Origin of the sequence: Streptosporangium sp. NPDC001559, from assembly GCF_042893955.1 — a bacterium.
GTDB lineage: Bacteria > Actinomycetota > Actinomycetes > Streptosporangiales > Streptosporangiaceae > Streptosporangium.
Genome location: NZ_JBIAVG010000011.1, coordinates 169263 through 224015, shown reverse-complemented (window position 1 = coordinate 224015; position 54753 = coordinate 169263). Strand labels below are relative to the sequence as shown.

General features: G+C 69.1%; 57 protein-coding genes and 1 pseudogene (2 of these 58 running past the window's edge). 26 read left to right on the top strand and 32 right to left on the bottom strand.

Features of this window, described 5'->3' with window-relative positions; genetic code table 11:
* The 8 genes from ACFYY8_RS24910 to ACFYY8_RS24875 form a co-directional block, all read left to right on the top strand.
* Positions 1-314: the 3' end of an alpha-ketoglutarate-dependent dioxygenase AlkB family protein gene (locus ACFYY8_RS24910; RefSeq protein ID WP_390044768.1), read on the top strand. It extends 340 nt beyond the left edge of the window; the window shows 314 of its 654 coding nt (coding positions 341-654); its start codon lies off the left edge, out of view; its stop codon occupies positions 312-314.
* Between the two features lie 439 nt (positions 315-753).
* Positions 754-1926: a diaminopimelate decarboxylase family protein gene (locus ACFYY8_RS24905; protein ID WP_390044766.1), complete on the top strand. Its 1173-nt coding sequence runs from the start codon at positions 754-756 to the stop codon at positions 1924-1926.
* Positions 1923-2846, top strand: coding sequence for a hypothetical protein (locus ACFYY8_RS24900; protein ID WP_390044764.1), 924 nt, complete (start codon positions 1923-1925; stop codon positions 2844-2846). The genes ACFYY8_RS24905 and ACFYY8_RS24900 overlap by 4 nt, the downstream gene beginning before the upstream one ends.
* Positions 2843-3661, top strand: a complete 819-nt coding sequence (locus ACFYY8_RS24895; RefSeq protein WP_390044762.1) for an SAM-dependent methyltransferase — start codon at positions 2843-2845, stop codon at positions 3659-3661. Before ACFYY8_RS24900 ends, ACFYY8_RS24895 begins: the two co-directional genes overlap by 4 nt.
* Before the next feature lie 36 nt (positions 3662-3697).
* Positions 3698-4624 (top strand): hypothetical protein, encoded by a 927-nt coding sequence (locus ACFYY8_RS24890; protein ID WP_390044760.1) that lies wholly within the window; start codon positions 3698-3700, stop codon positions 4622-4624.
* Positions 4625-4672: 48 nt separating this feature from the next.
* Positions 4673-5680 carry a DMT family transporter gene (locus ACFYY8_RS24885; protein ID WP_390044758.1) on the top strand — a complete coding sequence of 336 codons (1008 nt, stop codon included), beginning with the start codon at positions 4673-4675 and terminating at the stop codon, positions 5678-5680.
* On the top strand, positions 5677-6405 hold the full coding sequence (locus ACFYY8_RS24880; protein WP_390044756.1) for a YggS family pyridoxal phosphate-dependent enzyme: 729 nt from the start codon (positions 5677-5679) through the stop codon (positions 6403-6405). The genes ACFYY8_RS24885 and ACFYY8_RS24880 overlap by 4 nt, the downstream gene beginning before the upstream one ends.
* Positions 6406-7112: 707 nt before the next feature.
* A complete protein-coding gene (locus tag ACFYY8_RS24875; RefSeq protein WP_390044754.1) occupies positions 7113-9776 on the top strand; it encodes a hypothetical protein in 2664 nt (887 codons plus the stop codon).
* Positions 9777-9976: 200 nt separating this feature from the next.
* Here the strand turns inward: ACFYY8_RS24875 and ACFYY8_RS24870 are convergent, their stop codons facing one another.
* Positions 9977-11158: a cytochrome P450 gene (locus tag ACFYY8_RS24870; RefSeq protein WP_390044752.1), complete on the bottom strand. Its 1182-nt coding sequence runs from the start codon at positions 11156-11158 to the stop codon at positions 9977-9979.
* Between the two features lie 380 nt (positions 11159-11538).
* On the opposite strand from ACFYY8_RS24870, the gene ACFYY8_RS24865 reads away from it, so the two are divergent.
* Positions 11539-12666, top strand: coding sequence for an SGNH/GDSL hydrolase family protein (locus ACFYY8_RS24865; RefSeq protein WP_390044750.1), 1128 nt, complete (start codon positions 11539-11541; stop codon positions 12664-12666).
* 185 nt (positions 12667-12851) lie between these two features.
* Here the strand turns inward: ACFYY8_RS24865 and ACFYY8_RS24860 are convergent, their stop codons facing one another.
* The 8 genes from ACFYY8_RS24860 to ACFYY8_RS24825 form a co-directional block, all read right to left on the bottom strand.
* Positions 12852-13286: a lasso peptide biosynthesis B2 protein gene (locus ACFYY8_RS24860; protein ID WP_390044748.1), complete on the bottom strand. Its 435-nt coding sequence runs from the start codon at positions 13284-13286 to the stop codon at positions 12852-12854.
* Complete coding sequence (locus ACFYY8_RS24855; protein ID WP_390044746.1) at positions 13283-13540, bottom strand: lasso peptide biosynthesis PqqD family chaperone; 258 nt, start codon at positions 13538-13540, stop codon at positions 13283-13285. The genes ACFYY8_RS24860 and ACFYY8_RS24855 overlap by 4 nt, the downstream gene beginning before the upstream one ends.
* Positions 13518-15284 carry an asparagine synthase-related protein gene (locus ACFYY8_RS24850; protein ID WP_390044744.1) on the bottom strand — a complete coding sequence of 589 codons (1767 nt, stop codon included), beginning with the start codon at positions 15282-15284 and terminating at the stop codon, positions 13518-13520. Before ACFYY8_RS24850 ends, ACFYY8_RS24855 begins: the two co-directional genes overlap by 23 nt.
* 134 nt (positions 15285-15418) lie before the next feature.
* Entirely contained in the window at positions 15419-15568 is a 150-nt protein-coding gene (locus ACFYY8_RS24845) for a lasso RiPP family leader peptide-containing protein (protein ID WP_390044742.1), read from the bottom strand.
* A gap of 549 nt (positions 15569-16117) precedes the next feature.
* Positions 16118-16405, bottom strand: coding sequence for a hypothetical protein (locus ACFYY8_RS24840; RefSeq protein WP_390044740.1), 288 nt, complete (start codon positions 16403-16405; stop codon positions 16118-16120).
* A gap of 638 nt (positions 16406-17043) precedes the next feature.
* Entirely contained in the window at positions 17044-18555 is a 1512-nt protein-coding gene (locus tag ACFYY8_RS24835) for a tetratricopeptide repeat protein (RefSeq protein WP_390044738.1), read from the bottom strand.
* 675 nt (positions 18556-19230) lie between these two features.
* Positions 19231-20487, bottom strand: a complete 1257-nt coding sequence (locus ACFYY8_RS24830; RefSeq protein WP_390044736.1) for a glycoside hydrolase family 18 protein — start codon at positions 20485-20487, stop codon at positions 19231-19233.
* Positions 20488-20751: 264 nt separating this feature from the next.
* On the bottom strand, positions 20752-21303 hold the full coding sequence (locus tag ACFYY8_RS24825) for a hypothetical protein (protein ID WP_390044734.1): 552 nt from the start codon (positions 21301-21303) through the stop codon (positions 20752-20754).
* Positions 21304-21426: 123 nt separating this feature from the next.
* Here ACFYY8_RS24825 and ACFYY8_RS24820 point away from each other — a divergent pair, with 123 nt between their 5' ends.
* Together ACFYY8_RS24820 and ACFYY8_RS24815 are read left to right on the top strand one after the other, a co-directional pair.
* The gene (locus tag ACFYY8_RS24820; protein WP_390044732.1) at positions 21427-21600 is read left to right on the top strand and encodes a hypothetical protein; all 174 of its coding nucleotides are present in this window, start codon (positions 21427-21429) and stop codon (positions 21598-21600) included.
* Between the two features lie 48 nt (positions 21601-21648).
* Positions 21649-21993, top strand: a complete 345-nt coding sequence (locus tag ACFYY8_RS24815) for a hypothetical protein (RefSeq protein ID WP_390044730.1) — start codon at positions 21649-21651, stop codon at positions 21991-21993.
* 161 nt (positions 21994-22154) lie between these two features.
* Here the strand turns inward: ACFYY8_RS24815 and ACFYY8_RS24810 are convergent, their stop codons facing one another.
* The 4 genes from ACFYY8_RS24810 to ACFYY8_RS24795 all read right to left on the bottom strand — a co-directional run bounded on the left by ACFYY8_RS24810 (position 22155) and on the right by ACFYY8_RS24795 (position 23763).
* The gene (locus ACFYY8_RS24810; protein ID WP_390044728.1) at positions 22155-22613 is read right to left on the bottom strand and encodes a hypothetical protein; all 459 of its coding nucleotides are present in this window, start codon (positions 22611-22613) and stop codon (positions 22155-22157) included.
* The gene (locus ACFYY8_RS24805) at positions 22610-23041 is read right to left on the bottom strand and encodes a hypothetical protein (protein ID WP_390044725.1); all 432 of its coding nucleotides are present in this window, start codon (positions 23039-23041) and stop codon (positions 22610-22612) included. Before ACFYY8_RS24805 ends, ACFYY8_RS24810 begins: the two co-directional genes overlap by 4 nt.
* Positions 23031-23348, bottom strand: coding sequence for a hypothetical protein (locus tag ACFYY8_RS24800; protein ID WP_390044722.1), 318 nt, complete (start codon positions 23346-23348; stop codon positions 23031-23033). Before ACFYY8_RS24800 ends, ACFYY8_RS24805 begins: the two co-directional genes overlap by 11 nt.
* Before the next feature lie 100 nt (positions 23349-23448).
* Entirely contained in the window at positions 23449-23763 is a 315-nt protein-coding gene (locus ACFYY8_RS24795) for a hypothetical protein (RefSeq protein WP_390044720.1), read from the bottom strand.
* A gap of 429 nt (positions 23764-24192) precedes the next feature.
* Here ACFYY8_RS24795 and ACFYY8_RS24790 point away from each other — a divergent pair, with 429 nt between their 5' ends.
* Entirely contained in the window at positions 24193-24738 is a 546-nt protein-coding gene (locus ACFYY8_RS24790) for a DUF4396 domain-containing protein (RefSeq protein ID WP_390044718.1), read from the top strand.
* A 249-nt stretch (positions 24739-24987) separates the two neighbouring features.
* On the opposite strand, the gene ACFYY8_RS24785 is transcribed toward ACFYY8_RS24790, so the two are convergent.
* Positions 24988-25680, bottom strand: a complete 693-nt coding sequence (locus ACFYY8_RS24785) for a DUF4386 domain-containing protein (protein ID WP_390044716.1) — start codon at positions 25678-25680, stop codon at positions 24988-24990.
* A gap of 145 nt (positions 25681-25825) precedes the next feature.
* A complete protein-coding gene (locus tag ACFYY8_RS24780; RefSeq protein ID WP_390044714.1) occupies positions 25826-26173 on the bottom strand; it encodes a nitroreductase family deazaflavin-dependent oxidoreductase in 348 nt (115 codons plus the stop codon).
* Between the two features lie 178 nt (positions 26174-26351).
* Here ACFYY8_RS24780 and ACFYY8_RS24775 point away from each other — a divergent pair, with 178 nt between their 5' ends.
* Positions 26352-27029 carry a TetR/AcrR family transcriptional regulator gene (locus tag ACFYY8_RS24775; RefSeq protein ID WP_390044712.1) on the top strand — a complete coding sequence of 226 codons (678 nt, stop codon included), beginning with the start codon at positions 26352-26354 and terminating at the stop codon, positions 27027-27029.
* 16 nt (positions 27030-27045) lie between these two features.
* On the opposite strand, the gene ACFYY8_RS24770 is transcribed toward ACFYY8_RS24775, so the two are convergent.
* The 4 genes from ACFYY8_RS24770 to ACFYY8_RS24755 form a co-directional block, all read right to left on the bottom strand.
* Positions 27046-27483 (bottom strand): hypothetical protein, encoded by a 438-nt coding sequence (locus tag ACFYY8_RS24770; protein WP_390044710.1) that lies wholly within the window; start codon positions 27481-27483, stop codon positions 27046-27048.
* 654 nt (positions 27484-28137) lie between these two features.
* Entirely contained in the window at positions 28138-28902 is a 765-nt protein-coding gene (locus ACFYY8_RS24765; RefSeq protein ID WP_390044708.1) for an ABC transporter permease, read from the bottom strand.
* A gap of 31 nt (positions 28903-28933) precedes the next feature.
* Complete coding sequence (locus tag ACFYY8_RS24760; RefSeq protein WP_390044706.1) at positions 28934-30511, bottom strand: hypothetical protein; 1578 nt, start codon at positions 30509-30511, stop codon at positions 28934-28936.
* A complete protein-coding gene (locus tag ACFYY8_RS24755; protein ID WP_390044704.1) occupies positions 30508-31425 on the bottom strand; it encodes an ABC transporter ATP-binding protein in 918 nt (305 codons plus the stop codon). Before ACFYY8_RS24755 ends, ACFYY8_RS24760 begins: the two co-directional genes overlap by 4 nt.
* Before the next feature lie 87 nt (positions 31426-31512).
* Here ACFYY8_RS24755 and ACFYY8_RS24750 point away from each other — a divergent pair, with 87 nt between their 5' ends.
* The 3 genes from ACFYY8_RS24750 to ACFYY8_RS24740 all read left to right on the top strand — a co-directional run bounded on the left by ACFYY8_RS24750 (position 31513) and on the right by ACFYY8_RS24740 (position 34172).
* Complete coding sequence (locus ACFYY8_RS24750; protein ID WP_390044702.1) at positions 31513-32700, top strand: sensor histidine kinase; 1188 nt, start codon at positions 31513-31515, stop codon at positions 32698-32700.
* The gene (locus tag ACFYY8_RS24745; RefSeq protein ID WP_390044700.1) at positions 32697-33398 is read left to right on the top strand and encodes a response regulator transcription factor; all 702 of its coding nucleotides are present in this window, start codon (positions 32697-32699) and stop codon (positions 33396-33398) included. Before ACFYY8_RS24750 ends, ACFYY8_RS24745 begins: the two co-directional genes overlap by 4 nt.
* A gap of 402 nt (positions 33399-33800) precedes the next feature.
* The gene (locus tag ACFYY8_RS24740) at positions 33801-34172 is read left to right on the top strand and encodes an STAS domain-containing protein (protein WP_390044698.1); all 372 of its coding nucleotides are present in this window, start codon (positions 33801-33803) and stop codon (positions 34170-34172) included.
* Positions 34173-34201: 29 nt separating this feature from the next.
* On the opposite strand, the gene ACFYY8_RS24735 is transcribed toward ACFYY8_RS24740, so the two are convergent.
* On the bottom strand, positions 34202-34555 hold the full coding sequence (locus tag ACFYY8_RS24735) for a helix-turn-helix transcriptional regulator (protein ID WP_390044696.1): 354 nt from the start codon (positions 34553-34555) through the stop codon (positions 34202-34204).
* 201 nt (positions 34556-34756) lie between these two features.
* Between ACFYY8_RS24735 and ACFYY8_RS24730 the strand changes: the two genes are divergently transcribed.
* Positions 34757-35146, top strand: a complete 390-nt coding sequence (locus ACFYY8_RS24730; RefSeq protein ID WP_390044694.1) for an STAS domain-containing protein — start codon at positions 34757-34759, stop codon at positions 35144-35146.
* Between the two features lie 511 nt (positions 35147-35657).
* On the opposite strand, the gene ACFYY8_RS24725 is transcribed toward ACFYY8_RS24730, so the two are convergent.
* From ACFYY8_RS24725 to ACFYY8_RS24715, 3 genes are all read right to left on the bottom strand, one after another.
* On the bottom strand, positions 35658-36104 hold the full coding sequence (locus tag ACFYY8_RS24725; RefSeq protein WP_390044692.1) for an iron chaperone: 447 nt from the start codon (positions 36102-36104) through the stop codon (positions 35658-35660).
* A gap of 147 nt (positions 36105-36251) precedes the next feature.
* Positions 36252-36851: a DoxX family protein gene (locus ACFYY8_RS24720; protein WP_390044690.1), complete on the bottom strand. Its 600-nt coding sequence runs from the start codon at positions 36849-36851 to the stop codon at positions 36252-36254.
* A 47-nt stretch (positions 36852-36898) separates the two neighbouring features.
* On the bottom strand, positions 36899-37252 hold the full coding sequence (locus tag ACFYY8_RS24715) for a VOC family protein (protein WP_390044688.1): 354 nt from the start codon (positions 37250-37252) through the stop codon (positions 36899-36901).
* A gap of 155 nt (positions 37253-37407) precedes the next feature.
* Here ACFYY8_RS24715 and ACFYY8_RS24710 point away from each other — a divergent pair, with 155 nt between their 5' ends.
* Positions 37408-40239 (top strand): ATP-binding protein, encoded by a 2832-nt coding sequence (locus ACFYY8_RS24710; RefSeq protein ID WP_390044686.1) that lies wholly within the window; start codon positions 37408-37410, stop codon positions 40237-40239.
* 111 nt (positions 40240-40350) lie between these two features.
* Positions 40351-40590: a hypothetical protein gene (locus ACFYY8_RS24705; protein WP_390044684.1), complete on the top strand. Its 240-nt coding sequence runs from the start codon at positions 40351-40353 to the stop codon at positions 40588-40590.
* Positions 40591-40904: 314 nt separating this feature from the next.
* On the opposite strand, the gene ACFYY8_RS24700 is transcribed toward ACFYY8_RS24705, so the two are convergent.
* Positions 40905-41216 carry a hypothetical protein gene (locus ACFYY8_RS24700; protein ID WP_390044682.1) on the bottom strand — a complete coding sequence of 104 codons (312 nt, stop codon included), beginning with the start codon at positions 41214-41216 and terminating at the stop codon, positions 40905-40907.
* A 339-nt stretch (positions 41217-41555) separates the two neighbouring features.
* Positions 41556-41855: a hypothetical protein gene (locus tag ACFYY8_RS24695; RefSeq protein WP_390044679.1), complete on the bottom strand. Its 300-nt coding sequence runs from the start codon at positions 41853-41855 to the stop codon at positions 41556-41558.
* Between the two features lie 645 nt (positions 41856-42500).
* Here ACFYY8_RS24695 and ACFYY8_RS24690 point away from each other — a divergent pair.
* On the top strand, positions 42501-43667 hold the full coding sequence (locus tag ACFYY8_RS24690) for a cytochrome P450 (RefSeq protein ID WP_390044676.1): 1167 nt from the start codon (positions 42501-42503) through the stop codon (positions 43665-43667).
* A 222-nt stretch (positions 43668-43889) separates the two neighbouring features.
* Here ACFYY8_RS24690 and ACFYY8_RS24685 read toward each other — a convergent pair whose 3' ends face one another.
* From ACFYY8_RS24685 to ACFYY8_RS24675, 3 genes are all read right to left on the bottom strand, one after another.
* Positions 43890-44618 (bottom strand): hypothetical protein, encoded by a 729-nt coding sequence (locus tag ACFYY8_RS24685; RefSeq protein ID WP_390044674.1) that lies wholly within the window; start codon positions 44616-44618, stop codon positions 43890-43892.
* Entirely contained in the window at positions 44618-45859 is a 1242-nt protein-coding gene (locus ACFYY8_RS24680; RefSeq protein ID WP_390044672.1) for a 2-isopropylmalate synthase, read from the bottom strand. Before ACFYY8_RS24680 ends, ACFYY8_RS24685 begins: the two co-directional genes overlap by 1 nt.
* A gap of 191 nt (positions 45860-46050) precedes the next feature.
* A complete protein-coding gene (locus tag ACFYY8_RS24675; protein ID WP_390044670.1) occupies positions 46051-46692 on the bottom strand; it encodes a TetR/AcrR family transcriptional regulator in 642 nt (213 codons plus the stop codon).
* Positions 46693-46780: 88 nt separating this feature from the next.
* Between ACFYY8_RS24675 and ACFYY8_RS24670 the strand changes: the two genes are divergently transcribed.
* Together ACFYY8_RS24670 and ACFYY8_RS24665 are read left to right on the top strand one after the other, a co-directional pair.
* The gene (locus ACFYY8_RS24670; protein ID WP_390044668.1) at positions 46781-47146 is read left to right on the top strand and encodes an SgcJ/EcaC family oxidoreductase; all 366 of its coding nucleotides are present in this window, start codon (positions 46781-46783) and stop codon (positions 47144-47146) included.
* Positions 47143-47958: an NmrA/HSCARG family protein gene (locus ACFYY8_RS24665; RefSeq protein ID WP_390044666.1), complete on the top strand. Its 816-nt coding sequence runs from the start codon at positions 47143-47145 to the stop codon at positions 47956-47958. Before ACFYY8_RS24670 ends, ACFYY8_RS24665 begins: the two co-directional genes overlap by 4 nt.
* A gap of 237 nt (positions 47959-48195) precedes the next feature.
* Here the strand turns inward: ACFYY8_RS24665 and ACFYY8_RS24660 are convergent, their stop codons facing one another.
* Both ACFYY8_RS24660 and ACFYY8_RS24655 read right to left on the bottom strand, forming a co-directional pair.
* Positions 48196-49707, bottom strand: a complete 1512-nt coding sequence (locus ACFYY8_RS24660; protein WP_390044664.1) for an FAD-dependent monooxygenase — start codon at positions 49705-49707, stop codon at positions 48196-48198.
* Positions 49704-50339, bottom strand: a complete 636-nt coding sequence (locus tag ACFYY8_RS24655) for a PadR family transcriptional regulator (RefSeq protein WP_390044662.1) — start codon at positions 50337-50339, stop codon at positions 49704-49706. The genes ACFYY8_RS24660 and ACFYY8_RS24655 overlap by 4 nt, the downstream gene beginning before the upstream one ends.
* 934 nt (positions 50340-51273) lie before the next feature.
* Between ACFYY8_RS24655 and ACFYY8_RS24650 the strand changes: the two genes are divergently transcribed.
* Positions 51274-51885, top strand: coding sequence for a DUF2637 domain-containing protein (locus ACFYY8_RS24650; RefSeq protein WP_390044660.1), 612 nt, complete (start codon positions 51274-51276; stop codon positions 51883-51885).
* Positions 51886-52034: 149 nt separating this feature from the next.
* Here the strand turns inward: ACFYY8_RS24650 and ACFYY8_RS24645 are convergent.
* Positions 52035-52118, bottom strand: a pseudogene (locus tag ACFYY8_RS24645) (hypothetical protein); the annotation flags it as partial.
* Between the two features lie 211 nt (positions 52119-52329).
* On the opposite strand from ACFYY8_RS24645, the gene ACFYY8_RS24640 reads away from it, so the two are divergent.
* The 3 genes from ACFYY8_RS24640 (at position 52330) to ACFYY8_RS24630 (ending at position 54544) form a co-directional block, all read left to right on the top strand.
* Positions 52330-52779 carry a hypothetical protein gene (locus tag ACFYY8_RS24640; RefSeq protein WP_390044658.1) on the top strand — a complete coding sequence of 150 codons (450 nt, stop codon included), beginning with the start codon at positions 52330-52332 and terminating at the stop codon, positions 52777-52779.
* A gap of 294 nt (positions 52780-53073) precedes the next feature.
* A complete protein-coding gene (locus ACFYY8_RS24635; RefSeq protein ID WP_390044656.1) occupies positions 53074-53718 on the top strand; it encodes a TetR family transcriptional regulator in 645 nt (214 codons plus the stop codon).
* Positions 53719-53722: 4 nt separating this feature from the next.
* Positions 53723-54544, top strand: a complete 822-nt coding sequence (locus ACFYY8_RS24630; protein WP_390044654.1) for a class I SAM-dependent methyltransferase — start codon at positions 53723-53725, stop codon at positions 54542-54544.
* Between the two features lie 127 nt (positions 54545-54671).
* Here ACFYY8_RS24630 and ACFYY8_RS24625 read toward each other — a convergent pair whose 3' ends face one another.
* Positions 54672-54753, bottom strand: partial view of a tyrosine-type recombinase/integrase gene (locus ACFYY8_RS24625; RefSeq protein ID WP_390044652.1) — the end only. The gene runs 860 nt beyond the window's last position; the window shows 82 of its 942 coding nt (coding positions 861-942); the start codon falls outside the window, past its right edge; the stop codon is at positions 54672-54674.

The following is a 54753-nucleotide window of genomic DNA, read 5'->3' as shown; positions in this document are numbered from 1 at the left end:
CGGCCCTCGTCAACCATTACGACGACAACGCCCGTATGGGAATGCACCAGGACAAAGACGAGCGGTCCCTCGCTCCCGTCGTCTCGCTCTCCGTCGGCGACGCGTGCACGTTCCGGTTCGGCAACACGGAGAACCGGGGCAGGCCGTACACCGATCTGCTGCTCGGCTCCGGTGACCTGTTCGTCTTCGGGGGCGCCTCCCGGCTGGCCTACCACGGCGTCACCCGTGTTCACCCGGGCACGGCGCCGGAGGGATGCGGGCTGGACAGGGGCAGGATCAACATCACCATGCGCGTCACCGGCCTCGACGGGTGACGTGTCCGAAAACAAATAAGCTCCCCTGTCCTCTTTGAATTTCGGCAATGGCGCACGGCGGGCGTTTTCTTCTTTTCAAGTAGGGATTTATCCTTTCGTTGATCGGGGAGGGCGTTCGCGGGCGCGGCCCCATATGGAATGTGTGAACTTCACTCATTGGGTGTGAAAACTTCACGAGCGAGATAGGGGAACTTCGCCGAACGCCTGGTCGTGTCGGGGAACATCGCCCGGCGGCGCGTGACCTGCGCCGATGCGAAGTTATGTGAAACCTGAAAGAGGGGCCTTGACTCCCCCTTCTTGCTCGATTAGTAATAGTTACGGTCAAGTTACGCGAGCCGCCAAATAGTCACGGCCGGGTCGCGCCGCCCCGCTGCGGGCGGAAAGCCACGGCACTCCCCTTCGTCATCCCGGTATCCGTGTTCTAAGAGGGAGAATTCTCATGCGTGACCGCCTGACCTCCGTTGTCTCCGAATTCGGCACACCGTGCTATGTGTACGACGAGAACCTGATCGACAGGAACGTCAGCCGGTTCACCGGCCTGGCGTACCCGGAGAAGGCGGTTCACTTCGCCTCCATGGCCAACAACAACCCCCGGCTCCTCGAACTGGTCAGACAGCGGGGCCTGGGCATCTTCGTCAACTCCCTGAAGCACATGAAGCTGGCTCTGAACTGCGGTTTCAGCCCCAGCGAGATCATCTACACCTCGACGGGGGTGCGGCGCGAGGACCTGGCGTTCATCGTCGAGCACGGGGTGGCCGTCAACCTGGACTCGATCGGCCAGCTGCGGCTTTTCGGCGAGGTGAACCCGGGCGGACGCTGCGGTATCCGGCTGAACATCGACGAGAACTCCCTCGACAACGTCTTTATCGGCGCCGAGAGCCGTATCGGCGTCCTCGAAAGTGAATTCGAGAAGGTCATGGCCACGGCCAAGGAGTACGACATCACCATTGTCGGAACGCATGTCTACCTTGGTACGAACATTGTCTCCCTGTCGACCATGATGCAGGGGGTCAAGCGCACCCTCGAACTCTCGAACCACTTCGCCGACCTCGAATACGTGGACCTGGGCGGCGGCTTCCCGGTCAGGGGCGACGACGCCATCGATTTCGACTACGCCGAGTACGACAAGAGCATCAGCGATGTTTTCAACGCCTACTCGAAGGAGCGCGGCCGTCCGATAAAGCTCATTCTTGAGCCCGGACGCTCCCTCTTCGGGGACACCGCTGTTTTCTGCACGTCCGTGCTCGACGTGAAGGAAAGGCCGGACCGCTTCCTGGTCTGCTGCGACGCCAGCGCGACCCTGTTGCCGCGGTCGATGTTCTACAACGAGTTCCACAACGTGGACGTCCTGGGCAAGAGCGGATCCGTGCTTGAGAAGCCGGTCGACGTCGTGGGATCGACGACGTACTCCCGCGACTTCCTGGCCAAGGGCATCCACCTGCCCGCGCTGGAGCCCGGGGACGTCCTGGTCTTCGACCAGGCGGGAAGCTACTGCTACTCGATGATCACGCAGTTCCTCGGTCAGACCGAACCGTGTGAGGTGCTGCTCGACAAGGACGGCGAGCCCACGCTCATCCGGTCCCGTGAGCAACTGATCGGGAGCGACCGTTGACCGACGGACGCTGGTCGTTCGAGGAGATCGCCCCGGGCGAGGCTCACCGCCACCGGATCGTCGCGGAGGTCTACTCCACCAGGAGCGCCTTCCAGCACATCCAGGTGCTTGAGACCGAGAGCTACGGCCGGGGCCTTTTCCTCGACGGACGGATTCAGCACGTCGCCGCGGACGAGTACATCTACAGCGAGAGCATGGTCCACCCGGCCATGTTCCTGCTGGGGGGCTCCTGCGAGCGGGCGCTGTGCATCGGGGCGGGGCCCGGCGGTGTCGTGCGCGAACTGCTGAGATACCCCGGGGTCGGCGAGGTGGTCCAGGTGGAGATCGACACCTCGGTCATCGACGTGGCCCGCGACCACCTGCCCCACGTCGGCACCGAGCACTGGTCGGACCCCCGGGCCCGGCTCCAGATCGCGGACGTGCTGGAGTACCTCGACGACGAGCCCGGCCGGTTCGACCTCATCGTCAACGACCTGAGCGAACCGCTGCCCGGCAGCCCCGCCTCCGAGGTGTTCTCGGCGCGGAGCGTCGGCCTGATGCGGTCCAGACTCAGCGAACGCGGCCTCTACGTCTCGTGGTGCGGCTCGGTCGGCCCCCGCTCGTCGGAGATGGCCGCGCGGATCGGCGCCGTGGTCGAGCGGGTCTTCCCGCACGCCTACCGCTACGTCACGCATCCGCAGTCGTACGGGACGGTCTGGATGACGGTCATCGGCTCCAACCTGCCGCTCGACCCGCTGGGTGCCGGGCCCGCCGAGATCGACCGCCACCTCGCGGAGCGGATGACCGGCACCCTCCGCCTCTACGACGGGATCACCCACCACCACATGTTCCACGTGCCGAAGGACGTGCGCGAGGCCGTGGCCACCGTCGACCTCGAACAGCCGATCCAGCTTCTCGTCGACGGGAGTGCCCGGACATGAAGACCGAGAACGAGAACTTCACCGCCGTCGCCCAGCTCTACGACGAGGAGATGCCGGGCAACAACCTCGTCCACGACCTCATCTACCCGGAGGTCTACGGGCAGGGCGAGTACATCGGCCAGTTCAGCGACAACAGCGCGACCGAACTCCGGCTGATGGGCTCGGCCATGAAACTCCCGCCGGACGCGGCGGTGCTCGACATCGGCTGCGGCACCGCCGCCGTCGCGAGCTTCCTCGCGGGGGAGTTCCGCTGGAGGATCACCGGCATCGACGTGGCGGGAAGCCCGCTGGAGAAGGCGAGAGACCGGATCACCGCGACGGGTCAGCAGGAGGAGATCCGGCTCGTGCACGGAAACGTCTACGAGCAGGAGTTCGACGGGCCCTTCGACGGAGCCTACGGAACCGGCGCGTTCTGCCACTTCGACGCCGCCAGGCTCTTCACCCGCTGCCGTGAGCTCCTGCGGCCCGGCGGCTCGCTCGCCTTCCTCGAACGGGTCCGCACGGGGGAGCTGGACGAACGGGAGTGGCACTCGCTGACCACGGAGTGGGCCTGCCCGAGCGTCTACTCGACCGGCGAGTACGCCGACCTCCTCACCGACGCGGGCTTCGCGGTGACGGAGTGCCTCGACCTGACCGAGACCTTCCGCGACTGGCAGGACAGGTCGGTCACCGTACGGCACCGCCTCCGCGACCGGATCGTCGCCCTGACCTCGGAGGAGTACTTCGAGACGAGCACCCGGCTGGCCGACTACGAGAACGCCGTCACCAAGGCGGGAAAGCTCGGCTACGCCCTCGTCGTCGCCACCGCCCGCTGACCGTCCACACCTTCGCGAACACAACAGGGGAATCCCATGTCGGCCGGACAGGTTGTCGAACCCATCACCGCGTACGAGCGGCACGTCCACGACGTCGTGACCGTTCACCGCGCCGGCCGTACCCCGGTCCAGGAGTTCGCGATCGTCGAGCTCGGGACGTACGGCCCCGCCCTCCTGCTCGACGGGCGGGTCCAGTCGACCGCGGGGGACGAGGCCCACTACCACGAGGCGCTGCTGTACCCCGCCTACGCGATGAGTGACCGGGTGGAACGCGTGCTGGTCTTCGGCGGTGCGAACGGCGGTGTCCTGCACCGGCTGTGCGCCCTGCCCGACCTCCGGCAGGTGGTCCAGCTCGACGTCGACGGCGAGCTGTACGAGATCACCAGGTCGATGCTTCCCCACATGCACCGGGGGGCCGACCGCGACCCCCGGTGCCGCGTCGTGTTCGGGGACCCCCGGGCCCTCGTCCGTGAGATCCGTGAGATCCGCGAGGCGGGCGACGGCTTCGACCTGGTGGTCGCCGACCTTCCCGACGCCACGGAGGGGTCGGCGACCGAACGGCTCTTCACGGCGGAGTTCTACGCCGAGGTCAGAGGTGTCCTGCGCCCCGGAGGGCTCTTCGCGACGCAGGCGGGGCCCGCGCACTTCCTCGCCGCGGACTTCTTCGCCGGCACCCTGCGGACCCTGGGATCGGTCTTCCGGTACGCGACGCCGTACGCCATCTCGGTGCCCTCCTACGGAGTGCCGTGGGGGTTCGTCGTCGCCGGGGACACCGTCGATCCCGCGGGTGTGACGGAGGAGCGGGTGGCGGCGGCCATGGCGAAGGTGGACCCGAAGGCGTCCACCGTCTACGACGCCGTCACCCACCGCCACATGTTCGCGCTGGAGCGGCGGCTGCGCGAGGCGCTGGCCGACTCCGGCACAGTGGCCACGGACCGGAAGCCGATCAATGTAGTTTCGTGATCACTTCCGACTTTCCGCACAGACGACGCGATGGAGAGATGAGACCCGATGGCAGTTCCCGGTAGGTCCTCGCTCGCCGGCACCACGGCCGCTGTCGCGACGGGGATCACCGCCAACCTCATCTGGGGCCTCGCGTTCCTGGTCCCCGTCCTGCTCAGCGCCTTCGACCCCGTGGTCATCACGCTCGGCAGATACGTCAGCTACGGCATCCTGTCGCTGCTGATCCTCGCGGTCACCAGGACCCGGCTCCGTGGTCTCGGAAGAGACGTCTGGCTCATGGCCGTCCTGTTCGCCTTCACCGGCAACGTCGGCTACTACTTCTTCGTCGTCCAGGGCGTCGCCCTGGTCGGAGCCCCCGTCGTCACCGTGATCATCGGTACCCTCCCGGTCACCGTCGCCCTCTACGGCAACTGGCGGCAGAAGGAGTTCCCCTTCGGCCGCCTCGCCCTGCCCATCGCCCTCATCGCCGCCGGGCTCATCCTCGTCAACCTCACCGAGGCAGGCTGGTCGGCCACCGGAGACCGGTCGCCGGTCGCCCAGCTCGCCGGCGCCGGCTGCGCCCTCCTCGCCCTGCTGATGTGGACCTGGTACGGCGTCGCCAACGCGGCCTTCCTCAAGACCCATCCGGAGATGTCCTCGGGGCGGTGGTCCACCCTCATCGGCGTGGTGACCCTCGTCATGGCGCTGCTGGCCAGCCCCCTGCTGCTGCTCGGCGCCTCCGCCTCTCCCGCCCCCGGCACCGGTGGAGCGGGGGACTCGGTGGCCTGGCTGATAGCGGGCAGCCTCATCCTGGGCATCATGGTCTCCTGGGTCGGCACCCTGCTGTGGAACAGGGCCTCCCACCAGCTCCCGGTCTCGGTCTCCGGACAGCTCATCGTCTTCGAGACGATCTCCGGGCTCACCTACGTCTTCCTCGCCGAACGCCGTCTGCCGCCGCCCGTCGAGGTCGTGGGCATCGCCGTCGTCATCATCGGTGTCCTGATCGGCATCCGGCGGTCGATGCGTCAGGCCGTCCGCGAGCCCGTCGGCCACCTCAACGATGGGAAAGACCGTTGAACTCCGAAGAACTGCTTGTCAGGCTGGCCGCGATCCGGGACAGGGTGACCGTCGCGGCCGAGAAATCCGGCCGGAACGGCGACGAGGTGACCGTCATCGCGGTCACCAAGACCCATCCGGCCACGACCGTCGCCCACCTGTACGGCACCGGCGTGACCGATCTCGGGGAGAACCGGATCCAGGAGGCCTCCACCAAGATCGACGAACTGGGTCACGACCCCTGGCGCTGGCATCTCATCGGGTCCCTGCAGTCCAACAAGGCGGCCCAGGCGGTGCGGATGTTCGACGTCGTCCACTCCGTCGACACCCTGAAACTCGCCCGGCGTCTCGACCGGGTCCTCGCTGACGATCCCGAGCGGGGCCCGATGCGGATCCTGCTCCAGGTCAACGTCGCCGACGAGGCGAGCAAGTCCGGTTTCGACCTCCGAGGCCCCGGCGACGGGGAGAGGTGGGAACGGTTCCTCGGGGTCGTCCGTGAGATCGCGGCGCTGCCCAACCTGGTGCCGTGCGGCCTCATGACGGTCGCCCCCCTGGTGGACGACCCGGAACAGGTCCGTCCCTGCTTCCGGACGCTCGCCCGCATCAGGGACGCGCTGCGCGAGCACGTGCCGGACCACGACTGGCGTGAGCTGTCGATGGGCATGTCCAACGACTTCGAGATCGCCGTCGAGGAGGGCGCCACCCTGGTGCGGATAGGCAGGGCCATCCTGGGGGCCCGTAGCTGACGGGGAGTCACACCCGCGCGGCCCTCGAACCCCGGTCCGGCGGCGTTCCTGTGGACGCGAAAAGGCGGATGAACATTCCTACTCTATCGGACTTGCCGTCAAATAACGCAGGGTATAGCGAAATTAACGCTTTGCATGTGATCCATGGGGGTTTGGTGTTAAATTCAGTCATGGCGAGGTGGTGACTCGCTCTCAGTGATTTCGTTATGCCTGAAGGGCTGAAACGATCATGAGTGATAATTCGGCTGGGTTTTCGAGACGGGTTCCGGCGGCGATCGGTGTCGATGAGGGCACGGTGCCGGTCGGGAGTGATGAAAAAGGCTGCGGCGTCACGGTGGGGCGGGCGGCGCGCTGCCGCGGTGTGTCTCCGGAACGGCTCTGATCAGGTGCAAGACATCTGAGGTGCCGTGATTCCGGTCGTCGACCAGAACGGCACCGGTTCTCAGGCGGTTTTACAGGAGAGGACAGGCGAACTTCCGGGATCGATTCGGATCCGGCTGTAGGGGGCGGCGCCCTGTCGGGGCAGGCAGGCGCCATTGGCAGGCGGACACCGAACGCCGGAGCCGTCACGCCTTTCCCCTGATATTTCGGGATGCGCCATGAATGTTCCTCACGATCCATCCGATATTCCTGTTTTCCCCGGCGCCGGGTATCTGCTGCGGCTGATCGCCAGGCTCGCTCGCCGGCCAAAACGCGGTGAATGCCCGGTGCCCGACAGTCACAGAGGAGTGCGGCAGGGCAGAGAAGGGCTTCCGATCGTCTACGTCGTCGGTGCGGAGAAGCACACGAAGCTCTCCCAGGGCCTCGCCCACTTCCTGCGTGAAGCCGATCCACGCCGGGTGCCGAACGGCCTGTACGGCTTTTCCGATCGGGCGCTGGGTTCGAAACGCGAATCCGTCGAGGTCACACGCGCCGCGTTGACGGAACTGGCGCAGGCGTTCGGACGCGATGTCAACGGCCGTGACGGCAAGGTGCGTTTCCGCAGGTTCGGTCTGGTCAACTGGCTCCTGCAACAGAGCGACGCGGACAACGGCGCGAACGCCGTGGACGGTCACACACCGACGCTCCTGCGCAGGCTGCGGGAACGCGAGATCCTCCGCAGGGGGGTGTTCGGATTCCTGCGCTCGCCCCAGGCGGAATTCGCCGTGGGCAACGTGCCCTGGTGGTTACAGCTGCTCTGCCTGTACGTCTTCCCACTCGCCTGGTTCAGGATCCGTCTCGGGCTCGGCGGAGAGTACCGATGGCTGCTTCGACAGCCCTACCTCTCGCCGGCCGATCCAGGCACATTCATCGGTTTCGCGGAAAAGCTGACGGGCCCGAACAAGGACGTCGAGGACATCGAGCAGCTCCGCAAACTCATGACGAACGCGTTCATGGAGGACCTGCGTGTCGCCTATCGCCGTCGGTTCTGGCGACCCAGAGCCGCGCGGCGCATGTCGTACTGCGTGGCGATACTCGACGGGACGACTCCTGTGAACGGGGGCGACACGCTCCTGGAGACCATCATCGACGTCCGTATCGACACAGGGGCCTTCGACCCTCTGCTCGTCATAGCGTGCAACACGGCGGTGCCGGAACCGGGATCGGACCTCTACGCCCACTGGGGCGACAACCGGCTCTGGACGCTCGACGACCGGCGTTATGACGGCTGGCGCGACGGCTTCCTGCGCCACGCCCGCGCCAGGACACACGATTCCTGGTATCTCCCGCTGCTCGTTCCTGACCCGATGTCGCCGACCGACCCGGGGTACGACTTCACCCGGCAGAAAGAGGTCGCCCAGGACGCGCGGTTACGTATTCCGGCGCCGCCTCTGTGGGCGCGCCGTTCGACCGGCAGGGTGCTCGCCGCCGCCGTCGCCCTGGTGCTGGCCGGTGCCGGTGTCAGGCAGTGGTACGCCATCCAGGACTACCAGAGCGCCCACTGCGGGCTGGATGTGTTCGCCGCCGACTCCGGCACGGTCCAGACCATGCCCACAGGCGAGTGCGTCGGCGTCGCACCGTACGGATTCTCCTTCCAGACCTCGGACGGCAAGTTGAGGGCGACCCTCCAGACCATCAACGAGCTGAACCGCAAGGCCGACGAGCTGCACAAGCAGGACCCGAAACGCCCCCTGATCACGCTCGTTCACCTGTCGGCGCTGTTCAGCACCGTCGACAGGTCCCCACGGGCACGCGCCTACGTGCGCGAGGCCCTGCAGGGGGCGGCCAGCGCGCAGTCACGTCAACTCCGCAAGTCCGGGCCCGTGGAGCCCATAGTCCGCATCTATCCGGCGAACGCGGGATCGGGAATGAGGTACGGCCCCCAGGTCGCCGAGATCCTGGCGCGCCTCAAGGAGAAGGACCCCACGATTCTCGGTGTGACCGGCCTCGACCAGAGCAGGGAGGCCACCGGCCGGACGATCCGCGCCCTGACCAAGGCCGGGCTCCCTTCGGTGGGCACGATCCTCTCTGCGGACACCCTCATCCGCCAGTCGCCCATGTACTTCCAGATCTCGCCGCAGAACAGGCGTGAGGCCGCGGTCGCCGCGGCGTACGCGGGCCGCCTTCGCTACAGAACAGGGGAGAAAATAGCCCGCAAGGTTCGCATCCTGTATTCCGACGATCCGATGGACATCTACAGCGACAATCTGAAGGACGACGTCGAGAAGAGCTTCAAGGAAATCGGTTTCGCCACCGAGATCATTCCGTACTCCACTCCGAGCGTGGACTCCAGCAGGATCTCCGCCGGGCTGATCGACCTGGGAAGACAGGCGTGCCACTACTCAGGGCTGATCTTCTTCGCCGGACGCGCGGAGGACTTCGAGTCGATGCTCGGCGGCGTCAACGAGGCCTGTAACTCCGAGCCGCCCATCATTCTCGGTGGCGATGACGTGGCTCGCCTGGCCGCCGACGCCGAACGCCGGAAGAACTTTCCCGGAATCTCCTACGACTTTCTCGACTTCGCGCTCGACGCCGCACGCTGCGACAGCGCCAGCGAACTCTACGCCGAGCTGGCGGAGCTGTTCCCCGACGAGTGCAGTCAGCTGGAGAGCTCCTCGCTGGACGGGCACGCCGCGATCGCGTTCGACGCCGTCAGGCTCTACGTCAACGCCGTCAGGCAGCTGAAGGAGGAATTCCTGGACATGCCTCTGACATCGGCGACGATCTGGCACGCCATCAGCGGCGTCTACGGGGACAAGGCGCTCGACGGAGAAAGCGGCATGATCGACTTCGGCGGTGACGTCGACCGTCAGGTTCCGCTGGACAAGCTCATCTCCGTTCAGCGCGTTGACGGCTTCGGCCGACCGGCGCAGGTGGGGTTCTGCGGCCGGGTCGGCGGCCTGAAACAGGCGTCGTGGTGCCCCACCCTTGAGGTCGGCCCCGTCCGGTGATCCACCGCCCGGCGGCGGACCGGGCCAGGTCCGCCTGGCGACCCCACCGGCGACGCGGTGCCGTACGGCCGTCGGTCCGCACAGAGCGCGACCCCGGACTCGGCCGTCTCCGCGCCGCCGAACGGTTCCGGAGCGGAAAGGATCGTTTCACATACAGAAAGTGATGTATATGGGTCTGTTTTCGGTAGATCGAAGCCCTGTCACCAGCTGACGGGCAGGGCGGTCAGGCTGCCGGTCACCACGTCCGCGTCGAAGGTCAGCTCCTCCGGCGCGCAGCCGAGCCTCATCGCGGGAAAGCGACCGGTCAATCGGGAGAAGACCGTCTGGAGTTCGATGCGGGCCAGCGGCGCGCCGATGCAGTAGCGGGCGCCGTGGCCGAAGGTCAGATGCGGTACGGCCGCGCGGCCGATGTCGAAGCGGTCGGGGTCGTCGAAAACGGCGGCGTCGTAGTTGGCCGCGCCGGTGTCCAGCAGCACCAGGTCGCCGGCGCGTACCCGCACGCCTGCGATCTCCAGGTCGGTGCGGGCGTAGCGCGCGATGCCGTCCCCGCCAAGACTGAGCGCGCGCAGGATCTCCTCGACCGCCGTGCCGATCCGTGACGGGTCGGCCACCAGCGCCTGCCACTGGCCGGGGGTGGCCAGCAGCCACAGCACTCCCGCGTCGATCGCCGTGACCGTGGTCTCGTGCCCGGCGAACAGCAGGATCATGCCCATCGTCGCGGCCTCTTCGTCACTGACCCCGTCGGTGGCGGCCAGCCGGGAGATCACATCGGCGTCGGTGTCGCCCTCGGCCCGTTTACGGGCCACCAGGCGCCGGCCGTAACCGAACAGTTCCTCAAGGCCCTGCTTCGAACGGGCCCGGTCGGTGATGTCGCCCGCGGCCTGGCTCCAGGCACCGAACTGCGCGCGGTCCTCGTAGGGCACACCGAGCAGTTCGCAGATGACCGTGATGGGCAGCGGCAGCGCCAGTGCGGAGTGCAGGTCGGCGGGCGGCCCGGCGGCGGCCAGGTCGTCCAGCAGGGAGGCGGTGAGCGTCTCGACGCGGGCGCGCAGGGCGCGCATCCGTTTGGGCGAGAAGTGCGGCTGCAGCAACGAGCGCATCCGCCGGTGGTCGGCCTGCTCGGTCTCGAAGTCGCCCATCGGCCCGCCGAACATCACCGACTCCCCGGTGCGGGAGGCGTGTTCGGGATCGTGATGGGACCGGCCGAGCCGGTCGTCGTTCAGCAACCGGCGCACCTCCTGATAGCCGGTGACCTGCCATCCGGGGGTGCCGAGGGCGGTGCGAACGGCATGGATGGGGCCACGGGCCTGCAGTTCGCGCAGCAGCGGCGCGGGCAGCATCGGGCCGGGCCGCTCGTACGGCAGTTGAACGCGAGTGGTCACGATTCCTCCAGAAGGCAGACGCGAGTGTGGACACGCGGAGGGGACGGACCTGGACGCGGCCATCCGCGCCTTCGCCCGCGCCGGATACGCCGCCGGCGTCATTCCGGCGGGCGGCGCAGGGGGGAACGCGGCACCGACGTGGACCTGGTGCCGCACGAGCCGGGCGGGTGTTTTGACCCCTTCAGTCCTATACCCACTTCCCGTACGGCGTCGCCGAGTCGTTCGCGCGACCCGTGGACGACCGGGATGTCGGATCACCGCCGCAGGTCAGAGGAGGCCTGTCCGGCCCCTGACGTCGCGGGCCAGGGATCTGGTACCGCCCCAACCCGCATGCTATAGGTAGTCAAACGACTACCAAGAGTGATCGACGTAGGAGAAGCATGCGCCCACCTTCCATCGCCCTGAGCGTCGCCCTCGCCGGCGGCGTCATCGCGAACCTGCTGAGCGGTTCCGCCGCCCACGCCACCCCGGTCACGACCCCGAACGCGACGGCTCAGCAGCCGCTGAAGTGGACCGCGCTCGGCGACTCCTACAGCGCCAACGCCCTCGTTCCCCGCTGGGACCCCAGCGACGGCTGCGCCCGGTCCAACCACAACTGGGAACAGCAGCTGGCCCGGCGGCTGAACGCCGAGACCTCCGACTGGGTTCGGCTCACTGACGTCTCCTGCGGCGCCGCCGAGATCGACAAGGGGGTTCTGTCCCCGCAGACCTGCGACGTGCTGCTGGGCCCGCCGTACAACCGCGGCACCTGCGCGTGGCCGGCCAAGGCCGCGCAGATCGACGCGCTCAACGGCGACGAGGACGTCGTCACCGTCGGGATCGGCGGCAACACCCTCGGGTTCGCCGGCATCCTGGCCAAGTGCCTGGAGATGGGGGTGAAGCAGGGCGACCCGCCGACCCTGGGCCCGGGGTGCAGCGGCTACTACGAGAACGGGGAGGGTCGCCAGTGGCTGGCGGACAGGTTCGCCACCCTGACCCGTGAGTACACCCTCATGATGAGGCGGATCCACGAGCGCGCTCCGCACGCGAAGGTGTTCCTGCTGGGCTACCCCACGGTCGTGTCCAGGCCGTTCAACCAGACGACCTGCTACTGGGGGAACTTCAAGCGGTTGGGCACCGTCCGCCTCGGTGTGGACGGCGACTTCCTCATCGCTCTGGAGCGGCGTCTCAACGAGGCGATCAGGCAGCAGGCTCGGGACAACCAGCAGTGGGCCACCTACGTCGACACCTACGAGTCCAGCCAGGGCAAGGGAGTGTGCGCCACGGGCGCCAACCAGTGGATGTACGGAGTGTTCGACGACCTGGTGATCCCCGAAGGCGAGATCAAGCCGGCCGACCCGGCCGAGTACCAGTGCGATCTCCTGAACGTGCTCCCGGCCGGCGTCCCCAGGGGTGAGGCCTGCACCCTCATCCACCCCAACGTCCGCGGCGCGGCGAACCAGGCCAACCAGACGTACGCGGCGTTCCGCAACGCGGGCCTGACCCCGGGATCAAGGTCCAAGGGTTAGGCCGGCGACCACACCGGCCCGGCGCGGACGCCGGTGTGGTGAGCGGTGCGACGGCGGGCACCGGCCGGATCGTCGGCCGGTGCCCGTCCCACCGGCCGGTGTCCGCCGAATGGTCAGGCACAGTGTCGGCCGGAGCCTGGCCGGTGGCGGCGAACGCCGTCGGCCAGGCCGTCGGGATCCTCCGGTCAGGGAGACGGCGAGACGTCCCGCGGGAGCGGCGGGACGCTGAGGATGATGCCGTAGCCGGTGACGTCGGAGGGTTCGCCGACGGGCCGGCCGTCGGTCTGGATCCAGGCGTGGGCGGCGAAGGGCGGGGTGCGTACGCCGGTGCACCAGGTGGGCCAGTGGCCGCGCAGGCGGCACAGCAGGGTCGCGGCGAGAGAGCGTTGCAGGCAGTGGCGTCCGGCGCACATGGTGCTGGTGGCGGTGACGGCGGTGTGAGCGTCCAGCGCCTGGACGTACGTGGCGGGACGGGTGCCGCGGCGCAGCAGGGTCAGGACGGCGACGATGCGCCGTGGCGGCAGGTGAGCCAGCAGACGGGCGGCGGCGACGGCGGTGCGGGCGGCGACTCGGGTGCGCAGCGGGGGCCGGGTCTTCGGGGAGTGGAGAGTCTGGCTCACGACCGGACCAGCCCGGTACGACGCAGGTCGTCGAGCAGGGCGGCGATGTCGTCAGAGGCCTGCCGGCGGGTGACCGGCTGCCGACGGACGAGCTGGTCGGCGACCTGGTCGGCGGTGGTGCCGCCGAGCAGGGCGCGCAACACCTCGGCCCCGGTGGCGTTGGTCTGCCAGTATCGGCCGCGGCGGGTGTCGAGCAGGATGAGCGCCTGCCCGGTGTCGTAGAGGGTGACATCAGGGCACAGGGTCAGGCTCATGACGGTGGACCTTCAGGTAGGCGGGTTCGGGGTGGGCGGCGATGTCGCGCAACCAGGCCTCGGCGGCCAGGGTGTATTCGAGTTCGGCGGCACCGCCGGTGAGCAGGGCGGGGCTGATCAGCGCGCGGCGCAGCGCGCCGGGGTCGGCCAGACCGGCGGCGGCCAGATGAGAGTCGGTGGCGAAGGCGGCCAGGGTGTGGCGGTTGGCGACCAGGCCGGAGTGCCATTCGTCGCCGCAGTGGTCCTTGGTGGTGCGCTCCAGGATCGCGTCAGGGACCAGGCCGCGCATCGCCTCGGCCAGCAACGGCTTGTAGACCCAGGGGGAGGCGGCGTCCTCCGGCCGGACCGCGAGGCACGCCTCGAGCACCGCGTCGTCACAGAACGGCATGTGGATCGGCAGTCCGCCGCGGTCGGGTCCGTGGGCGGCGGTGATGCCGCAGGCGCCCCGACCGGCCTGCGTCGCCTGCTCGACCCGTGCGTGGTGACCGCGTTCGGCGGCCAGCGGGCCGTCTCCGTTCTCGGCCGCGTCCCGCAGCAGACCGGCGACCAGGTCACGGGCGTGGTCACTGGCCCAGGAGGGCAGGGTGACCGGCGGTCCCCAGCCGATCGGTGGCCTGCCGAGCGCCGTCCTGGGGGAGCCGAGCAGCCGGGCCTGCGCGTTCAGCCAGGCGGGGTACGAACCCATGCCGGTGAGCAGGCGGGCGGCCGATGTGAGCGGCCAACGGGATCGGGCCCGGTAGCCGGTGGTGTGGCGCAACGCCAGCAGGGGGCGGCGGCGGGCCAGACCGTGCACGTATCCGGGCGGCGGGATCACCGCGTGGTCGCCGCCGTGTCCGGAGAACCGGGCGACGGCGCCGTGCTCGCGCAGCAGTTCGGTCATGTGCTCCTGCTGGAGCCGGTCGCGGATCCCGAGCGGAGGGCCGTCCCCGGGTTCCAGGCGGAGGTGCAGGCCGTCGAAGTGCCCCGGCACCCGGTCGGAGGGGAACGTCAGGTGCGGCACGCCGAGCACGTCGACCGCCTGGCGCGCGTAGCGATGGTCCTGGTTGTTCGGATTGGCCCAGTGCAGGGTGGCGGCCACCAGCCGCGCTCCGGCCTCGGCGGCGAGGAACGCCACCGAGGTGGAGTCCATCCCGCCCGACACATCCGCTCCCCACACCTGCCCGGTCCGCACCCGTACCGCCACGGCCTCGCGCAGAGCGTGCCGCAGGACGGTCGCGCCCTGCTTCAGCGGGAGCACCGGCTCGGGCGCACGCCACCAGGCGCGGGTCCGGCCGACGCCTTCCGCGTCCACCAGCAGCGCCCGCCCCGGCCTGATCGACTCCACCCCCTGCCAGGCCACCGCCTCACCCAGCGGGTACGGCACGCCAGGCCCGGCCAGTACGGCGGCCAGAACGGCCGGGTTCGCCGTCGCCCCCGTCAGATGAGCGAGCGTCCGCGCCCGGTCGGCCACCACGGTGACCCCGCCCACCCGGGCGTGGTACAGCCGCCGTGCCCCGAACGCGCTTCCCCGCGCGTAGGTCTCTCCGTCGACGGAGGCCAGCACCGCGAACGAACCGGCGGCCCCGTCCAGCACCGCCTCCACCTCCTGCGGGCGGCTCACGGCGGCCGATCGCCGTGCCAGTTCGTCCTCGTCGAGGGAACACAGGCCGAGGACCGCCAGCCGTACCCAGCCCGAACCTGCCAGGACCAGCTCGTCGCCGTCCCAGCACCCCACCAGCCAGGGACGGCCGGACGCGTGCGGCACCACATGACACCCACGCTCCCGAATCCGCCCGACGGCGTCACCCGCCGCCGCGCAATCCGGCAGCGCCACCAGCCACGATCGGCCGCACCCGCGCATCCGGTCGTCCCCTTCCTGTTACGAACAGTCGGTCAGTCTCAGTCTTCGCCGTACGGACGGAAGAAGAAGGTGCCTTCCGGGCGCTCCGGGTCGAGGTTGCCGAGGGTCGTGGCGGCGAACGCGCCGACCTCCGCCATCAGCGGCGGCTCGTACACCTTCACCGGCTCCGTGCGCATGTCCTGCTTCATCTGATTCACCTCCTTTCGTGAGTGGTCGATGACGCCATTACAGCTAAAAGTAAGTGCCCGATGACTATCTGTTACTATCTGGGATGGAGAGCTTCGCATCACGCGGCCACCACCTGAGCATCACCGGTTCCGCATGTCACACTGCGCTATCGGCCACGTTGACCTGATTCCTGCAGGCGGAGAGCCATGGGCCGCCGCGACGGCGTCCGGAGGGCGGCCACGGGGGCATCGGGAGAAGCGGTGGCCCGCTGAAGGACGGTTCGGCCGGTCGCCCTGTGCGTGAGGCGCGGGCCCTGCCGATGTCGGCCGAGGCTCTACGGCGCCGGGCGGGGCCGAGCCTTCCGGGCGGACCCTGCGCTGTTCGCCCCTGGAGCAGGGCTCGGGGCGGAGGGGCGGGAGGCTCAGGGGGTCGTCACGCCGCGGACGGGCGAGCCGTGGATCACGGTGCCGCGCCGGGTTCTCTCCGCGCTCGGAGAAGGCGATGTCGTCACCGGAGGGTGGTTGAGGCAGGGGCCGGCCTGTCCGGCCGCGCCCCTGCCCGGTTGGTCGTCAGGCGACGAAGACGCTGCTGCCGAACTCCTGGGTGGTGCGTCCGCCGGGCTGGACGACGGCGACGATCTGACCCGTGCAGTTGGGACCGCTGTAGACGAGCGCGTACTCGTTGGTCTCGTTGCGCAGGATCAGCGGCCTCAGGCGTGCGTCAACGCAGCCGGACGGGTTCTCGACCACCTGGCCTCCGCCGAACACGAGCCGCCCGTGCGCGGCCGTGGCGGCGGTGGGCAGCAGGGTCAGTGTCGCCGCGCCGAGGGCGGCGAGAAGGTGGACGCTGCGTCGCATGATGGGACTCCCCTGTTCGGACCGAGGCGGTGTTTCCGCCGTTGGGACAGTTCCGATCATGCACTTCACGTAGTCGTGAGGACACCTTAAGTGATGGCGTGTCTTCGGTGGTGGGTGGATACGGCGGGGTTGTCCGCCGACACCGCCGGATCCGGGTGCGCGGTGCGGCCGTCTCCGGCCGGAGGCGGCTCGGTCGAGAACGCCGCCGCCGGGCAGGACGGCCTTCTCCCGCTTTCGAAGGATCGGCTCCAGCGGCGTCTGGCCGCGGTCCGCCCTTTTCCCGCTTTCGGTTCCCGTCCGCGGGCCGCGGAACGGGTGGACGCAGGAATTCAGCGGGATTTCCGTTAATCGTTGGCTTCTGTTCGTCTCCGGTGTGCCCGGGGGCTCACCGGAGGCTTCTACGCCATTTACCGGGAGGGGCGGCCCTGTGAGAAAAATGGAATGGTCCACTCATCCCGTGCTCCTTGGGGAAAGCTGCGGGACCGAAACGTGCCACATGCGTGCCGGAGGTGATCCGTCGTACCGCTCTTCGCCTCGAAGACGCACGAAGACGTGGTGCCGGTTCACCTTCGGCACGCAAACGGCTGAGCGCCGTGAACCGTCGGCGGCACAGGTCGCTCGGGGAGACGCCGCCGTGCTCAGGGAGTGCGGATCTTCCTGAGGCTCGTCCGCGCCAACCGGGTGATCCGGTGCCTGGCCCCCAGAATCCGCTCGCAGTCCGCCAGAGTCCGTTCGTACAGCTCGACGGCCTGCCTGGTCCGCCCGGTCGTCTGGTAGGAGTTCGCGAGGTTCAGGCGGGAGACCAGGGTGTCGAGGTGGTCGGGGCCGAAGCCCTGTTCGCAACCGGCCACCGCTCGTTCGTACAGTTCGACGGCTTCCGGCCGTTCGTTCGTCTGGTAGGCGTGCGCGAGGTTCTGGCGGGCGTTGTTGGTGGCGAGATGGTCGGTGCCGAGGGCACGTTCGCAGGCGATCAACGCCTGTTCGCACATGCCGACGTCCCCTTCGATCTTTCCGGTCACCCGGTAGAGGTTGATGAGGCTGTTGCGCACGGTCAGGGTGACGAGATGGTCGGAACCCAGCACGCGTTCACAGTCGGGCAGCAGGTTCTCGCCCACGCGAACGGCCGGTTTCGCCTTCCTCATCAGGATGAAGGACCGCATGATGTCCGCACGGCCGGTCAGGGTTTCGGGATGGTCGGGGCCCAGAGTCGCCACCTGTCGGCGCTCCGCCTGTACGTAGTGGTTCAAGGCCAGTCTCATCCATCGCAACGCCTCATAGGCGCTCGCGAGGCCACGGCAGGTGGCCAGGGTGTCGGGGTGATCGAAGCCCAGTGTCTTCCTTCGCCGGGTCAGCGTCCGCTTGTAGAGGGTGACGGCCTCTCGCATTCTCCCCGTCAGCTGGTAGGCCTGGGCGAGGCCGTGGCGGCTGGACAGGGTGATGGGGTGGTCGGTGCCGAAGGCCTGCTCGCAGCCGACCGTCATCTGTTCGCACAGGGCGACGGTCTTGTCCGCCTCGCCTTTCGCCCAGTAGGCGTCCACGAGGTCGCGACGGATGCCCAGGGTGGCGGGGTGGTCGGTGCCGAAGGCCCGTTCGCAGCCGGCCAGTGCCTTTTCGTTGGTGGCGAGGGCCTTCTCCGCCTCACCCGCCGCCTGGTACGCCTCGGCGAGGTTCTTGAGGCTGGTCACGGTGGTGAAGTGGTCGGTGCCGAGGGCCCGTTCGCAGTCGGCCACCAGCCGTTCGTGCAGGGCGATGGCCTTGTGCGTCTCACCCGCCGTTCGGTACGCCTCGGCGAGGTTGTGGCGGCTGGCCAGGGTGTCGGGATGGTCGGCGCCGAGGACCCGCCCCCGATCGGCCACCACCTGTTCGGACAGAGCGATGTTCTTGTCCGTCTCGCCCGCCGCCCAGTAGGCGGTCGCGAGGTTGTGGCGGCTGGCCAGGGCGTCGGGGTGGTCGGCGCCGAGGACCCGCTCCCGATCGGCCACCACCTGTTCGTAGAGGGTGACGGCTTTGTCCGCCTGTCCCGCCGTTCGGTGGGCCTCGGCGAGGTCGTGACGGCAGGTCAGGGTGTCCGGATGGTCGGGCCCCAGGGTGCGTTCGAGGTCGGCCAGCGCTCGCCGACACAGCGCGACGGACGACCGTGTCCCGTTCATAACCACTCGACGGTCACGTCACGGGTGGCCCGTGCCACCGCCGCCGACAAAGGTCCTTCACGCCATGAACCATGCTGAATCGTCATGGCTCCATTTTGGAGGTGGAAATCGTTTGCCGTGGGCGGTGAGATCGAAAATCTCGTGAACGTTCGCACGCCCCCGTGTTTCGCCACATGAGTGAGGGCGCCAAGAACGGAGGGCCTGGAGGTCCGCTCTTTTTCAATATCTCTATTTCATGCTTACTGTCGCCCGTATTAAGCTCCGGCCGCCGCCGGGCCATTTCCCGATTTCCATGGAAAGGCCGAGACGGCGGTCTCGGACGGCCGGACTCCCGGGACCGTGCGCCTACGCCGCCTGACCGCGCGAAAGCGGTGACCCCGCCCAGATCCAGGCGCCCTGCCCGGATGCTCCCTCTGCCGGGACCGGCGCCCGCTGTCTCCGCGCCGGACCAGCCGAGCAGGCCGCCGTCGTTGACCAGATGAGCCGGGTCGCGACGGCGGCCTGCCGTTGGCGCTGAGAACGAGCACCAGGCTGTTGTCCTCGCTCGGCGGCGGCTTCGACGGAGAGCGATGCGTGTTCCTTATGCGCGACCTTGTCGTCTCAGAGCCGTGAGGTCATCCGGTCGGAGCCGGTGGAGGGTCGCCGGTGGTCAGGGCTGTGGCGTGTGGTCGCGGGTCACTGCAGGCCCGTGTGGAGGGCGGTGGCCAGTTCGCCGTCGGAGGTGTCGCCGCTGGCCTCCCAGAAGAAGGCGCCGCCGAGTGACTTCTGCTTGATGTAGATGGTTTTGCCGTCGATGCTCTCGGGGGCGTCGTAGCTCCACCAGTTGGGGCTGCAGTAGGCATAGATGGTGCCCGCGATGCTGCCGCCGCCGCTGTTCGGGTTGCCGCTGAAGAAGGGGCAGGCGGTTTTGAGGACCTTGTAGTCCTCGACGCCCGTGTTGGTGGTCGTGTCCCAGGTGCCCCTGGCCGGGCCGGTGGCCGTACCGCCGGGGGCCTTCTGGGTGACGCCGGTCCACCCACGGCCGTAGAAGGGGATGCCCAGCAGGAGTTTTCCCGCGGGAACGTGGAGGGACAGCAGTTTGTCGATGGCCGCGCTGCCGTTGAAGTCCTTCCTGGGGATACCGGGGTAGTTGTACAGCGGGGCGTGAGGAGCGGTGGGGCCGTGGCCGGACGTGCTGTCGAAGGGGCCGAAGTAGTCGTAGGTCATGACGTTGTACCAGTCGACGTACTGCGCGGCGTCCGCGTAGCCCGCGGTCTCGATTTTTCCGCCGGCGGTTCCGTCGCCGCTGATGGCGGCGGTGACCAGACGGCTCTGGCCGAATTTGGCGCGCAGCGCCGACATCAGGTTCTTGTAGTCGGCGGGATTGTCGGGGTACTCCCAGTCGATGTCGATACCGTCGAAGACGCCGGCCCAGCGGGAGTCCTGAAGGAGGTTGTAGCAGGATTCGGCGAAGGCCTGCGCGTGCTTCGCGGCGTCGGAGAAGCCGCCGGACCCGGACCAGCCGCCGAAGGAGTAGAGGATCTTGAGGCCGGGATGCTTCGCCTTGAGCTTGCGCAGCTGGTTGAAGTTGCCGTACAGCGGCCCCGTGTCGGCCACGCCGTCGACGCTGTGCGCGGCGTCGTACTGCTTCTGGTAGGCGGCGTAATCATCGCCGACGGCGCACTTGCCGCCGACCACCTCGCCGAAGGCGTAGTTGATGTGGGTCAGCTTGGCCGCCGTGCCACTCGTGTCGAGGTTCTTGGCGTGGTAGTCACGGGCGTAGACACCCCACTCGATGAAGTAGCCGATGAGTTTCCTGCCGGCGGCCTTCGTCTCGGTGTCGGCATGTGCCGACGAGGTTGTGGAGGAGGCGTTGACGGGCAGGACGGGGGTGCTCAGGGTCAGGGCGAGGGCCGCCGCGGCGGCCAGACGTATCGGGAAGGCAAAACGCACGGGATCTCTCCTTGGCATGACGACTCCCCCGGAAAAGAGGGGGTCCGAGTCAGGCTCAATGCATGGGAGGACGTCGACCGGAGACCTCTCCTCCGATGCCGTTCGGCGGATCACCCGAGGAGGGCCGTTCCCGGTGGACTGTTCGTTGGGTGCTCTCACATCACGAGGGCACGTGGAAGGGGCCGTCGTCGCCGTCCGTGAACAGCGGAGGGCGCTCTTCCTCGCGGCCCGGTCGCGTGACCGAGCCGCCTGGTGAAGCGGGGGTCAGCTGATGGTGAAGTATCCGGCGAAGGGGGCTTCGGTCAGCCCGTTGGGGGTGGGGCAGCCGACCACACCTCTGGACAGGTCGGTGGTGAACCTGCCGCTGAAGTGCCGGCCGGCGAACTCGCCGTCGGTGACGGTTCCGGACACCGTCACGTTGTTCAGCACGCTGTTCTCGATGGTGATGACGGCGGTGCTCGTGAAGGTGCCGCCGTTGGTTCTCCAGGTGATCTGGGCGGGGCCCGAACCGTTGATCTTCTGATTGATCACACAGTTGAGCGTCACATGGGAGAAGTCGGCCACGAGGGTGGCCGCGGTGATTCCCCTACTGCTGTAGTCGGCGCAGGGGCGTTGGACGCCCCTGAAGGAGACGTCGTGAGGCTCGGGGAAGAGGTGGAGGCCGGGTTGGAAGGTGGTCGCTCCCGCGGTACCGCAGGACACCGCGACGGCTCGGGCGTCCGCGGGCGTGACCGTCAGGGCCAGGGCGGCGGCCAGGCCGCCGAGCACGGTCACGGCGGCTGTCCGTCGCCGGGCGGAGAAGAAGGGGGCTGGCATCGGATGTGCTCTCCTTTCTGAGGTGAGCAGCGACATGTCTCATGGCCGCTCACGAAGAAGTAACCGGCGGTGACTCTAGGTATATGTTCGATTACTTTCGGTGTCTGTGAAGGTTAGGGTTCCGTGACCGGCCCCGGCGGCCGCCGCGAGGTCGTGAACGGGCACGGACGCGCCGTCCGCCTCGGCGAGGCCCACCACGGGAGCGTCGTGCGCCACGTCGAACCCGGTGCCGAAGCCGTCGTCGGAACGGCCGGAATCCGGGGCGGGCGCGCGTTCGACATCGAACACTCATCGTGACTTAATGACTGCGCTCAGTGTTTCCCCTGTTTCGCGAAGAGGAGATCCATGCGTCTGCACTCTGCCGTGGCTGCCGCCGCCGGCGCCCTCATGCTGGTTCTGGCGGTTCCCGGCTCCGCGTCGGCCGCCGTGGGCCAGTTCCGTTACTCCTACAAGACCGCCGACGGGTACGACGCCGTCGGCTTCATCAACAACCCCGAGAGCAGGAAGTGCATCGACATCCAGGGGGCGGGCTCTGACGGCACGTCGGCCTCCTACGCGCCGAAGAACCTGACCGACTCGACGGCCACGGTCTTCCTTGAGGCCGGCTGTACGGGGGACGCCTTCTACAGCCTGCGCCCCGGCGCGGGTGCTTCGGAGCGCCTGCTGGTGCGCTCCGTCGTCTTCTCCTGAAACGTGGATTCGGGCGCCGTGCTCCGCGTCGGCGGAGCACGGCGCCGCACCCCCCGCATGAGAGCTCTCGGCCGGGCACCGTCCGAGGCGATTGGTGGTGCCGAGGCGGAATGTCCGGCCGGTCTGCCTCGCCAGGCATGGTGTGCCTGTCCGGGGCTTGCTCAGTGGCGAGCGACGCGGCCTTGGTAGACGTAGTCGCCGCGGAACTGACTGAAGTGCGCGGACGTCACGTGACGGTGGTCTTCGGGGCGGCAGTCAGGGTGGGACAGGCCACCGGTGGGGCCCGTTCGCGGCCAGGTGAAGGAGATCTCGGCCGGAACCGTGTGGAAGGACCATTCCATGGTGTTGGTCGTATGCGGCAGGATTCTGACCGTCACCCAGGTGTCCCTCAGCGTGGCCTCCACCCTGGCCGTGCCCCTGTACTCCCCGGTCTCCACGACGAAGCGGTGGACGACGCCGGAGTAGGTCGCGGAGGTGGTGAACCAGTCGGACGGACGCGAGCCGCAGGGATCGACGTGATCGGCGACCGGTGCGAGGCGGGTGAGGGTGGGGGTCCCGTTGACGGGACCGTCGGCCAGGGCGGTGATGGTGAGTACGACGGCCAGCAGGGTGAGTCTCATGGGTTCGGCTCCCTTGGGAGCGCCGTAGAAAGGGTGTGCGACTTCCCGGCGGTGTCCAGGGGGACCGCCGACCGCTGCCCAAGCAACTGACTCTCGTGAGGGACGAACCTCACGCTCTTGAACTTGAGCAGATCCGCGGCCGTGTGCGGGTAGAGAGTGTGCCAGATCTGGCCCCGGCATTCGGAGCCCATGTACAGAAGGGCGTAGCGGTCGGTGTGGTTCTGCGTGTAGCCGTCGGCGTCCCCCACGGTGTAGCACTGGTGGTCCTGCGGGTTGGCCAGTTCCCACGGAACCCTGCCCGGATGGGTGTAGTAGAAGAAGATGCCTACGGCGGCGCGGGCGGGACCGATCTGGAGCATGACGCTCAGCGCCGCCGCCACGGACAGCGCCGCGACGCGGGTTCCCCGCCGCCAGGTCTCAGCGGACAAAGCGCACGCTCTCGATGATGTGGCTGTACGCGTGGCGGCTGCCGGAGTGCAGGGTGGAGTACACAGGCCCCTCGCAGTGAGGCTCGGTGTAGATCAGGGCGTCGCGGTTGGTGTCGTTCTGGGTGAGGCCGCGGGCCTGGCCAAGGTCGTAGCACTGCTCGTCCACCGGGCTGTTGAGTGTCACTTCGTGCTCGTCGGGCTGCACGTGGTAGATGAAGGGCCCGGTGGCGGCGTGGGCGGGAAGGCCTTGCAGCGTGACGGCCAAGGCCGCGGCTGTGACGGCGAGAAGAGCGGGTCGGGTTCGCACGGTGCTCCTCGGGGGGCGTTCCGGTGTGTTGTCCGGGGGCAGGAGGAGCGGGGGATCGCCTGTCGGCGGTCCCCCGCTTGTGACAGGTGTGGACGGCCGGTCAGCGCACGAACTTGACGCTCCTGAACTCGGCGTGGTCGGAGAAGGCGCCGGCGTGGATCGTCTCGCTGATGTCCCCGCGGCATGAGGTGCCCACGTACAGGACGGCGTCGCGGTTGGTGTGGTTGGTCGCCCCGCCCCCCGCGTTGCCCACGTCGTAACACTGCTCGTCCTGCGGGTTGTGCAGCACTTCGGGAATGTTGCCGGGCTGGACGTGATAGCTGAAGTCGCCGGTCGCGGCGAAGGCGGGGGCGCTCATAGCGAGTGCGGCGGTGGCGGCGAGGCCGCCAAGGAGGACGGACATGGGACGACGCATGGGCTTTCTCCTTGTCTTGAACGGGTGAGATAAGTCGATCGGCCGGGAAGGCTCCGCCTGTCCTGTCTCCTGCGGAAGGCCGAACTTCCTGTGTGGAGACGGAAACTTCTTGCGGGCGACGAGAACCGATCCCGGACGTGCAGGAGGCGGGCCATTCGGCGATGGCCAGCTCGCGTACGCGTTGTGTCTATTCGATTACTTAACGTTATGAGCGATGAGGTGCCTACTCTCGATGGAGTAACAGCGACATCACTCACTCGCGCCCGTCCGGTCGGACCGTTCCTGGGTTTTCAGGCGCGGGCGGGGGTGTGGTCGGTGCGGAACGTCCGCGTCCGGGGCGTCTCGGGCGGCGGCGGAGGCGTTGCGATATACCCCTAGGGGGTATATCGTCTGTGACGGCAAAGGAAGTACGAAAGACCTGGAGTTCCCATGGCCGAGCAGCACCACGACCACAGCCGGCACGGCATGTCCGGGCAGGCGGGGCACGAGCACGCGGGCCACCACGACCAGCACCAGCACGCGCACGCCGGTCACGGCAAGGTCACCTGGCGGATGGCGGCTTCGGCGACCCTGCACTGCCTGACCGGGTGCGCCATCGGCGAGGTGCTCGGGCTGGTGATCGCCACCGCGCTGGGCTGGCACACGCTCCCGTCCATCGTGCTGGCCGTCGTGCTGGCCTTCTTCTTCGGCTACCTGCTCACCCTCATCCCGCTTCGCCGGGCCGGGGTGGGCTGGAAGGAGGCGATCACACTGGCTCTGGCGGCCGACACGGTGTCGATCATCGTGATGGAGATCGTGGACAACGGCGTGATGCTCGTCATCCCCGGCGCCATGGACGCCGGGCTTACCACGGGGCTGTTCTGGGGCGCGCTGGCGGTCGCCCTGCTGGTGGCGTTCCTGGTGACCACACCGATCAACAAGTGGATCATCGGCAAGGGGCGGGGACACGCGGTCGTCCACGCCTACCACCACTGACGGGTCCGTCGACGGCCACGGGTTCGCGTGACCCCGGACCACCGCACGGGCCAGGACGAAGGAGCCAGATCAGGTCGGCCCGCCACGCTCCCCGGCGGGAAGGGCGTGACTCGGCCTCACGGCGTCACCGGACGCGGCCCCGGCTGTGCCCGAGGAGCCAGGGTCGTCGCCCTGATGGACGGCAAGCCGGGGCACCTCACGAGTGGTGGGCCCCGTGGGCCGTCGCGACAAGGTGGGACGGCCCGCGCGTCAGCCGTACCGGTGGGCCGTGGTCGGCGCGTTCGTGGTGAAACCCCTTGTCATCAACCACACGGCGAAGACAAGGTTCTGCAGGCCCAGCGGCGCGTTCATGGTCAGGTAGAGCGGCGTGGCCACGTCCGTCAGGCGAAGCAGTACCAAGAAGCTCGCCGACATGGCCGCTCCGATTCCCAGGAATCCCCATCCGGACAGCCACCGGGGGACGGATCTCGACCGCCACAGAACGCGGAACAGCAGGAGATCCCCGAGGCTCAGCGCGATGATCAACGCGACGTGATTGACCAGGTCGCGTGCCGTTCGCAGCAGCTCGCCCAAGACCTCAAGGCGGGACGCGTCCGAAGCGCCGGCTTCGGCGAACTCATGGCCCAGCACGAGGAACAAGGGCAGGATGATCACGCCGATGAAGTGGAATGTCGCCGCGATCAGCCTGAACCCGAGGAAACCCAGGCTGAGCGCTTCGTTCTCCGCCCTCAACGCCGGGTAAACGCACAGCGCGAATCCGACATAGGCGGGGATCATGATGGACTGGGCGACCGCGCCGACGATGACCTGGCTCTCGTGCGCGGAAACGAGAGCGAGAGGGCGTGGCTCCTCAAGAGCGGGAACGATGCTCAGCACACCGGCGATCATGCTGACGATGACCAATGTGCCCGCGACCGCGGCTGCCCGCCTGTTCGTACGCATGATGGTTGTCCTGTGGTCGCCGTGATGGCGGAGTGGTCGGCGCCGGATCGGCGGGGTTCGGGCTCCCTGACGCGCAAGACTGACGCGCAAGACTGACGCGCAAGACTGACGCGTAAGGCGAGGACTGCCGGGGTGGCGGCCGGGATCAGCCTGTGAGCAGGTCCATGCGGAGGAACTCGGTGATGCGGAGCGGCTTCGGTGGGCGTGCCACCTCATCGGGGAGGGCCCGGAACGCCTCGTCCTTCCCGACAAGGCGTGGGGCGGTGAGTTCCACCTCTCTCCCGTCGACCCGGAGTCGCGCGCCTCCGGCCGCCAGGACGTTCCGCACCCAGTCGGAGCGCGATCCGTACACCAGGACGAACAGGTAACCGCCGTCGACGGGATGCGCGTCCATCGGCGTGCGGTACGTGGCACCGGAAACGCGGCCGACGTGAATCAGCACCGGCCATCTGCCGCCGGCTATCGCGCGGGGATTGAACACCCTCTTGTTCACGTGTCCCCACCACCTCGGCATCGGCATTGAGACCTCCTTCTCGCCCCGGTGGGCGCGTCACAGGTCTGAACCCTGGCTGACGCGAACCCGAAGAGCCTTACGGTGGTAAGGCTGCTTACGGGTGTAAGGTTGGCTTACGCTCGTAAGGCTGTCAACCCGTCCGGACCCCGGAGCCGTCGTGCCACCATCGCAACCGCTCAACAGAGACCTCGTGCTGGAGGCCGCGATCCGGGTCGCGGATCGCGGCGGCGTGGAGGCGATCACGATGCGCCGGGTGGCGCAGGAACTGGGCGTGGAGGCGATGTCGCTCTACCATCACGTGCCGAACAAGGACGCGATCCTCGACGGCGTGGTCGACATGGTGTTCGCGGCGATCGAACTACCCGGTGCCGAAAGCGACGACTGGCGTGACGCGATCCGTACGCGTGCCCTCTCCGCACGCGTGATCCTGTCCCGGCACAGCTGGGCCCTCGGCCTCATGGACTCCCGTCGCGATCCGGGACCGGCGACGCTGCGTCACCACGACGCCGTCCTGGGCGTCCTCCGGGAGGCGGGGTTCACGCTGCCGATGGCCGCGCACGCCGTCTCGCTCATCGACAGCTACGTCTCCGGATTCGTCCTACAGGAGGCGAATCTGCCGGTGAGGACGCCGGACGATGTCGAGGAAGTGGCAGGCGGCATCCTCCGGCGTCTGCCGGCGGAGGAGCTGCCGTATCTCACCGAGATGATCCGTGACCACGCCCTGCAGCCGGGCTACGACTACACCGGCGAGTTCGGCTACGGCCTGGACCTGATCCTGGACGCGCTCGAAGCTCGCCGCAGGGGCCTCCGCCCGGGTTCGTGTGACAGCCCCTGAGGCCAGGGCGCCGCGGTCAGCAGGAGATGGTCACCGGATCGGAGACCGCCACGTTGTAGCCGCCGTTGCCGCTTCCCGAGACCGGTCCCAGGCTCATGACCAGCTTGGTGGCGTACCTCCCGCTGACGCACTTCGCGACGACGGTCTGCGTGATGATCCGGCTGGACCCTTCGATGATTCCGACGGTGTCCGGCTCCGTGGACTGCGAATCGTCCTGCACCTCGAACCAGAGCCATCCCCAGCCGCTGTACTCGGTTCCCTCCGGGCACGTGAGGGTTCCGGTTATGGACATGGTCTCGCCGTTCGACACGGGCTCGGTGAGGTCGACCACGCACTCCGGGACGCTGTTCTCGATCATCGTCGTGCCGGCGTTGGCCGCGCCGCCCGGCACTGCCACGGTCAGTACGGCGGCGAAAACCGCTGAAACCGCGACGGATTTTCTGAAATCTCTCATCGTCTCCTCCGTTTCCGAAGAAAGGGCCTTCATATACCGTCGTATTCGTCAACCAGGTTTTCCCTGAACCTATTTTTCCTGCTTATCTTTGGGATGTCATTGACGGCCTCTGTAGAAGCCGTTGCCAGTTCCTGCACGAACTCGTGCTGTTCGGAGAGAACGCCGGTCCATACGCGGGCGGCGGTCTCCAGGAGGACGGCGGACGGACGGCGGGGCCCGGGCCAGACGACCGAAGGCAGAGAGCCCCGTCACCAGGGGAAGGGGGCGGCGAAAAGGGGATCCAGCCTGACCTGTGCGACAAAGTCTGGATACGCGATCTCCCGCGATCCGGAATCCCTGCTGACGAAGGAAGAGAATGGCAGCAGTCCTCCGCGGTGGGTCGTGAACCGGGTGTTCCGCTCCGGAAGATGAAAGGGATCTTCTCTCCAAGGGCTGGCGGAAGCCGTACCGTATGCCGAGCTCATCCTGGTCGGCATGCGGTACGGCTTCCGCCCGCGGAGGGGGTCCCGCGACGCGCCGTCCCCGCCGACCCTCGTGACCAGCCGCTTCATGAGCTCCTGGCGCCGCTCCGCGATACCTGACGGGCCTCCCACAGGGGCCGAATCAGACGTTCCCGTACACGCACAGGCGACTCCCTCCGAGATCCGGCCGCGGCTACGCGTCGCGCGTCCGTAGGAGCAGCCCACCGCCCAGGAGCGCCGCGGTGGCCCATGCGGCGAGCACGCTCAGGCCGGCCCATGGGCTGAGGGGAAGGGCGGCGAGGTCGGTGGTGGCCTGGACGGCCAGCCCGGCGTTCATCGGGGAGATCCGCCAGAGAAGCCGCTGCCGGTCATCGTCGGCGATCATGAGGATGACGGCGGGGAAGAGGTAGAGCAGGCCGAGCACGACCCCGACGGCGGCGGCGGAGTCGCGTACGGCGGTGGCGACCCCCAGGCTGAACAGGGCGATCAGCACCAGGTAGAGGACCGAGCCGACGGCGGCGCGCGGCATGGGACCGCTGGTGAGGAGGAGCGTTTCCGCGGGGAAGCCGTTGTCGAGCAGGATGCGCCGCGTGGCCAGCGCGGAGGCGAGCACGGCGACGCTTCCGACGATCAGGGTCAACCCGGCCAGGGTGATCGCCTTGGCGGCCAGGACGCCGGTCCGGCGCGGCATGGCGGTCAAGGTGAGGTGGATCATGTTGGTGCCGTATTCGCCGGAGATCGCCGAGACCGCCAGGACGGCGACGACCGCCTGACTCACCTGGACCCCGAAGAGGCTGATCCTGGCGGGGTCGTAGCCGCAGCCTTGCGAGGCACAGGACACGACGGCGGAGGCCGCGACGCTGACGGCGACGGTCAGCACCACGATCGTGAGCAGTAGCCGGCCGGTGCCGGCCAGGGTACGGAGTTTCGTCCACTCCGCGTGCAGGTGCTCTCTCATGCGACACCAGGAGAGGTTCCGAGGGGATGTCTCATGCGTCCCTCCTGCGGAGCCGGAGGACGGCCAAACCGAGGGCGAGCGCGGCATAGCCGGCCGACACGGCCAGACCGGCCCATGGCGGCAGCGGGTAGAACCCGGCGATGGGCGCGTAGTGGCCGAGCACATGCGCGTACTGCGGGATGCTCTGCCGCGTGGCGAAGCCGGCCGCCGGGGTGAGGCGCAGCAGCCATTGCGCGGCGCTGTCGGGCAGGACCGAGGTGGTTGCGAGGACGTGCGGGACCACGATCAGCGCGGTGGCGGTGATGACCGCCGCCACGCCGCGCCGCAGCAGTGTGCCGAGGGCGAGGGAGAGCACGGCGGCGAGCGCGAACAGCGCCGCCATGCCGACCACGATGCGCACCTGGGTGAGCAGGGGCACCGGGAGGACGGCGTTGCCGTTGCCGCGCAGAATCCGCTCACCGGCCGTGAACGTGATCGCGGTGGCGGGCAGGGCGGCGGCGAAGGTGACCAGGCCGAGCACCAGCGCCTTGGCCGTCAGCGTCCGGCCACGGCGCGGTCCGGCCAGCAGGGTGACGCGGATCAGACCGTGCCGGTACTCGGCGGTGACGAACATGACCGCCACCACGATCACGAGGATCAGGCCGGTCAGCGCGCTGCCGAGCGGACGTTCGGGGGTCGGGCCCTCGATGGTCGGCGCGATGTCGCCGACACCGGTGACGGAGAAGGTGCCGCCGGACCGGCTGGCACGGCCCGGATGATGCTCGGTCCCGTCTGGTGCGACGGTGACGCCGATGTCGTCGTCGCGCCACGCGCCGGACGTGTTGCCCTGGAGCTCGACCTGGTCGAACTCGCCGGTGGCTTCGGTGAAGCGGGCCGCCGCGACGGACCCGCCGAGATCTCCCCGCGTGACGGTGAGGTCGCCGGGGGAGGTGGCGAACAGTCCGATTTGGACGGTCCGCGGTAGTCCGGTCAGGGTCGCGGTGCCGATCCGGGTCCAGTCCGTGCCGTCGGCGGATTCGTATCCGGTGAGGGTGTCGCCGGAGCGGGTCAGCCGGAGCCAGCGCGGCGATTGCCGGGAGACGCCGCCCGCCCGCCCGGCCACGTCGTGGGTGAAGTTGTGCTGCATCCGCACCCCGTGCGCGCCGGTCATCATCACCGCCGCGTAGGCGGAGCCCTGCCCGGTGCTCTCCTTGATCATGACTCCGGCCTTCGCCCACGGCACGAGGCCGGGGACCACGTTGCGCTGCCCCGGGGTGACATCGGGCTTACGGATCTGGCCGGTCATGGAGGTGAGGCGGACAGTGATGCCGCCATCCGCGGTCAGCGGCCGGTGCACGAAGTAGAACTTGTCGTCCACCGCCTCGCCGCCCGGACCCACCGGAGGTGGGGGACAGGCGACCTCGACCGGACCGGAGCCGCACGAGGCGTGGTCTCCGGACGCGGACAGCAGCCCGAGCAGCACGGTGACCAGCGCCGCGGCGATCACGGTGACCACCCAGCCGCGCACCGTCCTGAACTTGGTCCACTCGGCGCGCAGCAGCCGCCCGAAGTCCCCGCCTCCGGCCTGCGGTTCTGAGTGATGCGAGGAGTGGTGTGAAACGGCGCTCATCGTGCCGCTCTCCGGTATTCGACCGCATCGGCGGTGAGGTCCATGTAGGCCTGCTCCAGCGTCACCCGGTGCGTCGCCACCTCGGAGAACGGCACCCCGCCGGCGTTGAGCACCGCCACGACGCGCTCCGACGGCAGCCCTGAGACGACGACGGCGTCGTGACCGGTCACGGCCGTCGTGGCGCCGGCGTGACCCAGTACGGCCATCGCCTCCGAGCGCGCCGCCGTACGCAATGTGACCCGGCCGCGGGAGGCGGTCGTGATGAGGTCGGCCACGCTGGTATCGGCGATGACGCGGCCTTTGCCCACCACCACGAGGCGGTCGGCGGTGTCCTCAAGCTCGCTCATCAGATGGCTGGACACCAGCACGGCCCGCCCCTGACCGGCCAGCGACCGCAGGAGGCCGCGCATCCACACGATGCCCTCGGGATCCAGGCCGTTGACCGGCTCGTCCAGCATGAGCACCGGCGGGTCCCCGAGCATCGCGGCCGCGATACCGAGCCGCTGCCGCATGCCCAGCGAGAAGCCGCCCGCCTTGCGACGGGCGGCGGACCGCATCCCGACCTGGTGGAGCACCTCGTCGACCCGACGGCCGTCCAGTCCCTGGGAGTGGGCCAGCCACAGCAGGTGGTCGCGCGCGGTACGGCTCGGCTGAAGCGCGCCGGCGTCGAGCAACGCGCCGACGTGGGTGAGCGGGTTGGTCAGGCTGGTGTACGGCCGTCCGCCGATCAGCGCGTGACCCTCGTCGGCCGCGTCCAAGCCGAGGATCACCCGCATCGTGGTGCTCTTGCCCGCCCCGTTGGGGCCGACGAACCCGGTGACCTGGCCGGGCGGCACGGTGAACGACATGCCGTCCAGCGCCAGGGTCGGGCCGAACCGTTTGCGCAGCCCGCTGACTTCGATGCTTGCTTGCATGCGATCGGTTGTACGGACCCGGTCCTAACACGGGCCGAACAGAGGCTGTCACATCGCTGTTAGGCCCGGCACGGCATCCTGGACCCCATGCGAAAGTGGCTACGACCGGCGCGTACCGTACGGCTGCGCTTCACCGTCCTGTACGGTGCCATGTTCCTGCTGTCCGCCGTCGGGCTGCTGGCCATCACCAATCTCGTGGGCCTCGGAGGGACGCGGGTCAGCCGATCCGCACCTGCCGGGACCCCGCCGGTCGAGCCCACCACGCTCGCCGCCGCCACCGACCGCATCGCCTGGCTCCAGGATCAGCTTTCCGGCATCCACTCGGCTCAGTCACGCCGGCTCCTGATCGGCTCGGCGCTGGCACTCGCGGTCATGGCCGTGGTGTCGGTCGTCCTGGGCCGGGTCATCGCGGGCCGGGTGCTGCGCCCGCTGCGGATGATCACCGCGGCCACCCGCCGGATCTCCGCTGACAACCTGCACGAGCGGCTGGCCGCGCAGGGACCGGCCGACGAAGTCAAGGATCTCGCCGACACCATCGACGAGCTGCTGGAACGGCTGGAGAGCTCGTTCGCCGCGCAACGCCGGTTCGTCGCCAACGCCTCTCACGAACTCCGCACTCCGCTGGCCACCATGCGCGCGTCCCTGGACGTGGTCCTGGCCAAGCCGGAGCCCGTACCTCCGCAGACCGCCGCGCTGGCCGATCGGCTCCTCACCGAGCTCGACCAGGTCGACCGGCTACTTGAGGATTTCCTCACGCTCGCCCGCGCCCAGCACGGCGCCCTGGCCGACCGCACGGCGCTCTCGCTCCGCCGTCTGGCGACCGTCGCCGTGGCCGCCCGGGCCGCCGACATCGCCACCAACCAGCTCACCGTCCACTCCGTGGGCGCCGTGGACGACAGCGTGTGGACGCGGGGAAACAGGACGCTCCTCACCCGAATGATCGACAACGTCATCGACAACGCCATCGCCCACAACCACGAAGGCGGCTGGATCCGCCTGGACACCACCGCCAACGGCACAACAGCCCAGCTCGTCGTCGAGACCGGCGGACGCGTTCTCGACCAGGAGCAGGTCGACCGACTGGCGCGGCCGTTCCAGCGGCTCGGCGCCGACCGCACCCACCCCGGCAACGGCTCCGGGCTCGGCCTTTCGATCGTCGCGGCCATCGCCGTCGCACACGGCGGCACCCTCGACCTGCGGGCCCGGTCAGGAGGCGGCCTTCGCGTCGCCATCTCGCTGCCCCTGGCGGCCGTGCCTGCGGAGGTCGCGGCATGAGGGTGCTCGTGGTGGAGGACGCCCGCTCCCTCGCCGCCGTCCTCGTCGAAGGTCTGAGCGATCAGGGCATGGCCGTGGACGTGGCCCACGACGGCCTGGAGGCCGCCGCCAAGCTGGACCTCAACGCCTACGACGTGGTCGTCCTCGACCGCGACCTGCCAGGCATCCACGGTGACACCCTCTGCCAGATGATCACCGAACGCGACGACCGCGTCATGGTCCTGATGCTGACCGCCGCCGGCTCACCCGTCGACCGAGTCACCGGCCTAAGCCTGGGAGCCGACGACTACCTGGCCAAGCCCTTCCACTTCCTCGAACTGGTGCTGCGCATCCGCTCCCTGGCCCGCCGCCGGCCCACCGCCCGGCCCCGCACGCTGCGCGCGGCCGACATCGAGCTCGACCCGCTGCGCCGCACCGTCACCCGCGACGGCCGCCACCTGAATCTGTCGGTCAAGGAGTTCGCCCTGCTCGAAGCCCTCCTCGGCGCCGCTCCCGCGTTCCTCAGCGCCGAGGACCTGCTCGAACAGGTGTGGGACGAACACGCCAACCCCCTGACCAACACCGTCACGGTCACCATCGGCCGCCTTCGCCGAAAACTCGGCGAACCCCCGGTCATCACCACCATGCCCGGAGTGGGGTACCGGATCACGACCCACGGTCTCCGTGGAGATCCGTCACCTGATCCCCGGCCGGCGTGAGGGTCACCATCGACGACGACTTGGCCTGGTCGAGCCGGGCCACACCGAGATCACCGGCCATTACCAGAGGTGGCCGTTGTACGACGTCGCCCGCTCGCAGGCCCTGGTCGCCGCCGAGTGCGACATCGCCGTCCTGTCCGGCACGTCACCCGCGAGGTCGGCCGCCACAAGCTCGGGCTTCCGAAGCTGCGGCCAGGGGCAAAGTAGGGGCTGACCGGGCAGAACCCCCATTCTGGAGGATGGGCCCGGTCACGCTGCGGGACTGTCATCAGGGGCGACACGATCGCGTGTACCGGGTGACACGACCTTTGAACGACGCCCCAGGCAGACGGCAGGCATCCTCGTCCGAGGACGGGGTACCGCACACAGCTCACCGGTCGGGGCGGCGAAAGGGAGAACAAGGTGAGCTCCTCCAGGCAGGACCTGCAGGTTCAGGTGACCCATCACGGGCACTGCAGTGTGCTGCAGGTCGGCGGCCACCTGGACTTCATCACCGCTCCCACGCTCGCGGGCCACATCAAGGCGGCCTGGGAGCAGAGCTCGGGCCCGCGCCTGGTGCTGGAGCTGTCCCGGCTGACCTTCTACGACTCCACCGCGGCAGGTCTTCTGGCCTGGACACGTCAGCGTGTCGCGGACACCGCCACCGGCCGGTTGCTGCTGGTGGGCCTTCCTCATGGCCTGCGGCACCTGCTGGACCAGACCGGCCTGCTGCCGCGCTTCGAGCTGCGCGACAGCATCGGTCAGGCTGTCGCCGAGTTGCTCGTCTCGGCGTGACAGACGGCTCTGGGTGCTCGGCGCCGGTCTCAGGAAGAGATCGGCGCGGGGGCCCCGCGGGAGTCGGCTCGCTCCGGCGGAGCCGGGGCGTCGAAGGCGGCGAACAGCTCGACCAGTGCGCGGACCGGGGCGTGGGCCTCGGTGGGGTGACGGAAACCGCGTTCGAGGTTGAGGTGGTAGCGGTTGCGCCGGCCGACGCGCTCGATGGTGAGGTATCCGGCCTGGTGCAGGTCGGCGACGATTCCCTGGACCGCGCGTTCGGTGATCCCGATGCTCTGGGCGATGTCACGCAGCCGGCTTTCCGGGTGGCGTGCGATCTCCAGCAGCACGCGTGCGTGGTGGGTGAGGAAGGTCCAGGAGGAGCGATCGGCAGGCCTGTCCATGGCAACCATTGCGCTTTCTGTTCTCGGATGTGTCCGTCTCCCCGCGAGGGGATCTTCCACCAGCGGACACCGAATGGTCTTTCCGGAAATATACTTCGGCATTATGGTGGGAGTCAGGTAGTTCTCCCGCGTTGTCTGGACGCTGGATCGATGTTGGAGCACGCCATGCCCGCCTCTCATCCCCGATGCCGTCCTGGTCTGATGACCACGAGCACATACCTGCTCGACGCCACATTGCTGTGCGTCGTCGGCGAGGTGGACGCGACGACCTCGGCCCAGTTGGAGACGGCCCTGGTCCAGGCCCGCCGGCGGGGCAAGCCGGTGATCGTGGATCTGAGCGGGGTTGGCTTCCTGGACAGCGGCGGCCTGACGGTACTGCTGGCCGCCCACATGGCCGCAGAGCGGGAGGGCAGCAGTCTGCACCTGGCCGAACTCCAGCCGATTCCGCTACGCCTGCTGACGATCACCGGCGTCCTGTCCTTCCTGCATGTGCACACCGGCCTCCAGCACGCCGTCGCCACCGTCTCGGCGATGGTCCCGAAGGCCACGGCCCAGGCGCGTCCGCAGGCCAGGATCGTACCTCCCGCTTGAACGGGGCATCTCTTCGGCTCGGGCGGGCCACACGCGCAGGCCGTCGCCCTTTTCCGGCCTACTTGATCCGCCCTCGGGATCAGGCCGCACCGGTGGCCCGGCGTGTAACGGTCCCGCCCGGCCAGGTCGGACTCGCGCGGACTCTCCTCAAGGAGAAAGTCATGGAACAGCCGGACCGGCATTGGCCGTCGCTGGATCATGGCGTCCGACAGCCCGGCCCCGAGTCGATTGACCCGGCCTGGCTTCGTGACCGCGGTAGGGGTCCGCGCGGGCCGGAAGCGTGTCCCGTGACCTCTTCTGAGATCTTCACGACGTCTGGCCGAACGTCACCTGTTCTGCCGGCCTGGCTCTGCGGGGGTCTCGGCATCTGAGACGCGGCCGTGATGGCCACATCCAGGTCCCCTGCCCGGAGCTCCATCGTCACCTGGACTTGTCAAGCGTTCTAGCCGGTCAGCCGGTTCTGTCGGTCACGTGGGGCGTTCGGAAGAACTCTGAGGTCCGGGACCCGGCTTCACGCCTGTCTCACCAGGGCGGCGATCCGCTCCTCCACCTCGGGTGTCACCTCGGTCAGGGCGAAGCCGGTCGGCCACATGGGGCCGTCGTCCAGGTTGGCCGAGTCGTTGAAGCCAAGGGTGGCGTAGCGGGCCTTGAACTTGTCGGCGCTCTGGAAGAAGCAGACGACCTTGCCGTCCCGGGCGTAGGCAGGCATCCCGTACCAGGTCTTCGGCGCGAGGTCCGGGGCGTTTTCGGTGACGATGGCGTGGACGCGCTCGGCGATGACCCGGTCGGAATCCGGCATATCGGCGATCTTGTCGAGCACGTCCTGGAGGGCCAGTGCCTCTTTGTCGGCGCGCGAGGTGCGGCGCGCCGCCTTCTTCTCCTCCTGGGCGTGCTCCTTCATCGCGGCCCTCTCCTCGGCCGTGAATCCCTCGTAGCCGCTGTTCTTCTCGTCGCTCATCTGTCGATCTCCTTCAAGGCGCTCGGCGCGTCGCGTCCGATGTGCTGGTGGTTTCCGTGATTCCCAGATTGACCTGGGACGTTGCTGCTGCGGTGGTGTCGGCGGGGCAGACGGCCGCAGCCTGGACCACGGCGGCCGTCGTGCCGATCAAAATCGAGCGTGGGTCATCGTGTACCACGTCGGGGCGAACGTCAGAAGGGCTATCACGGCGAGGACCGCAAGCGACTTGAGGAGGCGGGGAGTGGTCAGAGTCGCCGCAGGGGTGGGCCTGAGGGTCCATCGTCCGACCGTGACGAACGCCGCGACGCCGCCCAGGACGAGGTTCGCGGGTATGAGGCCGTACTCGCCGCGGACGAGATGGAACCCCGTCGCGAGGATCATCGTCAGGGCCAGGCCGGCCGCGGCGAGCGGCGTGAGCCTCGGCTTGACGCCCGTCATCGCAGGCAGGATGAGGCCGAGGCCGCCGAGCACCTCAACGACTCCGATGAGGACGATCAGTGGCTGCGGCACGGCCGCGTACCAGGCCACGGCCCGAGGCGCGGCCGCGTAGAGGGCATCGTCATACAAAAGGACCTTGCCGAAGCCGCTGCCTGCGAAGAAGAAACCCCACAGCGCTTGAAGCGACCACAACACGCCGTTCAGCGTCAGCCGAGCGGTCCTGGCCTTGCCGGAGGGGCCGTCGAAGGTCTTTGCGGTGGTCATCGCTGTGCTTCTTGGACGTGCCGCTGGGCTGGCGTTCGCGGTCATGGGTGTTCCTTTCCGGGGGGCCGGCCGAGGTCGGGGCGTGTGGGGGTTCAGCGGTCCTGGAGCAGGCCCAGGACGTTGCCGTCGGGGTCGGTGACGGTGGCGATCACCCGGCCGCCGCCGACGTCGTGCGCGGCCTCCTTCACCACGGCGCCGGCGGCGGTGAGCTCGGCGAGCTTGGCTTCGACGTCCGGAACGTGCCAGTAGGCCACCGGCGAGGTCATGCCCTGCGGCCCGCCGTCCGGTACCAGTCCGATGTGCTGGCCGCCGATGTCGAAGCCGACGTAGTACGGGCTGTCGGTCTGCGGCGGGCCACCGAGCAGGGCCGCGTAGACCTGCTTGGCCTTGGCCAGGTCGGACACGGGGTGCAGCACGGTCTTGATGCTCAGGGCGGTGTCGCTCATCGTCACTCCTCAGGTCGCGGTCTGTCGCTCGTGCGCCATCAGCTTCGCCTCTCGGCAGGTCGGGCCACATCCGTGGCGGCCACGGAACGCGGGCACGGAACGGAGTCCGTGCGTGCCCGGAGGGGGTACGTGGGGGCTTACGGCAGAATGGGACGATGGTGGTCACAGCGGACGTATCACCTCGGGAAGCCGAGGTCCTGGAGCTGATCGGCGAGCATCTCAGCAATGCCGAGATCGGGGCTCGGCTGTTCATCTCGGTGCGGACTGTGGAGAGCCACGTCTCTTCGCTGCTGCGCAAGCTGGAGGTGCCGGACCGGAGGGCGCTCGCCGGTCAGGCGGCCAGGCCGATCGCGGCCGACGGGACGACCGGGACGACGCACCCCGCGTCGGTCCTACCGGCGCCGTTGACCTCGTTCGTCGGCCGGGCGAGCGAACGGGCCGAGCTGACCGGGATGATCGTGACCGGCCGGCAGGTGACCGCACTCGGCCCCGGTGGGGTGGGTAAGACCCGGCTCGCACTGATGGTGGCCGCGGACGCGGCCGAAACGTACGCCGATGGGGTGTGGTTCGTCGACCTGGTGCCGGTCACCGGTCCGGGCATGGTCGCGGCCGCGGTCGCCGGCGCGCTCGGCCTCGGCGAGGAGCCCGGTCGCGATCTGACCGAGTCGGTGATCGCCGCGTTGGCCGACCAGCACGCGCTGCTGGTGCTGGACAACTGCGAGCAGGTACGGGACGGGGTGGCGCTGTTCCTGGAACGGCTGCTGGCGGCATGCCCCCGGCTGGCGGTGCTGGCGACCAGCCGGGCCCGGCTGATGGTGCCGTTCGAACGGATCTACCAGGTGCCGCCGCTGTCGCTGGGGGGTGACGGCGAGTCGGACGCGGTCGCGCTGTTCACGGAACGGGCGGCGGCGGTCGGCCGGCCGCTGGACCCGTCGCTGCGCGCCCAGGTAGCCGTGATCTGCGACCGGCTGGACGGGATGGCGCTGGCGATCGAGCTGGCCGCCGCCCGGTACCCCACCCTCGGACTGGACGGTCTCACCGCCGCCCTGTCTCACCCGCTCCGAATGCTGACCGGCGGCTCCCGCGCCGAAGACCGGCACCGCTCGGTACGGGCCGCGCTGGACTGGAGTCACACCCTGTTGGAACCGTCCGACCGCGCGCTGCTGCGCCAGGTGTCGTTGTTCGTGGCGCCGTTCACCTCGGCGGCGGCGGCGGAGGTGGCCGGGGTGGATGGGGGCATGGACGGAGGCGTCGTCGCCGACGGGCTGGCCCGGCTCGCCGAACAGAGCCTGCTGGTGGTGACGCCCGTGCCCGGCGGCACCGGCTACCGGGCTCTGGAGACCATCCGGCAGTACGGGACCGAGCAACTCGTCGAGGCCGGTGAGCTGGCCGAGACCCGATCCCGGCACCTGTGCTGGTGCCTGGCCAGGGCCGCGGACCTCGCGGTGGCGGGTCCGGACTGGCGGGCCCGCTTCGACGCGGTCGCCGACGACCTGCGCGCCGCGCTGAAGTGGGCGGCCGATCTGCCGGAGCACCGGGCGGATGCCTACCGTCTCGCCCGTTCGCTGGCGGACCTGACCTTCACCCGCCACCTGGTCGGCGAGTCCCAGGCCCGCTTCGAACAGGCCGCCGCGCTCGCCGAGGATCCGGCCGACGCCGCGTCGATGCTGCGAAACGCCGCCGCCGTCGCCGGTTGCCGGATGCGCGGCGACGACATGTACCGCCTGCACCGCGAAGCCGCGGACGCCGCCCGCCGTGCGGGTGACACGGCAGGTGCCGCCGTCGATCTGGCGACCGTCGCGACGACGGCGTTCCGCTTTTCCAGCAAGTTCGTCCGTGTCCCACCCCGCGAGGAGGCCATCGGTCTGATCACCGAGGCCCGTGGCCTGGCCGGGGAGTCCCCGTCCGCTCAGGCGGCGGTGGCCTTGGCCGAGGCCGGGATGGCTCTCCTGGATGCCTTCGAGACAGCCCAGAGCGGTTCTGGGGGTGGGCGTGGCGACGCGCTGCCGGAGACGATCAGGCGGGCCGAGCGGGCAGTGGAGCTCGCCCGGCGGACCGGTGATCCGCTCGCTGAATCCGCCGCGCTCGACACGTTCGCCGCCGTCCGAAGCTGGGCCGGGGACGCGTTCGGCGCGGCCGAGACGATCCGGCGTCGGGCCGGGCTCCTGGCCGCCGCGCCGGTCACCCCGGCCGCCACCCACGAGCTGATCGACGCCCTCGCCGAGGCCGCAGAAGCGGCCCTCGGCATCGGTGATCTGCCCGGTGCCCGCCGCTGGGCCCGGCAGCTGGCCGATCACCCGCTGCTGGCCGAGGTTGGGCATCGCGCGACGAGCCTGCTGTTGGTGGCCGACGCGCTGGCGGGCAACGTCGACGAGGTGCTCACCGGTGGCGTCCGGTTCCTGGACACGTGGCGGCGGAGCGGCAGCCGGGACATCCCGGTCCTCGGCGCGGCGGCGGCAGGGGTCAGGACGGTCCACGGCCTGCGCCACGACGACGAGGCCCAGCGCGAATGGCAGGAGGTCCTGAACCAGTCCGAAACCCTGCCTGAGCACGCCCACGGCTACGGCGCGGTCTTCGACGCGATCCTCCTGCTCCACCACGGCCAGGCGGCACGGGCACTGGAGCGGATGGCGCCCGATCCCGAAGAGGTCTGGCGATGGATCACCTGGACCTGGCTTCACTGGTACGTGGCGCTGCGCGCCGAGGCCACGGTGCTCGCCGGTAGCCCCAACGCCGCGGAACGCCTCGCCGACGCCCGGACCGTCGTGAGCGGCAATCCGGTCGCCACCGCCATCGTGGAACGAGCCGAGGCCCTGCTCGACAAGGACCGGAAACGCGTGCTCGCCACAGCGGACGCGTTCGAGGCCGCCGGTTGCCGCTACCAGTCGGCACGAAGCCTGATACTCACGGGCGGTGAGCACGCCACCCGTGGCGCGGCCCTGCTCTCCGACCTCGGACTCACACCCATGGCCGTGCCTGGCGGATGAGCCTGTCGCCATCGGCCGAGATGGCTGAGGTCGTCGATCGGAACGACCGCTACACGCGGATGGGCCTGCACCTCGTTCACCCGCAAAGGGACGCCGCCCGCGCCGTCGACCGTGGAACGGGCGCTGGCGTGCATCCAGTCCCGGCACAAGCTCGCCGGACTGGCCGTCGACGCCCGCCCGGCCCGGCTGGCGCTGCGCGCCTACCGTCGCCGGCGCGCCGACGCCGGGCAGCGCACCCGCAGGGCGTCCCCGGCCGGCCTCGACGTGCTGCGGAAGACGCCGGACGCCACCGCTCCCGGCACCCTGGGGGCCTGCGTGACCGGGCCGTCCTGGCGCTCGGGTTCGCGCTGACGGGCCGCCGCTCGGAGCTGTCGCGCTGAACATCTCGGCGTCGACCGGCACGGCCACCTCACCGGCACCACCGGCGCGGCGGGCGAGGCGGTGACACGGATGAGCGGGCACGGGCTGAACCTGCCGGTACGCCGTGCCGCCGTCCGGGCCGGGCTGCCCGACGCCGAGGCGTTCAGCGCGCGCTCCCCGCGCGCCGGCGGCGCTGGACTGATTCCTGTGGCCGCTTGCTCTGTTTCCGCGGGAGGACCGAGCCTCTTGGGCGGCCGAGGGTCGGCAGGGAGGCGTGCCCCGCACTGGTAGCCGGGGCGCACCCGTCAGGGGATGTATATGAGGAAGTAGTAGCCCGCCTGGCGGTACTGGTCACCGGCGTAGTAGCGGCAGCCGCGGAGTCCGGTGAAATCCCCGTGCTCGGCGGCATCCTGCCAGCCGGCCCGGCAGGCGTCCATGGTCTCGTAGCGCTTGGACCAGTACCAGTCCGGCGGCAGCGGAGCGAAAGCGGCGCTCTCGGCGCTCCTGACCGAGGCGGTCTGGTGGTTGACGGACGCGGACGCAGATGCGGCACCGGCCAGAACGGCGGCGCCCAGCGCCGTCGCGAGTAGCGCGGCAGGTAATCGGCAGATCTTCATGGTGGCTCCTCGGTCGGGTATGGACACCTTCAGATGAGCACCGATCAGCCAGGGTGGGGAGCTCTCGGTTTTCCATATTTCGGCTGCATGGCGTGCCGTCCGAGAGGCGTTTCGCCTGGCCTGAACAACAGGACGCCCCGCTCGCCCTCCTGTTTGGGGGCGGCGGGGCGCTTTCGTCGTGTGCAAGGCCGATGCGTAGGATCACCGCCGCACTACCTCGGGAGATCCGCCGTTTTCGAACACGACTTCCCTGACAATCTGCTCGCTTACTGGGAGGCCGACGCCCGCGTCCAGGAGGTGACGGACGCGCGCCGTCTCAACTCATTGCGCCGGCAGTTCTTAGCCGCGCTTGTCCACCCACCAGAGATGGATGGACCCATTGAAGGAGACGGAGGATGTGCCGCCTACCGGCGCCCAGTTGCCCACCACCAGCTGTCGCTGGTTCATGCGGTCGATGTAGGCGATGCTGAGGCGCTGTTCTCCGGTGCCGGTGGTGCAGGTGCTGGCGCCGTAGCCGCCCCGCAGGTCCATAGTGCAGGTGTCGGGGATGGCGTGAGCCGGTGCGGCGGTGGTCAGCAGCAGGCCGACGGAGAGAAAGGTGGCGGTGGAGAGGGCTGCTGCTCGTTTCCTGGATTTCACGTGCACTTCCTCCGGTTATTCGCGAAAGCCGATCGCACGAACTTCGTTTAGGAAAGTTTCCTAAACGAAAGATACTTGTCCGGAAATCGGCGTCAAGAGGTGTCTCACGGTCGAAACGGGGCGTCGTAAGACCGGCTTCACCAGGGAAACGTGGAACGGTGGTTCTGGCCGACGGGAGGCGAGCTTCCCGACAGCCAGAACCAGTCGTCGGAAAATCCAGCGTGGATGTGCTGTCCGCCCACCCCCGCCCGGCCGGTGAGCGGACAGCAGGACGCCCCCGCTGTTATCAGGTGTCCTGTCTCACCAGGCCTGGCGCAGTCCCGGCGAAGGTGGTGGGTTTCGGTGATCAGTTGTTGTGCTTCGGCCTTCCGCTTCAACGACAGCGGGTTGGCGCGGCTGAAGCCGTGGGAGGTTGGCGACGAGCTGTGGGCGGCCATCGAACCGCTGTTTCCCGAACATCAGCGGCGAGCCCACCAAACGGCTGGATGGCCGCCTTGCCCTGCAGGGCGTCCTGTTCGTGCCGCGCACCGGCATCTCATCGTGATCACCGTTCCCGGGTAAGGAGAGGCCCATACGCGTCAAGCTCGTCATCATCGCTCCAACCGTCATGCGCTCTCACCACGACCGTTCAGCACGAGAGGTTCGATGACCACGACACCGACGTCGCCGCACATGCGACGGGACGGATTCCATCCCGACCCCTGGCTGGTGGCCTTGCGTGACAGTCAGGGAGTAGGGCGGATCAGCACGCCCCACGGCGACGCCTGGCTGGTGACCAGGGCCCAGGACGTCCGCGCCGTGCTGGGCGATCCCCAGCGGTTCAGCAACGAGCGGGTGGGCGCCTTCCACGGCCCTGCCGCCTCCGGCAGCGAAGGCGACGCCTGGCGACTCGGCAACCTGATCGCCCTGGACCCGCCCAAGCACACCCGGTTACGGCGTCTGCTCGCACCGCACTTCACCGCACGCCGCGTCCAACGACTCGAACCCCGCATCACGCAGATCGTCGCCCGTCACCTGGACGCCATGGAGCACGCCGGGCCACCGGCCGACCTTCTGACCTGTTTCGCACTGCCGATCCCGCTCCTGGTGATCTGTGAACTGCTCGGTGTGCCCTATGCGGAACGTGACGGCTTCCAGCACGCCATGATCCGCATGGTCGATCCGGCCCTGAGCGCCGAGGAACACCGTACGGCGGCGCAGGAGTCAGCCGCCTACTTCCACACCCTGGCTCACCGGATCATGGCCGCCCCCGGCCCGGGGCTGCTCGCAGCCCTGGTCCGTGACCACCGCGACGAACTGACTCCGGAACGACTCGCCAAGATCGCGACCATGATCCTGGTGGCCGGGCACGAGACGATGTCCAGCATGCTCGCCCTGCTGCGCCATCCCGGCCAGCTACACCTGCTGCGCCGGGAGCCCGGCCGCGTCGACGCCGCGGTGGAGGAACTGCTGCGCTGGCTCGGGGTCATCCACTGCTGCGCGGCGAAGGTGACCACCACCGAGGTCGAGATCGCCGGACAGCGAATCGGACCAGGCGAGGTGGTGCTGTGCGCGCTGGCCGTGGCCAACCGTGACCCCGGCCTGGTCACCGTCCCCGACGTCCTCGACATCACCCGGCCCCCCAGCGGGCACCTGGCCCTGGGATACGGGGTGCATCACTGCCTGGGCGCCGCGCTGGGCCGTCTGGAGATGCGCATCGCCTTCCCGGCTCTGCTGCAGCGCTTTCCCGCCCTGCGCCCCTGCTCGACCGACACCGAGTTCCGCTCCTTCCACATCGTGCACGGCCTGTCACGCCTGCCCGTGACCTGGTGAACGGAACGCCACCCGACGCCGTCCCGGCGGTGGCAGGGACGGCCGCGCCTCCACGGGCCGTGCCGGCGGCGGTGGCGGGAACGCGTTACGACGCCAGGGATGCCACCGGAACACGGCGGCGACGGGCCGCCCTGGGAGAACGGACAGGGTCAGGATTCTGTCCCGTTGACGCAGCATGCCGACCTGGGTCGATGCAATCGCGCATGCCGTGGCTTTCGTCGCTCAAAGCTGTTTCGCGGCCGGTGACGCGGGCCCTTGGCCGGTGGCGTGGAGGGCACGGAGGTGGTCCAGGTATCGGCGGGCGTTCGGGTAGGGGTGGTCCTGGGCTCCGTGGCGGTGCAGGTCGAGGCGCCCGTCGGGGTGCAGGCGCAGGGTGGTGGTCGCCATGCGGGGCGGCTCGGCCGGGTCGCGGCCGGCAGGGGTGAGGAAGGCGGCCCCCAGGACGGGCACGCTCGCGGGGAACATCACGGCGGCGTCGGCCGCCGTCGCGGCGGGTGGACGGCCGGTGCGGTTGGCGCTGCTGACGTAGAGGACCGGGTGGCCCGCCAGGACGGGCAGCAAGGGAGACCAGCGGGCACCGAACAGCAGGGCCCAGCCGTCCCGGCTGGCCGGTGACAGCCAGCCGGGGCAGGGCGCGCCGGGGCGCAGCGGCACCAGCAGGGTCACCCGCTCGTCGATGAGCAGCCGACCGGCCAGCGCCGTCAGCCCCGCATCGAGGTCCAGGGTGTCGCCGAGGGCGGCGAAGATGGCCGGGTTGTGGGCCCACAGCGCGACGGCCTGCTCCAGGGGACGCCCCTTGGCCGCGTTGACGGCCTGCGGAGAAGACGCGGCCACGACGTAGGTCAGCGGCGCGGGGTTCGGCACAACCACCGCCTGCCCCCGTTCCAGGGCGTGGCGCGCGCCCTGGGCGTCCACGGTGCCCACGTCCCCGGTGCTCGGATCGGTGTTCATCACTGCCCCTGCGTCACCGCGGCGGTCAGGCCGTCGAGGTATCCGGCGAACGTCCCCTCCTCGACGACGGCCTGGCCGGTGCGGTAGACGTGTCTTTTCACCCACCGCATCGCGGCCTGCGCCTGCCGGTCGTCCAGAACGTGGCCGAGACGGGCGGCCACCGCCTTGACCACCCGGGCGCTGGCCAGCTGGGTGAGCACCACGCGAGGAGTGACGCCCAGCAGCCGCTGGGGGTCGAACGGCTGGAAGAGCTGAGGGTGGACGAACGGCGTGCCGGTGGAGATCGTGCCCACCCCGGTTCCGACGATCGGCGTGGTCACGCTCAGCGGCACGCCCGTTTCCTGCGCGACCATCTGCGCGATGCCCGTCAGCGCGCTCAGGTCAGGGGCCGTCCACCACGGATCGGCGCCCTCACCCAGCAGCGCCGTGGTGCGGTCGGCCCGGTAGGCGAGCAGGAACAGCAGCTGTTCGGTGGCGACCATGCCGCTGCGCTCGGCGATCCCCAGCCAGGAACTGGAGACGACCCGCACCCCCGCGCGCAGCGCCTGCAGGGTGTTGGCCAGGCCCAGGCCCAGGTCGTTGTGCAGATGGCAGGCCAAGACCACCTCCTGGCCGACGTGGGCGCGCATCCGCGTGAACATCGCCCCGGTCTCAGCGGGCAGGTGGTCGCCGACGGTGTCGGCCAGGACGACGGTGCCCGCGCCGGCCTCGGTCATCGCCGTCGCGTACGCGGCCATCAGTGAGGTGTCGGCGCGTGAGGCGTCGGCCAGGCAGACGTCCACCGCCACCCGCTCATCCAGCTCCCGGGCGTCGTTCACCAGGCTCACGCCCGCTTCCAATGCCCGGCGTGCGCCACGGTGCGTCATCACCTGGGCCATCGACTCGGAGGCCGGCACGACGACCATCACCCGCGCGTGCGCCGTACCCGCCACCGACCTCACGGCCTGGCGGACATCGGCGGTGGTTCCCCGGCACACCGCGGCCACGCTGACGGCTCCCTCGGCCTCCACCGCGACCTGCCGGACCGCTTCGAACTCCTCAGCGCACACCGCGGGAAACCCGGCCGCGAACACCACGTGGCGCGGCCCGTCGGCGCCGAACATCCGCCCCTGCCGCCGGGCCAGCCGGACCCGGAAGTCCGCGCTCATCAGGGTCTTGGCCTGGGCGCCGTCGCGAGCCGACTCCTCCCACAGCACCACCCGCCCCGCCAGGGCGGACTCACGGACCACGTCTTCACCCACTGCACACTCCGGCTTGAGCGCCCTCCATCGACGAAGGGCGGACAACCCCGCACTGTAGGGGGTTCTCCGTGGTGTCCGCCGGACATTCGACCGCCTAACGCATGATCTGAAACGGATGTCCTCAACCCCAGGCAGGCGGCGCCGATGCCGCTGACGAAGTCGGTGCCCGCCAGGCCGGGCATCGGGTTCATCTACTCGCTTGACCAGCGGCCGGTGAAGAGCTCCTCGCCCGGCGGAGAACCGGGCAACGGGCCATGCCCCGGCCGTAACCCGTCGAGCGCTATCGCGATCAGTCGGCGGCGAGCCTCGGTGGCGGCGGCCAGCAGATCGTCCCTGCCCTGCTTGCGAAGCTGATCGACCACAGGGGAACGGCCGAACTGCTCGATAAGCAGCGAGATGTCGACCGCGGTCACGTCCCTGCGGAGTACGTCGGCCTGGTGCGCTCGCCGTACCAGCTCGTCGAGTAGTTCGTCGCCGCGGCGGGATTTGGCGCTCATCTCCTGGGTCACCTCGATGGTGCCGGCGACGGGCGCCAGCGAGCCCTGCCCGAACGCGACGCGGCCGTGGATGAAAGCCGTCAGTCCTGCCCACGGGTCGGGGTCGGCGAGGCACTGCTCGGCCGCTTCGTTCCAGTGGTCGAGGGAGAGCAGGCTGAGCCGCTGGAACAGCTCTTCCTTGGTCTTGTAACGGCGGTAGAGGCTGCCGATGCCGACGCCTGCCCGGGTCGCGATGGCGGCGACGGACGCGTGCGCGCCGTCTTCGGCGAGCACGTCACGGGCGGCCTGGAGCAACCTGCGGTCGTTGCGTTCCGCGATGTCTTTGCGTGTGGTCATCGCCATGCACTCTAGCAGTTGCGGAGCGATTCGCTCCGGCATAGTCTCAAAGCGGAGCGAATCGCTCCGCGAATTGAGGAGATGCGACATGAACCCCGATATCGAGGCGATCGAGCAGGTCGTCCGCGATGCCGAAGATCTGCAGAGCGACGTGGCCGGTTTCACCGGGCTGCTGACCGATGAGGTGGCCCTGGTCAATTTCACCGGGATCCGGCTGCGCGGCCGTGACCAGGTCAGGGAGGTCATGGCCAAGGCGCTGCGCACCCCGCTCAAAGGCGTGCTGACCAAGAACGAGCTTCTCGACATCACGTTCCTGCGACCGGACGTCGCGCTGGCCAGCCTGGTCAAGCACGTCAACGACGGCCGCACGGGAGCGCTGACGTTCGTGCTGGTCAAAGACGACGGTACCTGGCGAATCGCGTTGGCCCAGACCACCCCGGTGGTGACGTCATGAGCGTGGCCCTGGTCATCGGCGCCACCGGCCGGCAGGGCGGCGCCACCGCGCGTCACCTGTCGAGCCGCGGCTGGCAGGTCCGTGCCCTGGTCCGCGATCCGAAGAGCCCGGCCGCCGGTCGGCTGACCGCTGCCAAGCTTGTGGTCGGTGACCTGGAGGATCCCGCGTCCCTGGAGCGGGCCATGCGAGGCGTGGACGCCGTGTTCAGCATGCAGGCATTGGCGTATGAGCCGGAAACCCTCAAGGCCGAGGTACGGCAGGGCATGCGCGTCGCTGACGTCGCACGGGACGCCGGGGTCGGGCACCTGGTCTACAGCTCGGTCGGCGGTGCCGAGCGGCACACCGGGATCGAGCACTTCGAGAGCAAGGCGGCGATCGAGGCGTACATCCGCGCCCTGGGGCTGCCCGCGACCATCCTGCGGCCGGTGTTCTTCATGGACAACCTGCTGCACTACGCCGCTGCCGAAGGGGAACGGCTGATGGAACTCCCGATACTCCCCGACCGGCCGACGCAGCTGATCGCCACCGACGACATCGGCCGGATCGCCGCGCACGTCATCGACCACCGGGACGACTACCTGGGCGTGGAACTCGAGATCGCCGGTGACGAGCTGACCTTCACCGAGGTGGCCGGAATCTACGAGAAGGTCACCGGAGTGCCAACGCGCCTCGTCCCTCTGCCGATCGAGGAAAGGCTGTTCGAATGGTTCGCCGAGAGCGGCTACCAGGCCGACCTCGCCAAACTCCGCAAGGACTTTCCCGGATTGCTCACCTTCCAGGATTGGCTCAGCGGGCAGGTCCGCCAGACGTGACCCAGGACTCCTGAAGCCACGTCTAGGAGACCGGGAGAGGTCAGGCCGTGTGCTCGCGGCCGGACGGCCAGTCACGTCAGTGGCCCGATGGGTGGTCTTACCGTGACCGGCCGCTCCGACGCGGGTGGCGGGTCGCCAGTCGCCGTTGGCGATGGCTTCGACGGGGCCGGCGAGGTCGACCAGGCGCAGCGCGCTCCGGTCTCACCCTGTTCCGACCCGCCGGCCGCACGCGGCCGGCTAGTGGGACGTTTCCCCGGACGCGGCGGCGGACGCGGCGTGGGATGACGCGGCCGGGCCGTGCCAGTGTTGCAGCGCCTGGTGGAGTCCGTCGGCGTGGTCGTGACCGGCGGTGCGCAGCCAGGCGGTGTGCCCGTCCGGCCGCAGGAGGATGCCCGCGAGTTCGGGATGGTCGGGGCAGGTCGCGGTGACGATGTCCACTCGGTCCGCCCATCCTGCGGCCGAATCGCGGATGGTGCTCCCTCCGGTCAGGTCGAGCAGCGCGCCGCGTCCCGAGGTGAGCAACCCGGCCAGGCGCGTACGGCCGTCGCCTGTGGTCAGGGTGAGGTCGGGCGCCAGGCGGCCCAGCCAGGGATGGCCGGAGTCGGGGCGCATCTCGTAGCGGGTGTCCAGCCCGGTGATGGTCTCGGTGAGAGCGCGGTTGCCCGCAGGATGGCGGGCGACGCGGGTGAGGAGGTCGGTGATCGGAGCGAGCCGGTCGTCGGCGTCGGCGAGCAGTACCTGGGCTCGCGTGTTGGCCAGCACGTGCGCACCGGCGGTGTGGCGTTCGGCGTGGTAGCCGGCGAGCAGGTGCGTCGGGGCGGTGCCGCGCACGGTGGCGGCGAGTTTCCAGCCGAGGTTGAACGCGTCGTCCAGGGCGACGTTGACGCCGATCGCCCCGGCCGGCGGGTGGATGTGCGCGGCGTCTCCGGCCAGGATGACCCTGCCTCGGACGTATTCGGCCGCCTGCCGGGCGGCGTTGCCGAACCGGGTCAGCCAGCGTGCGGCGCGTAGCCCGACATGGCGGCCGAGCGCGTCGTCCACGGCGGTTTGGAGCAGGTCCAGGGTGACCGGGGTGTCTTTGTCCGCAGGTGGTTGCCGATCGGAGGTGATGATCCTGACGTAGCCGGGGCGGGGGATGACGAACACGGACCCGTCAGGGCCGGTGGTCGCGCCGAACGGCAACGCCTCGGGGTCGGCGAGCTCGACGTCGCCGAGCAGGAAGAAGCGGGTCGCCGCGGTACCGGGGAAGTCGATGCCGGCCTGTTTGCGGACGGTGCTGCGGCCGCCGTCGCAGCCGACCAGGTACGCGGCCCGGACGCGGTACTCGCGGTCGCCGGTGGTGACGGTGGCGGTGACGGACTCGGAATCCTGTTCCAGCACGCGCAGTTCGTGCCCGCGCCGGATGTCGGCTCCCAGGTCGAGGGCGTGCGCCTCGAGTATCTCCTCGACCCGGGTCTGCGGGATGCCCAGCGAGTACGGGTGGTCGGTGTGCGTGCCGGGGAGGGTGAGAGTCACCGGCAGGCCGGAGAACGCGGCGTGCGGCACTTGCCAGCCCTCGCTGACGAGCCTCTCGGCGAGGCCGCGCCGCGCCAGCAGGTCCAGGGCACGGGCGTTGAGGTTGAAGCCCCGGCAGAAGTCCGGCCGCTGCGCGTGGCGTTCGACGACGACCGTGTCGACGCCGGCGAGCCGGAGCTCGCTCGCGAGCAACAGTCCGGCCGGGCCGGCTCCGACGATCAGCACCTCGGTCATCGGGTGGTTCCCTCCGGGGACGTGGGGGCGGACCAGGTCCATCCCTGTTCGGTTTGCTCGACCTTGGGCCAGAACAGGCTGCCGTCGCGGATCTCGGCGATGGTCCGCCGCGTCCAGGCCAATTCGGCCTCCCAGGCGTGCAGTGCGCACTCGGTTTCGATCATGAACAGGCGGGGGACCCTGCCGGAGCCGACCGTGTCGGCCAGCACCGTGTTCGTCTCCTCGATCCGCTGGGCCAGATGCCCCGCCCGTTCGACCAGTGCCTCCGCCGCCCTGTCCGGACCGAGAGCGCCGAGGTAGGACACCGCGGCCATGAACTTCGGGTATTCCGCGACGGGCATGCGCAGAAGCTCGTCGACCCAGCGCACGAATTCGCCTTGGCCCAGCTCGGTCGTCGCGTACACGGTTCGCTCCGGCCGCCTGCCGTCGCGCGCCGTCTCCACCGGCTCGATCCAGTCATGCCGAACCAACGCCTCGACCGTGTCGTACAGGGACCCGGAGTTGACCTTGAAGCTGCTGTCCTTGTGCCGTTCCCGCAGGGTGACCGCCATCTCGTACGGGTGCATCGGCTGTTCCTGGAGCAGGCCCAGCACGGCCAGCGCCAGTGTGTTGGAGATCTTCCGCTTCGCCATCTTCATCACCGACCTCTAGTAGTAGGAACCGACTATACGGTATCGGCTACTGTGTTGATTCGCGCGCAGTCGACGGCTAACACGGATCTCCCGCAAACGACCCTTTCCGGGAGCAAGATCGGAAATGGCGGCCTGGATGCCTGATCGGCTCTCAGGGGGATGCCATGATCGCTGTGCTCCGAGGCGGGACAGGAGCAGCATGCGGGTGGCTGTGATCAGACACTCGTAGTCGCGTGACAGCCACCGGTAGCCGCCCAGCCGGGCGAAGGTCCGCTCCACGACCCGGCGGAGCGGGATCACCCCGATGCGCGGTACGTGGAGCGCATGCCGCCGTCGCGGCGCACCACTGCGGCTGACGTTCGCGGACGCGTTGCCATCCGCCCTCCAGATGCCCGCCTTCTTGGTGCTGGTCGCGCTGGAGCTCGCCGTGCCGTGGTGGGCGGAGAGGGCGCGACGGGCCGCACCGCATCGCCGAGCGCCATGGCCTGTTCACGATCATCATGCCGGGTGAGAGCGTCCTCGCCGCGAGCCGGGGCGCGGAGCGGGCGGCCGAGGTGACCCGGCGACGCGTCGCCGAGGGCGATCGGAAACTAGCCCGGCATCGTGTGGCTCCGGAGGCCGCCGGTCCCGTCCTGGTCGCTCAGCGGATACCCGAGACACAGGCACAGCGAGTGGCAGCTGAGGTGGCAGCCGCCGTATGACACGAGAGGAGATCAATGTGATGGGGACCTGGTGCGGGTCCTGTCCGAGGCCGACCCGAACGACAAGGCCGAGGTCTACGCCTGACCTTATCGACCCCAGAAAAGCCAGTGGAGGCTCGGGTTCAACCCGGCCTCCACATGTGCGAAAGGTTTGTGTCCGAGGGGGAGTCGCACTAAACGCACACACCTTCACGCTGACCACCAGGTTTCTGCTGGGTCAGGGGTGAGCGGTGATGGTGCCGAACTCGCTCACGGTGCGCCGGATCCAGCGCACGACCATCGCCTGTGTCGCTCTTCTGGCGGTCATCGCGGCCGTCGTCTCGTTCCGTCACATGCACGAGCTGTGCCTGCGCCACGGTGAGGACCACCTGGCCGCCGTGCTCATCCCGCTGGCCGTCGACGGCATCATCGTGGTCGCCTCGATGTCCATCCTGCTGGCCAACCGGTACGGCTCCCGCGGCGGCGCCCTGGCCTGGACCCTGCTCGTGGTCGGCAGCCTGGCCAGTTTGGGCGCCAACGTCGCCGTGGCCGAACCCGGTCTGATCGGCCGCGTCATCGCCGCCTGGCCGAGCATCGCGCTGATCGGCAGCTACGAACTCCTCATGTCCCAGATCCGCCGGGTCTCCTGGAACACCGAACGGCAACCCCCGGAGCCTCAGCAGGACGGGGGCAGGAGCCGGAAGATGAGCGTCCCCGAGAAGGCGTGGTGGTCTTGCATCGGGAGGCGTGGCGGTGGGCGCGGGAGAACCGCCGACCGGACGGGACGCTCCCTTCGGGACGGGCGATCGCCGAACGCTTCGAGCGCAGCCCCCGCTGGGGCCGCTGGATCAAACGAGCAGGCCTGACCGAGAGACTGGAGTGAGTGGTCTTGACCGGACGGGCGGCGACACCGCTCCGGCCGCCAACGTCGATAGACACCTGAAGTCTCGACGGGGCCGTAGGCGGGGCGGTTGGCTAACGGTCCTCCACACCAGCCATCTGAGATGATGCGGCGGACGGTAGCCGCGGAGATCCCGAACAGCGGGGCGAGTCGGCGCATGGTGAGATCGGCGCGGTGGCGGACGGCTACCAGGAGCACCCGCTCGGCCAGGGCCGCCCGCCGTCGGGGCCGTTTCCGCCTCGTTCTCGCACCACCCGCAGCAGCCGGTCAAAGCGTCTCCACGGCCTCCTGAAGAGACCGTGGAGCGGGCGACTGAGACAGCCAGCGCGACCGCCACGGAAAAGCAGCCGTTCGGCAAGCGGGGACGGCCGTTCGAATCGTCAGCCAGGCGGGGCAGTTCATCCACGAGGTGTCCGTCCATCTCCGGGAGGCCACGAGACAGAACACGTTCATCGGGCGGCTCAACGCCCGGTTCGATCTGGCGCACGTCATTCAGGATCTGGGTACGGGGAAGAACGAGTTCTCTCTGGTCGGCGGGCTTCTGGGGGCGGGCAAGATGGCGGTGGGCGCGGCCGCCTCGACGGTGATCGTGCTTGTGCTGACCGTCTACTTCCTCGCCGACCTGCCCCGCATCAAGGGCCCCGCCTACCGCTGCGTACCCAACTCCCGGCGCCCCGCGATCCTCATCGGCGAGGACGTTCTGAACAAGGTCGGCATGTTCGTCTTCGGCGACCTTGTCACCTCCGTGGTCGCCGATGTCCCCTACGCACTGATCCTGTCCCTGTTCGTCATCCCCATCGCAGTGGCTCTTCGCCTCATCCTGCAAGAGGTCGTGTTTCCCCGCCTCGACAACTCTTGAGGGTCACCGGCGGTCGCCCGTTGCCGGGCGACTTTCGCGATGCCGATGTGATCTGAGTGGGTCCGATCGCGTTCGCCGTACAGCCGCAGCGTCGTCGAGCACACGGAGCGCGGCGGGCATCCGGTCATGACACGAGAAAGCGCGGGCTGGAATCTTGTCAGCCCTTACGCGCGCATACGCGCGAAGGAGCCAACGGACGCCGCTGCCCTTCACCGCCCTCACGGTAGGCCCTGCCGTGAGCGCCGCACGATCTGACATGGACGCTCCTCAAGTCCCACTTGCCAGGTACTAAACATGTGTTCAGCCTCATCGGACCTGACCGCCCAGGCCAAGATTCGCAACGCGGCCATCGAGCACCTCGCCCGGGACGGCTTCCAGAAGACCAACCTGAGCGTCATCGCGGCCACCGCCGGAGTGAGCCCCGGCCTGGTCATCCACCATTTCGGCAGCAAGGAAAAGCTCCGGAGCGTCTGCGACGACCATGTCCTGCGTATCTTGGTCCAGCGGGCCGACAACGCCCGCCCGAGCGGCATGCAGGACCTCTTTCGCGAATACCTCTCCAACCCGGAGGAATACCGCCTCCAGATGCGGTACATGCTGCGCGCGATCGAGGAGGACACACCCGCCGCGGCCACGTTCGTCGACACGCTGGTGGAGGAGTCCGAGGAGATCCTGCGGGCCGGTATCGCCGACGGCTCGATGCGACCGTCCTCGGACGTGCGGGCGCTGGCGGTGCTGAGCGTGCTCAACAGCGTGGCCACGCTGACCATGCCGCCGCCCCTGGCCCGGGCGCTGGGCTACGAGCGGTTCGGCCCCGACGTGCTGCGTCGTCTCGCGCTGCCCACGCTGGAGCTCTACACCCACGGGCTGTTGACCGACGACACCGCGCTGAAGGCCACCCGGGCCGCGCTGGACGAGTCACCACAGAAAAGGGACTGACACGATGGCCATCGCCCTCCCCGACCTCACCCCGCTGGAGAACACGCTCTGGCTCACCCTGGCGGGCAAGGCGCTCGACTACCAGGCCAAACACCCGATCCTGCACGACAAGACGGCCTACGACATCGTCAGGAGGCTCGACTACGACGCCGGGCGGTTCAAGCTCTCCGCCAGTCCCGTCGTGGGCATCGCGCACCGCTCCCTGGTCATGGACAACATCGTGCGGCGGTTCATCGCCAAGAATCCCGACGCCGTCGGACTCGACCTGGGCGCCGGACTCGACACCCGCGTCTACCGCGTCGACCCGCCCGCCACCGTCGAGTGGTACGACGTCGACCTGCCCGGCGTGGCCAAGGCCAGACGACTGCTGCTCCCCGAGCGCCCCCACACCCACACCATCGGCTCCGACCTCAACGACCCCCGATGGATCAGCGATGTTCCGGCCGACCGCCCCGCCGTGATCGTCGCCGACGGCCTGATCGGGTTCCTGTCGGAGGAGGAGCTGGCCACCCTCCTCGACCGCCTTATCCGCCACTTTCCCACGGGCGAGATCTGTTTCAACGGCTACACGAGGTTCCACGTGTGGGCGGCCAGGAAGTACGCAGGCACCCAGTCCGTCGTCCCCTTCCTGAAGTCTCCCGGCTTCGACACCCCGCAGGACATCGAGCGTCTGGAGCCTCGCCTGAAGCTGGTACGCGAGATCTTCCTGGGTCGTGAGCCCGAGGTCGCCGACTATCCGTGGACGACCCGCCTGGCCGGTTTCCTGACCGCCTGGAGTACCTCCGTCTCGCGCAAGGGTACCGCCGTCCAGCACTACCGCTTCTAGAGCGGTCCTGTACGGAGCGGAGACCAGAGGGTAGGTCCGGCGCGTGACGTCACGTGACAAAAGCGGTGGCGGCGACCGTGGATTTCGCCGCCGTTGACCGCCGTTTTCGGCGATGCCCAAGTCCGGCTCAGCGATCGGTGATCAGAGCGTCCAGGGCGGTCGCCTTGTCGGCTTCGGTGGGCAGGGCGTAGCGGCGGGTGGTGTCCAAA

Bases quoted from the DNA above. Each gene is read 5' to 3' on its own strand.
- ACFYY8_RS24905 (WP_390044766.1), top strand. From the start codon at position 754: ATGCGTGACCGCCTGACCTCCGTTGTCTCCGAATTCGGCACACCGTGC.
- ACFYY8_RS24895 (WP_390044762.1), top strand. From the start codon at position 2,843: ATGAAGACCGAGAACGAGAACTTCACCGCCGTCGCCCAGCTCTACGAC.
- ACFYY8_RS24890 (WP_390044760.1), top strand. From the start codon at position 3,698: ATGTCGGCCGGACAGGTTGTCGAACCCATCACCGCGTACGAGCGGCAC.
- ACFYY8_RS24885 (WP_390044758.1), top strand. From the start codon at position 4,673: ATGGCAGTTCCCGGTAGGTCCTCGCTCGCCGGCACCACGGCCGCTGTC.
- ACFYY8_RS24865 (WP_390044750.1), top strand. From the start codon at position 11,539: ATGCGCCCACCTTCCATCGCCCTGAGCGTCGCCCTCGCCGGCGGCGTC.
- ACFYY8_RS24855 (WP_390044746.1), bottom strand. From the start codon at position 13,540: ATGAGCCTGACCCTGTGCCCTGATGTCACCCTCTACGACACCGGGCAG.
- ACFYY8_RS24845 (WP_390044742.1), bottom strand. From the start codon at position 15,568: ATGAAGCAGGACATGCGCACGGAGCCGGTGAAGGTGTACGAGCCGCCG.
- ACFYY8_RS24840 (WP_390044740.1), bottom strand. From the start codon at position 16,405: ATGCGACGCAGCGTCCACCTTCTCGCCGCCCTCGGCGCGGCGACACTG.
- ACFYY8_RS24835 (WP_390044738.1), bottom strand. From the start codon at position 18,555: ATGAACGGGACACGGTCGTCCGTCGCGCTGTGTCGGCGAGCGCTGGCC.
- ACFYY8_RS24825 (WP_390044734.1), bottom strand. From the start codon at position 21,303: ATGCCAGCCCCCTTCTTCTCCGCCCGGCGACGGACAGCCGCCGTGACC.
- ACFYY8_RS24815 (WP_390044730.1), top strand. From the start codon at position 21,649: ATGCGTCTGCACTCTGCCGTGGCTGCCGCCGCCGGCGCCCTCATGCTG.
- ACFYY8_RS24810 (WP_390044728.1), bottom strand. From the start codon at position 22,613: ATGAGACTCACCCTGCTGGCCGTCGTACTCACCATCACCGCCCTGGCC.
- ACFYY8_RS24795 (WP_390044720.1), bottom strand. From the start codon at position 23,763: ATGCGTCGTCCCATGTCCGTCCTCCTTGGCGGCCTCGCCGCCACCGCC.
- ACFYY8_RS24790 (WP_390044718.1), top strand. From the start codon at position 24,193: ATGGCCGAGCAGCACCACGACCACAGCCGGCACGGCATGTCCGGGCAG.
- ACFYY8_RS24785 (WP_390044716.1), bottom strand. From the start codon at position 25,680: ATGCGTACGAACAGGCGGGCAGCCGCGGTCGCGGGCACATTGGTCATC.
- ACFYY8_RS24770 (WP_390044710.1), bottom strand. From the start codon at position 27,483: ATGAGAGATTTCAGAAAATCCGTCGCGGTTTCAGCGGTTTTCGCCGCC.
- ACFYY8_RS24765 (WP_390044708.1), bottom strand. From the start codon at position 28,902: ATGAGAGAGCACCTGCACGCGGAGTGGACGAAACTCCGTACCCTGGCC.
- ACFYY8_RS24760 (WP_390044706.1), bottom strand. From the start codon at position 30,511: ATGAGCGCCGTTTCACACCACTCCTCGCATCACTCAGAACCGCAGGCC.
- ACFYY8_RS24755 (WP_390044704.1), bottom strand. From the start codon at position 31,425: ATGCAAGCAAGCATCGAAGTCAGCGGGCTGCGCAAACGGTTCGGCCCG.
- ACFYY8_RS24750 (WP_390044702.1), top strand. From the start codon at position 31,513: ATGCGAAAGTGGCTACGACCGGCGCGTACCGTACGGCTGCGCTTCACC.
- ACFYY8_RS24745 (WP_390044700.1), top strand. From the start codon at position 32,697: ATGAGGGTGCTCGTGGTGGAGGACGCCCGCTCCCTCGCCGCCGTCCTC.
- ACFYY8_RS24735 (WP_390044696.1), bottom strand. From the start codon at position 34,555: ATGGACAGGCCTGCCGATCGCTCCTCCTGGACCTTCCTCACCCACCAC.
- ACFYY8_RS24730 (WP_390044694.1), top strand. From the start codon at position 34,757: ATGACCACGAGCACATACCTGCTCGACGCCACATTGCTGTGCGTCGTC.
- ACFYY8_RS24725 (WP_390044692.1), bottom strand. From the start codon at position 36,104: ATGAGCGACGAGAAGAACAGCGGCTACGAGGGATTCACGGCCGAGGAG.
- ACFYY8_RS24720 (WP_390044690.1), bottom strand. From the start codon at position 36,851: ATGACCGCGAACGCCAGCCCAGCGGCACGTCCAAGAAGCACAGCGATG.
- ACFYY8_RS24715 (WP_390044688.1), bottom strand. From the start codon at position 37,252: ATGAGCGACACCGCCCTGAGCATCAAGACCGTGCTGCACCCCGTGTCC.
- ACFYY8_RS24710 (WP_390044686.1), top strand. From the start codon at position 37,408: ATGGTGGTCACAGCGGACGTATCACCTCGGGAAGCCGAGGTCCTGGAG.
- ACFYY8_RS24700 (WP_390044682.1), bottom strand. From the start codon at position 41,216: ATGAAGATCTGCCGATTACCTGCCGCGCTACTCGCGACGGCGCTGGGC.
- ACFYY8_RS24690 (WP_390044676.1), top strand. From the start codon at position 42,501: ATGACCACGACACCGACGTCGCCGCACATGCGACGGGACGGATTCCAT.
- ACFYY8_RS24685 (WP_390044674.1), bottom strand. From the start codon at position 44,618: ATGAACACCGATCCGAGCACCGGGGACGTGGGCACCGTGGACGCCCAG.
- ACFYY8_RS24675 (WP_390044670.1), bottom strand. From the start codon at position 46,692: ATGACCACACGCAAAGACATCGCGGAACGCAACGACCGCAGGTTGCTC.
- ACFYY8_RS24670 (WP_390044668.1), top strand. From the start codon at position 46,781: ATGAACCCCGATATCGAGGCGATCGAGCAGGTCGTCCGCGATGCCGAA.
- ACFYY8_RS24665 (WP_390044666.1), top strand. From the start codon at position 47,143: ATGAGCGTGGCCCTGGTCATCGGCGCCACCGGCCGGCAGGGCGGCGCC.
- ACFYY8_RS24660 (WP_390044664.1), bottom strand. From the start codon at position 49,707: ATGACCGAGGTGCTGATCGTCGGAGCCGGCCCGGCCGGACTGTTGCTC.
- ACFYY8_RS24655 (WP_390044662.1), bottom strand. From the start codon at position 50,339: ATGGCGAAGCGGAAGATCTCCAACACACTGGCGCTGGCCGTGCTGGGC.
- ACFYY8_RS24650 (WP_390044660.1), top strand. From the start codon at position 51,274: ATGGTGCCGAACTCGCTCACGGTGCGCCGGATCCAGCGCACGACCATC.
- ACFYY8_RS24635 (WP_390044656.1), top strand. From the start codon at position 53,074: ATGTGTTCAGCCTCATCGGACCTGACCGCCCAGGCCAAGATTCGCAAC.
- ACFYY8_RS24630 (WP_390044654.1), top strand. From the start codon at position 53,723: ATGGCCATCGCCCTCCCCGACCTCACCCCGCTGGAGAACACGCTCTGG.